This is a genomic window from Actinoplanes flavus, assembly GCF_017592555.1.
Lineage (GTDB): Bacteria > Actinomycetota > Actinomycetes > Mycobacteriales > Micromonosporaceae > Actinoplanes > Actinoplanes flavus.
Genome location: NZ_JAGFNS010000022.1, coordinates 71,344 through 129,014, shown reverse-complemented (window position 1 = coordinate 129,014; position 57,671 = coordinate 71,344). Strand labels below are relative to the sequence as shown.

Sequence of the window (57,671 nt, the reverse complement as noted above, 5' to 3'; positions counted from 1 at the left end):
GACGAGCGACGGCCATGCCGACATGCATGCCGGCGAGCTGGAGGTGTCGCTGTTGCGTCACGTCGCGCCGGAGATGCTTCGTCCCGGTGTCGAGACGTCCGACCACCAGGCCGACGACCGTAACCTGCTGCTCGTCCACGGGATGGCCGGCTATACGAAGTCGGGTGTCATCGGGATGCCGTCAGCCGGGACGGCGGACAAGGGCAGAATGATTCTCGACAGCCTGGTCGACACGTTCAAAGCCCACCTGGACGCGCTGACCGCAACCGGATGATCGGACCGGCGGCCGGTACGCTGCGTGCATGGCGTCTTCTCCTTCCGGCGTACGTGTCCGAATCGCCCCGTCTCCTACGGGGATGTTCCACGTGGGCAACGCCCGTTCCCTGCTCTACAACTGGGTGCTGGCGAAGCAGTCCGGGGGCACCCTTGTGCTCCGGATCGAGGACACCGACGCTGAACGCAGCAAGCCCGAGTGGGTCCAGGGGATCCTGGATGCGATGGCATGGCTGGGTTGCGGGCCCGAGGAGTACGAGGGACCGCTGTTCCAGTCCGCCTATGTTCAGCACCACCGTGACGCGATCGACAAGCTCCTCACCGCGGGGCAGGCGTACTACTGCGACTGCGTCCGTGAGCAGGTTGTCGCGCGCACCGGCAGCGAGCACAAGGGCTACGACGGCTTCTGTCGTGACCGCGGCCTGACCGCCGAGCCGGGCCGGGCCGTGCGTTTCCGCACTCCGGACGAGGGACAGACGGTCGTTCGTGACCTGGTCCGCGGCGAGCCGACGTTCGCCAACAACACCATCGAGGACTTCGTGATCGCCCGCGGCGACGGGTCACCGGTGTTCCTGCTGGCCAACGTCGTGGACGACATGGTCATGGGTATCACGCACGTGATCCGGGCCGAGGAGCATCTGCCGAACACGCCGAAGCAGCAGCTGCTGTGGCAGGCGCTCGGGCACGAGCCGCCCGTCTGGGCGCACGCGCCGATCCTGGTGAACGAGAAGCGGCAGAAGCTGTCCAAGCGGCGTGACCGGGTCGCTCTGGAGGACTTCCGTGACGAGGGCTACCTCGCCGAGACGATGCGCAACTACCTGATGCTGCTGGGCTGGGCCCCGTCCGGTAACCGGGAGATCCTGCCGTGGGAGGACCTTGTCGCCGAGTTCCGGCTCGAAGACGTTAACCCGTCGCCGGCCTTCTTCGACGTGAAGAAGCTTCGCGCCTTCAACGGCGACTACATCCGGGCGATGAGCGTCGAGGAGTTCACCGCCGCCTGCCGCCCTTGGCTGTACGGCGAGGCAACCCCGTGGCGGCCCGAGGACTACGACGAGGGCGTTTTCGCCTTGGTGGCGCCGCTGGCACAGACCAGAGTCAGCCTGCTCGCTGAGATCGTGACGATGGTGGACTTCCTGTTCCTGCCAGAACCTCCGGTCGACGACGCTGCCTGGGCGAAGGCGATGACCGGCGAAGCGGCGGTCGGCCTGCTGACCGATGTGGCTGCCGCTTTCGCCGGCGTTGCGTGGACTGCGGAGTCGCTGAAGCAGACGGTGGAGGAACTGGGCGCGGCGCGAGGGTTGAAGCTCGGCAAGGCGCAGGCACCGGTTCGTGTCGCGGTGACCGGCCGGACCATCGGCTTGCCGCTGTTCGAGTCGCTGGAAGTGCTCGGCCGCGACCGCACTCTGCAGCGCATCCAGGCGGCGATCGCCCGGCTCGGGTGAGCCTGCTCTACCTGCGACGGTGCTGATCCGCTTGATGCGGGTCAACACCGTCCGGTGCCATCAACGGCCCGTATCTCGCTCCCAGCAGCCGGTCTGCCGCCTCGAACACGGCGATGGTGACGGCTTGGAGATCCACGCCGTCAGGTAGGTCAGCACGGCGCATTCGGGCGGTCAGGACGGCTCCCCGTGCTCCTGGACCGATGTCGAGGACGCCATGCGGCTCGGCGTGTCCGGCGCTGACGAGGACCGCACCGAACCAGCGAACAGGCTCACGAACCAGGCGGTCGTTGTCTGGGAACGGAGCGCGGATCAGCAGTTCGCCGGTTTCCCGGAACGCGTGCGCCACGTATCGCCCGAGGGCCGGACCTGGCAGGTCGATCAGATCGGCGCGAGCCGCCAGGGCGCAGGCGTGTACCGCGACGCGAACCGTCGCCGGCAGGCTCTCCAACGCCGAGGTGACTCTGGTGTTGAGGTCGGTCGGGCGGAAGCCGTCGGGCGTGAGGATCCCGTCCACCGAGAATCCTCCGCGGTACGCCAGAAACGCGCGCAACTGGTCGCCGAGCTGCCGCGTCAATGCCGCCAGCGGAGCCTGCTCCGGTGCCGGCAGCGGGATGGAGCCCGCGCACAGGAACGATCCGTCTTCCTTTCGCTGCGGGACCAGCAACTCCAAGGGCGGGAAGACGGCCGTCGTATCCTTGCTGGTCAGCCCATGCAGGCGGCAGGGCCGTCCGGTCAGATGCGGCATGATGCGTATACGGAAGCGACCGTCATTGATCTCGGTGAGGGCGGTTCTTATGCCGCTCCCGCCCGCTGCGGGTGCTTCGCCGAGGCGTTGCCACGAGGCGACGATGCCACTGGTCGCCAGACTGTCCTGCTTCAACAGGGTGCCGGGCCGGTCGACGACCATCGATTCGGCCCGGTCCACGCCCATGACGTCCCACAGCGTGTCCACGACACTCTTGTGTTCGACGAGTGACCAGCTGGGGTGCTTTGCCGCGAAAAGGCGACGCTCACCGACGTCTCTCGGATCGAGCGGGTCGGTGACCAGGAGAACCGCTCGGCGTGCCGGGTCGAAGCCGTCGACCATCTGCGCGAGCGGCGATCGCCCGGACAGGGTGCCCAACAGCCTATGCCGAGCGGCCACCAGCTCTCCGGCTTCTCGGTGTGACGGGTGCGCGAGCAGCGGCGAGAGCTGAGGACCGTCGAAGGCCAGGACCAGCGCCGAGTTCACCCCGGCGGTCTCCAGCAGCCGTTGCCACGCCGGAACCTCCTCGTGCTGGGAGCAGAACACGATGACGTTCTCGCTGGCGAGGCGTCGGCGGAGGACGGCCGTGACCTGGTCAAACATTGGGCCACCGCTGCCGGCTGACAGCGTCCGTACCTCGAAGGATCAGGTTGGACGGTGTTCGGTGCAGGAGTTCGTACCGGTCGATGCCGAACGCGCGGTGCAGATGCGCGGTGCTGCGAGCAGGGACGGAATCGTCGTACTCGGCGATGACGATTCCGGGCCGGTGGCGATCAGGGTCGAAGGACGCCCAGACATCCAGCTCGGTGCCTTCGACGTCGATGCTGAGCAGATCGATGCGCTCGATGGCCGCCTCGGTGAGCAGGTCCTCCAGGGTGCGGCAGTCGATGGTGATCACGGTGTAGCCGACGCCGCGTTTGCCCAGTCCTGACCATGAGGGCTTGGCGTCGTACATGCTGAATGGCTGCGGTTCGGGTCGGCTGGCGACGGCGCACATCTGAAGCGCGCACCTTCTTCGGGCGAGAGCCTCCCGATTGCGTGGATCCGGGTCGACGCAGAGCCCGGACCAGCCCTGATCCTCGAAGTACAGGCTGTTGCTGCCGCGAACGCCGTCCCCCGCGCCGACGTCCACGAACACCCCTCGCCGCGGTGGGACGAGCCGCTCGGTGAGCCAACGGTCCTCGCCCCACTGGCTGGAGTAAGGGGCGGGCTGCGTGTAGGGGAGCATCAGAGTCCCCGTATCGCTCGGAGCAGCGCTTGCTCACGGTCGAGTGCCAGCCAGTGGGGATGCCGATACCGATGAGTCCGGTACCAGGAGGTGAGGTCAGCGATCGTCGCGGCGAGTGGGCGGGCGACGAAGCCCATGTGAGTGGCACGGTCGGTTCCGGTCCGTAGGTGGGCTCGGAACGGGTGATCCGTGGGCAGCCACAGTGGTACTTCCTGCCAAGGCAGGACACCGCGGGCCAGGACGAATTGCTCCGGGGCCCAGTGGAATTGCGACTCGCTGTGTCCAGCGGCCCGGATCAGGTCGATGAACTCGGCGAACAACGTGATCGGGCCGGCGACGTTGACCACGCCGGTCTGCTCGGAGTCGACCATCGCCGCCAGGAATCCGGCGACGTCCCGAACATCGACGAGTTGTACCGGCTGGTCCGGTCTCGCCGGAACGAGGACGCTCGTGCCAAGCAGCGCTCGGTCGAGCCAATAGGTGGCCCGCCCGGACGGGTAGCCCGGCCCGGTGACCACACCGAGCCGGACGACCAGAGACTGCGCCGGAAGCAGCGCAGCGCGGCGTTCGCACTGTACCTTCCCGCGAGCCACACCGTTGGAGTTCACCGGCACCGACTCGTCCGCGATCCGGGACAGCCCCGCCGCCTGGTAGACCCCGCACGTGGACAACAGCAGGTAGCGCGTGGCCGGGATGTTCTGACTCACGTCCATGTCCGAGGCCGTGTGCGCGCACATGTCGATGACCGTGTCCCAGCTGCTTTCCAGATCTGCTCGGGTCGCCGGGCCGGGTCGACGTCGGTCTCCGACGATGCTCGCCACACCGGAGACGACGGGACGGCGGCCCCGGCTGAACACCGTCACGTCGTGGCCCCGGTCGACACAGGCGGCGACCACGTGAGACCCGACGAAGCCGGTGCCGCCGATCACCAGAACCCGGATACCCATCAGTGTCCGACCGCCGTGTAGCCGAGCACGAGCAGCCGCCGTGGCTTGCCCGTCAGATTGGCGTCGCTCGCGTGCACCAGGGCCGCGTCCCACGCAAGGACCGTCCCGGCCTCGGCCGCCAGCGTGACCGCCTCGTCGTCCGGAGCCGACTCGTCCGGCACCACCAGGCCCTGATCCGCCGTCGGCACGTACTCGACAGGCCGGCGATGGGTTCCAGGCCAGACCCGCAGCGCGCCCGCCTCGGCCGGGCAGTCGTCCAGACACACCGCGACGGTCAACACCCGGCTGAAGCCACGGGCGGCGAAGTACGTCGCATCCGAGTGCTTGCGAACCTCTTCGCCCAGCACCGGCAAGGCCGCCCACGGCACGTCGGTATCCAGAGCCTCCTTGTAGGTGACCTTGTCCTCCATCAGCTCCACCTCGGCGCCGAGCAACGCCGACGCGATGGCCGGCAGCGCCTGGCCACGCGCCACGTCGCCGAAGGCCGGCGCCAGGTCAGCGACGGGCTTCACCTTGAAGACGTACGCCTGGCCGTCCGGCAGCCGCCACCAGGTGAGCCGGGGATGGGCCATCTGCTCGGCCAGGGTCGTCCCGACGACCTGCGCGAAGACGTGATCAGCGGCGTCGCTGAGAGCCTCGACGGTGACGGCTTCGAGAACGCCGGGCAGCACCACGTACCCTTCCTCGTTGAATGCGTTTCGCACCGAGGAACTGATCGGCACCGTGTCCATCAGTCGTCTCCTTTCACCGCGATCGGTACGAGAAAGTCCGCGCTGGGTTTGCTCCAGGCAGCCGGTAGGTCGGCTGGAGGTATGCGGTAGGGGACGGCCTGCCAGCCGGGGAAGTGCTTGTCCAGGACGTACGTCCGGGCTGCAGGCAGGTGCCTGCCGCTGTGAAAGAAGCTGAACCGTCCGCCGGGCCGCAGGGCCGGCACGGCAACATGCTCGACGAACCGGGCGAAGTCCGCGTCGGCAAGACCGTCCGGCGGCCAGGTGTCGTACATGATCGCGTCGAGGCTCGCCGGAGGCAGCGCGACCGACTGCCAAGGCCGTACCTCGAACGTCACCTCGCAGCGAAGCGCCGACCTGACCCGTGGAGCGACCAGCTCCACCACGCCCGGATGCGGTTCCACTGCCCGGTAGCCGCCGATCCGATGCGCGCCGAGCTGCTCGGCGAAGACTCCCAGCCCGAGCCCGACCTCGAGAACCCGGGGCGCTGCCTGGCCGGCGACCAGGCGGCGGGCATGCTCGGCCATGAGTTCGGCCTCGGCGAAGAACATCACGTAGGTGTCGTCCAGCCGCAGCCCTTGCCGGTCGATGACCGGGGTCCGGGATCGCAGCTGCTCCAGATGGCGGACATGGGCGTCGTCCAGCACCGTCGTCATGCCGACGCCCGCTCTCGGAACCGGGCGATCGGATCCTCGCCGAGAAAGCGCTCATGGTAGGACGGAGCAGTCCCGAGAGCCTCACGAGCGATCGCCTCGCCGGCGACACCGACCGGTCGATCACTGCGGATCAGCACATACGCCGGCTCATCCAGCCGACCACCGTTACGGGCGGCGACCACCACATCGGCGTAGACACCCAAATGCGCGAACAATCGACCAGCGATGTCACCGGCGATCGCCGTGTAGATCTTCCCGACATGGTGCACAGGATTCTTCCCGGCGGGCGCCTCGCCGCTGGCCGGCCGCAACGGCTCGATGACACCGTTGTAGCGGTTCCCCCGGCCCACCGCACCGCAGTCGCCCTTGCCGAGAGACGTACCGAACGGCGCCAAGTAGCCGCGGCCCGGGACGTCCTTGGTGTTCAGGTGCAACCGCGCTTCTCCCAGGGGAAGCGACAGGCCGTCGAGGAACTGCTTCACCTCGGTGCCGAGCTCGTCCTGAACGGCGTCCAGCCGATCGCGGTACTCCGACCAGGTGCTCACCGCCCCGGGCAGAAACGGAACGGCCGCGGTGACGTCCAGCTCGGCACCCGAGCGGACCACCATGACCTTCACGTCCGTGCCGGTGCCGAAACGGGAACGGAAGTCACGCCGAGTCAGCAGCGACTCCAACCAGACGGCAGTCTCCGCGGCCGCACCACGAGGGCCGCTTCCCGCGCACAGCACGGTGTCGTTCGCGACGGACTCGTCCGCCAGCACCTCGCGGACGGCAGCTGCCGTCCGCGGCTGGTAGAACTGCTCGTCATGATCCACAGCGGTGCCGGCGGTGTTGTTGACGTGGAGTCGCAGATGATCGAGCACGGTCTCGTCGCCGAGAACCTCCACCAGAACGCTCCGGGCCACCTCGCCGAACAGGTCAGCGAGCGGAAGACGCGTCCCACCCAGATGCTCGGTGAGCTTGCCGAACAGGTAGCCGTCGACCGGCTTGCGGATGTCGTAGCCGCCGAACCGGACGTCGGCCGCCGCCCCCACCAGATTGACCTTGTCGACCCAGTGGTTCGGCACCACGCCGAACTGCTCACGGCACAGGTGGACGTAACGCCGGGAGAAACTGTCCGCGACCAGGTCGGCGAGGCTGTCAGGATGGCCGATGCCCTTGCGTTCGGCGACATCGAAAGGCATCTGATCGGGACGGACGGCACCGAGGCCGGTCAGCACTCTCATGCTTGAGCCTCCGCCCGATCGGTTGCCGTTCCGGCGGTGACGGGAGGCTCCACCAGATAGGCCAGGCACTGCGACAGGACCAGGACACGTCGTGCCGGGCAAGCCGTGCTCTCCTGGGCGGGCCGGAACGTCCCGTCGTAGAGGTTGCCGTAGCTCGTCGGCACGGATGCGCACCTGCGTACCTCGCCGGTGACCGTGACCTTGAACGAACTCATGCCCGCCGTGCACGCCTGGCCGCGGAAGGCGAGCATCCCGTCCAGGTACGGGCGGTTGAACACGTACTCGCCGGAGTTCGCCAGGATCTGGTCCCGCTCTCCGTCGGTGTAGGACTCCGGGTAACGGCGGCCTTCGTATACGCCCTTGAAGACCTTGGCGCGGACCGGCTCCACGCCGAGGCCAGCCAGAGCTGCGAGATCCTCCCGGAGTCGCGGCAGCAACGGTGGATACAGAACGTAGAGGGAGACCACGTCGAAGCCGGCGGCCCGCAGGATCCGGAACGACTCGGCGTACGTCTCCAACGGCAGGCCGAGACGTTCACGCTCAGGCATGTGCAGCGCTGCCACGATCTTCACGACCCTGGCTGGATCGACCGACGCCGCGAAATCGGCCACCAAGTCGGGTGACGCCAGGTTCGTGTTGATGCTGATCCAGTTGCGGCGGGTCAGCCCGGCGCACAACCGCGCGAAGTCGGGAAAGAGGAACGGTTCCCCGCTCGACATGTGCACCAGTGAGGTGCCCTCCAGTTCCTCGAAACGGCGCACGACCAGATCAGCAGACGGCTCCTCCAGCGGCTTCTTGTTCAGGACGTACCGGATCTGCGGATGGCAGTACTCGCAGAAGAAATTGCACCTGTTCGTCAGGTGCCAGTCGAACTCCCACGCCCACGGCGCAGGGTCCGACGTCATCGCTGAGACGCGCATGATTCTCCTCCCCAGAAGACGACCAGCGCCGGGTTCACTTCGACGAAGGCCGATGTCTCACCCTCGCTGGGCGGAGCATCGTCATGGCAGCTCATCGTGGGGGTTCACGGTGGACCCCCACAGGGCCAAGGCCCGATATCGAGGGGTTCGCGGTGGACCCCCAACGTGATCTACCCAACGCCGGCGGTCGCACGGGATCGTCTATCCGCGCCGCCCGATCAGCCGGTCGGCAGCGCCTGAAGACGGCCCCGGGGTGGGCGTGAGGAGCCGCAGCGGTCTCCCCAGCAGCAGCGGCACCGGTTCCCGCCCGCCTCGGGGCTTCATGATCCTGGAACAGGAGACAACGACATGCGCATCCGTGCAGCGGACTACCTGGAACAGCGCGAGATCGACCATGCAACCGCCGGCCGTGTGAACCATCGATAGGCGGTCTGGCCATGGCGTACATCAACACCGCATATCCGAACGGCTCCGCGCCGACCCGGGGCCGGCACACCGCAGGCGCGGGATGGCAGGCCGGACCACGACGGCCGACCTGGCCGCTGGTCGCCGACGACCTGTTCCGGCTCGCCCACCGCGACCACGACGGCCGTCCACTGCTCGACGAGCACGTCACCGGTCTGGGTCTGGCCGCCGCTCTGCTGGCCGAGCTGGTGCTCGCGAAGCGGCTCGCGCTGCCGGGCGGGCAGGTGATGATCGTGGACACGGAGCCGCCGATCGACGCGCTCGCGCACACGGTCCTGGACCGGCTGGCCGCCGAACGAGCCGCCCTGCCGGTCCGGACCTGGCTGGCCTACCTCGCCCGGACCGCCCATCAGGACGTCGCCGAACGGCTCAGCCGGGCCGGACACCTCCGCAAGACGACCGAGCGACGACTGCTCGGGCGGCGGGTGCGCTACGTACCGACCGACATGAACACCGCCGCCTGGCCCTGGGCCCGCCTCTCCGGTCGCCTGCAGAAAGGCCAACCGCTGGACGGGTTCGACACCCTCCTCGGCGGCCTGATCCTGGCCACCGACCTGTACCGGACGGTCCTGCTCGGCCACGCCGCCGACCTCGAAACCGGACTCCGCGCCGCCGTCACCACCGCGCCCGCCCCGGTGCGGGAGCTGCTGGCCCACACCGAGGCCGCCGTCGGCGACGCGATCATCACCCGCCGCTGACCCGTCCGACCCACTCGAAAGGGACTCTTGTATGCCTGCTCAGCATTCCGCCGACACGGTCAGCGCTACCCTCGCGCGCAGCCGCCTGGGTGTGTGGCCACTGGTGTTCACCGTGATGGCGGCCGCCGCGCCGCTGACCGTCGTCGCGGGCGGCGCGACCACCGGGTTCGCCGTCACCGGGATCACCGGCATCCCGATCGCGTACGTGCTCGTCGCCCTGCTGCTCGCCCTGTTCTCCGTCGGCTACGTGACCATGTCCCGGCGCGTGCTCAACGCCGGCGCCTTCTACACCTACATCACCCACGGCCTCGGTAAACCCGCCGGCGTCGGCGCCGCGTTCGTCGCCCTGCTGGCCTACAACACGATGCAGATCGGCCTCTACGGCGGCTTCGGCGCCGTCCTCGCCCAGTTCCTCGACGACCGCACCGGCCTGCACCTGCCGTGGTGGCTGTGCGCCTACGCCGCATGGGCGATCGTCGGGCTGCTCGGCGTACGCCGCATCGACCTCAACAGCCGCATCCTGGCCACCCTGCTGATCGCCGAGATCGCCGTCGCGGTCATCTTCGCCGCCGTCCACGTCACCCACCCGGCACCCGGAGGCATCTCGTTCACCACCCTCGCACCGGGCAACGTGATCACCGCCGGGATCGGTGCCGCTCTCGCCGTGGCCATAGCCGGGTTCGTCGGATTCGAAGGCACCGCCGTGTTCAGCGAGGAATCCAAAGACCCCCACACCACCGTCGCCCGCGCCACCTACCTGGCCTTGACCATCATCGGCCTGCTCTACGCCTTCTGCGCCTGGGCCATGTCGGTAGCCACCGGGCCCACCCACATCGTCGACCAAGCCCGCGCCCAGGGCACCGAACTGATCTTCACCCTCGTTGCGCCGTATCTCGGGCAGACGGTCGTGGATCTCGGGCATCTGCTGTTCGTGACCAGCCTGTTCGCCGCGCTGCTGGCCTTCCACAACACCGCCGCCCGCTACTTCTTCGCCCTCGGCCGCGAAGGCGTCCTCCCCGCGATCCTCGGCCGCACCAGCCCCCGCTCCCGAGCTCCGCTGACCGGATCGTTGGTACAGACGGGTCTCGCGGCGATTGTGCTTGCCATCTACGCCATCGCCGGCTGGGACCCGATCGTCCGGCTGTTCTTCTGGCTCACCGTCCTCGGCGGCCTCGGCGTCCTGCTCCTCATGACCGCCACCTCCATGGCCGTCGCCGTCTACTTCACCGCACCCGGCAACCGCGACCACCTCGGCCCCGGCCGCACCCTGCTCGCACCGTTCACCGCAGCCATCGGACTCGCCCTGGTGGTGATCGTGACGCTCGACGAGTTCGCCACCCTGCTCGGCGTCGACCCCACCTCCAGCCTGAGCTGGCAACTACCCGCCACCTACGCCGTCGCCGCAGCGGCAGGCATCGTCTGGGCGCTGATCCTCAAGACCATTCGACCGCAGTCGTACGCGGCGATCGGCCACGGAGCCAACAGCACCACCATCGACCTACGCCCACCGACACGGGTCGGGCGGTGACCGCCATGCGCACCCACCCGCAGCTGGCCATCCGCACCGCGACCCCCGCCGACCAGCAGACGGTCAGCGAACTACTGGCCGAGGCGTTCCTGCACGGCGACCTCGCCGACTGGCTCATCCCGCACCTCGACACCCGCGCCCGCATCTACCCGCACTACTTCGCCCTGCACGTCGAACACGCCCTCACCCACGGGCAGGTGGAAATGACCGCGGACGCCACGGCCGTAGCCATCTGGTATCCCATCGACGCCGGACCGCTACCCGAACTGCCGGACTACCCGCAGCGGCTCGCCGACATCACCGGCCGATTCCACCAGCGATTCGCCACCCTCGAACAGACCATGCACGACCACCACCCGTGCGACCAGCCACACCACTACCTCGCCTTCCTCGCCGTACACCCCGACCAGCAACGACACGGCCTCGGCGGCACTCTGCTCCAACACCACCACGCCCGGCTCGACGCCACCGGAACAGCGGCTCACCTCGAAGCCACCGGAGTACGAAATCGGCGCCTCTACGCCCGGCACGGCTACCTTCCACGGCCTACGTTCTCTCTCTCGGATGGCCCGGCGCTTTATCCGATGCAGCGCACACCAAGATCGTGAGTGAGCAGTAGCTCCGAGTATTGACGCCGCTGCGCTGTCCGTAACTTCCAGCAGCTCAAGAGGAGGGTCGCCCACGGCGACCGTCACGCCGAGGTCCTGCAGCATGTGGGGCGCCCGTGGGCACTCTCGGTGCTACCGCGGTTTCCGAAGCTCATCAATCGACGGCGAGTCCCAGCAGGCCGCCCGACGTTGACAACAACATGACCCGGATCCGCGCCACCTCGTACGTCACCCGCACGACCCCTGCTGGCCCGCAACTACTCGTTTTCGACTATCCCGCCCACCCCGACGCCGGCATCCACCTGCCCGGTGGCGGAGTTGAACCAGGCGAACGGCCCGACACCGCAGCCATTCGGGAGGCCGTCGAGGAAACCGGTATCACCGGCCCGCTCGAACTACACGGCGTCGTCGGCGTCCAACAAGGCACCTACAACACCGGCGACCCGTACATCAGCATCTACTTCCACCTCACCACCACAGAAATCCGCGACACCTGGACTCACGTCATGATCGGCGATGAGGGCGTATGGGACACCGGTCTTGACGTCACCTGTCGATTCATCCCGCTGGCCGACGCCGAGCCGGTGCTCCGCACGAGCTGGCACCGGCAGGACGAGTTCCTCCACCTTCTGGATCAGCCTCCGAACGGCAGAAGCGTCACTGCTGGCGCTCGCAACTCATCGTGATGCCCCTGTGTAGCGGCGGCACGGTGCGAGGAGCGCAACGGATTACTGAGCTTTTGAGGTCAGGGTCAGGGTGGGGCCAGTCCGCTGGTGGCGAGGAATCCGTAGGCGAGGGTAGGCCGGTACTGCATCCGTTTGAGCCGGTTCTTGGCGATGCGGAGTAGGTCGTCGATGCCGCCGGGGGCGAGGTTGGCCATGCCGCGTTTGAGGCTGGACCACATGTTCTCGACGGGGTTGAGTTCGGGGGCGTAGCCGGGGAGCCGGTAGACGCGTAGCCATGGTCGGGCGGCGATCAGGGCGCGCATCTTGGCGGACTTGTGCTGGGGTAGTCCGTCCCAGAGCAGGATGATCGGTGCGTCGAGGTGTTGGTGGGTGGCGTCGAGCAGTTCGGTGAAGTGGTCTTCGCCGAAGCCTTTCGGTTCGCCTTTGCGTCCTCGGTGGACCATCGTGCGGTAGATGATGCGCGGCTGGTGGCCGTCGCGGTAGGCGACGATGCCGGCGAGGGAGAGTTTGCGGCCGCCGCGGCCGGCGACGGTGACGATCGGGGTGTTGCCTCGCCGGGCCCAGGTGCGGGCCCGGGCTGGTCTCAGCGAGATGCCGGATTCGTCGGCGAAGCAGATCCACGCGCCCAGCCTGCGCGCGACTCTTTTACCGCGGGCCATTGGTAGCGCTTGAAGTGTTCGATGGCCTGTTCGTCGCGTTCGGCGGCGCGGCTGATCGGTTGTTGTGGGGTGTAGCCGGCGCGGCGCAGTGTCTCCCAGACGGTGGCGATGCTGACGGTGAGGTGGAACATCCGGCCGATGAGGGTGCGGACCCGGGCCAGGGTCCAGCGCTGGTCTTCGTTCCAGCCGGCCGCGGCCGGGCCTTGTTCCAGCTTGGCGATCAGTTTCTGCACCTGGGCGGCGGACAGCACTGGGTCGGGTCCGGGTGCCCCTTTGGAGGCCAGGGCCTGTTCACCGCCGGCCTTCCAGGCCCGCCGCCAGGCGTAGGCGGACTTCGTGGAGATTTCCAACTCCGCGGCTACCTGTGGTGCGCTCACTCCGGCGGCGAACATTCGTGCTGCTTGCCGTCGTACCTGTTCCCGGCGGGCGCGTTGCTGCGGGCCGACCCCGCCACCGTCCCCGTATCGCATGCCCTAACTAGATAGTACGACCGAACCGGCAGGAATCACCCAAAGTGGCGATGTGGACATGAGAGTGACCTCGACTCCAGAAGCTCAGTAGGCGCTCTTTTCGTCGCTAAAATTGCCGTTACGTCTGGTATAGCTCCGTCCCACAGGAAACCGCAGTGACCTTCTGTGACGGGGCATGATACGTTTCGACCTCCCATGAGTGCGGACGCGGGGCGGTGGCATGGAGGCTTTGCTAACTGAGGACCCGCAGCAAGTCGGCCCCTACAAGATCGTGGGCCGGCTGGGAGCCGGCGGCATGGGACAGGTCTTTCTCGGCGTCTCACCGACGGCAGACCGGGTAGCCGTCAAGGTGATCAAAAGCCAGCTGCTCGACGACACGGACTTCCGGGAACGCTTCGCCTTGGAGGTCGTCAACCTAAAGACCGTGTACGGCGCCCGGGTCGCGCGATTCGAGGGTGCCGGTCTGGATGACGAGCCACCCTGGCTGGCGGTTGAGTACATCGAGGGGCCGACGCTCAAGCGGCACGTGGAGCGTTCGGGAACGTTGGATGTCACCCTGGCAGCCATGCTCGGCGCCCAGTTGGCCGACGGCCTGGGCAAGATTCACGAGGCCGGCGTCCTGCACCGGGATCTCAAACCGCAGAACATCCTGCTCGGTAAAGACGGCCCCAAGGTCATCGACTTCGGGCTGGCAAAGGTGCTCCTGGACCCCGACCACCAGGTGACCGAACCTGGTCACTGGATCGGCACCCTGGCGTATATGTCACCCGAGCAGGTACGAGCCGAGAACGACCTGGACGCGTCCACAGATGTGTATGCACTCGGCGCGACGCTCGCCTACGCGGTTACGGGGCGCCTGCTGTATCCGGGGCCGGGCGGCATCGTGATGGCCCACCGCATCAGCGACCCCGTAATCCAGCCCGACCTGACCGGAGCGCCGCCGGAGCTGGTGCCGCTTCTCGGCCTGATGCTCGCTCACGAGCCGACTGCCCGGCCTGGCGTGAAGGTGGTGCACGACCAGCTCATCGCCCTGGCCAAGGCAAGCGGACAGTCCGTGCCGGCTATTCGTCGACGCCTGATCAAGGCGACGTTCGACGCGCCGCCACCGATCGTTGTACCGCCCGAGTTGTCGGATCCGCGCGCCGACCCGGAAGATGCCGGAGACCGACCGGACCCGGCTACCGAGCCGCCGAAGCCCAAACCAGCGGAGGTGGACGTGAGCTGGCTCGCCGACGAACTCCGGACCGCATACGCCCGGGACGCGGCTTTCTAACGAGCCCGGACAGATAGCCACAAGCGATCACGGATGCGAGACACATGAGCACGGAACCCCGGTCACCATTTCCGCCAGGAGCGCGGATCCTCGTACGCGACGAGGAGTGGCTGGTCAAACGAGCGGCCCCGACGGACCACGACGGTACGAAGATCGAGGCGATCGGGGTCTCGGAGTACGTGCGCGACATGCCGGCCACGTTCTTCACGGAAATCGACAACGTCGAGGTGCTTCGTCCCGAGGACACCCTGCTGGTGACCGACAACTCACCGAGGTTCCGGCGTAGTCGCCTCTTTCTGGAGGCGGTACTGCGCCGGACGCCGCTGCCACGTTCGCAGCCTGGCCTGGCGTTGTCCGGAAGTTTCGTCGCCGATCCACTGGTCTACCAGCAGCGGCCAGCCGAACTCGCGCTCTCCGCGTTGCGCCCGCGCATCCTGCTTGCTGATGTGGTGGGACTGGGTAAGACCCTGGAGATCGGCATGCTCCTCGCCGAGCTGGTGCGCCGCGGCCGAGGCGACCGGATGCTCGTCGTCACCCCGCAGCACATTCTGGATCAGTTCCAGCGGGAGATGTGGACCCGTTTCTCGATCCCGCTGGTACGACTCGACTCCAGCGGCCTTGAGCGCATCCAGCGCGAGATCCCAGCAGGCCGGAACCCATTCACTTACTTCCGGCGGATCATCATCTCGATCGACACACTGAAGCGGGTCGCCGAGTACGAACACCATCTGAAGAACGTCTGGTGGGATGCGGTCGTCATCGACGAGTCGCACAACCTGATCGGCGGAACCAGCCTGCGCAACCGGCTGGCCCGGCTACTCGCCTCCCACAGTGACGCGCTGCTGCTGGCGAGCGCGACACCGCACAACGGCGACAAGCGCTCCTTCGCCGACCTGATCAGGCTGCTCGATCCCGCCGCCATCGCTGACCGGGACAACTACACAGCAGCGGACATCGCCCACGTCTACATGCGTCGCACCAAGATCAGCCCGGAGGTGCGCGACCAGATCGGTGAACAGTGGGCAGACCGAGGCCCATCGGTACCGACGCACTGCGAGGCCACACCGGCGGAAGAGGCCGTCTTCCAGGAGCTGACGACTACTTGGCTGGCCAAGGACGGTGTCAGCACCGGCGCGGGTCGGCGCCTGCTGCCGTACACGATGGTCAAGGCGTTTCTGTCCTCGCACCGTGCGTTGGCCGACACTGTGGGTAACCGACTCGGCTCGTCGAGCTGCACCGATCCCGTCGAGCGTGCCGCGTTGACTCGCTTGCAAAAGCTCACCGGCGCGATGTCGGACAACGACTCGGCGAAGTTGTCGGCCCTTGTCGCCCGGCTGACCGAAATCGGCGTCGGGGCGAAGAGCAGCACCCGCGTCGTGGTCTTCTCTGAGCGGGTGTCGACCCTCGAATGGCTCGCCCAGGCGCTTCCTGCTCGCCTCGGGCTGTCCAAGTCCGCCATCCGCGTCATGCACGGTGGGCGGACGGACACCGAACAGCAACAGATCGTCGAGGAGTTCTCCCTCGCCGGCAGCGACGTCAGGGTCCTACTCACCGGCGACATCGCCTCCGAGGGTGTCAACCTGCACACCCAGTGTCACCACCTGGTCCACTACGACCTGCCGTGGAGCCTGATCCGGATCGAGCAGCGCAACGGTCGAATCGACCGGTACGGGCAGCGACACAAGCCACAGTTCGACGCGCTGATCCTCACCTCTGCGACGAAGGACACGCTCGACGACCGGTCGGTCGCCGAACACCTCCTCAAACGAGAGGAAGCAGCGCACCGGAGCCTCGGCACCGCCGAAGCGGTCACCGGTGAGTACCTTCCGGAACGAGAGGAACGCCGTCTCGTCCAGGACCTGCTGGCCGGCAAGACCGTCGAACAGTCGCTGGAGGCGGTCGAGGAACGTGACGTGCTGGCCGACCTGCTGGGCGGCGTGGGCGAGACTCCGACCAGCCCGACACCGCCCAAGGCGAGCATCCCGACTCTGTTCGAGAGCACCGAGGCTTTCGTCGACCAGGCATTGGCCGAGGTCTTCGATGCGGCCGAGGATTCCATCGGTTTGCGTCGTGAGCCGGGTCTGCTCAGTTTCGACGTCCCACCGGATCTCACATCCCGGCTGTCCGACCTCCCGCGTTCCTATCTCGCGGCACAGCGCACCGAGCGAGGGTTGCGACTGCGGGTCACCTTCGACCGACACCTCGCCCAGGAGAAACTTGGGCAGGCACGGCGGCTCAGCAAGACCGCATGGCCGGACGTCACCTTCGTCAGCGACGTGCACCCGATGGTCGATTGGCTGGTCGACAAGGTTCTGCTCCGGCTCGGCCGCCAGCAGGCCCCGGTGCTGATCGCGGACGTGGAGGAGCCGACGTACCTGGTCCAAGGTGTCTACTGCAACCGTCTCGGGCAACCGACCGTGGTCGACTGGATGGCAGTGAGTGGCCTCGACGGGAAACCCGCGATCAGGCCGCTGTCCGACGCTCTCGCCGCAGGGCAGGTCGGTCCAGAGATGACCAACCCGCTGTCGCCCCTCGACCTGGAGCACCTCCAGAAATCGGTGCCGGCCGCGATCGCCGCCGCGCGCGTCCACCTGGCCGGCGAGCGGCAGCGCTGGGATTTGATCGCAGAGAAGCCGATCCGCGACTACCGCCAGCAGCTTCAACGGTGGGTGCAGGGCAGCCTGTTCGACGACGACCAGACGAGTGCGGGCCAGAAGACCCGCCGCAAGCGCGCGGTCGAGGCGACGGTGGCTGAGCAGGAGGAACTGATCGGACGGTTGGCGACCGACGGGGAGCCGCTACTGCGGTTGCTGGCCGTTCTCGTCGCCCCGACCGACAGAGGGGGACAGGGACGATGACGTTCGATGCGATCGCCAACCGCGGCGAATACCTGTCCGCGTACTACCTCGCCGAAGTCCTCCCGCGTGACCTGAAGAAGAAGGACGAGGGACTGCTCGCCAGATGGGCGAAGGAGGAGAGCGACGGCCGGCTGACCCCTCGGGTCGGCATCCGCGCTCTACGCCGCGACTACCTCGACACCAAGACCGACCTGGCCGACCTCGGCGACGCGGAGAAACGCCGCACCATCCTGCACGACCTGCACACCACCATCCTCACCCGTCTCGGCTACCTGGAACCTGGCACGACGCACCGCGAACCGGTGCCGATCACCGTGGAACGTGCCAACCACGAGTACGAGGTACTCGTCGCGCACGCCGAACCTGGCATCGTGGCCATCGAGTGCGGCTGGGCCACCGACCCGGATGAGGTCGTCGACCCCGACGAGGACGCCGGCCGGCTCCGCCACCCGTTCGACCTTGACCGACGGGAACGCATCGAGGCGGGATTCGCACTCGCCGGCTGGCTGTTCGGGGCAGAACACAACCCGCCCCGCTACGTGCTGATCCTGTGCGGTGGCGTCCTTGTCCTCACCGACCGGCTCACCTGGGGCGAGCGCCGGTACCTGGCCGTTGCGCTCGACTCCGCGTACGCCCGCAACGACACCCGGAACGCCGGCGAACTCGACGTCATCGCCGCACTGTTCAGCGCCGACGCCCTTCGGCCCCCACCGGAAGGCGGCGCCGAACCGCTCGCCGGTCTCGTCGCCGGCTCCCGCCAGAACGCCGTCGGGGTCTCCTCCGAACTGCGCGAAGGCATCCGGCTGTCCGTCGAGCACATCGCGAACGAGGTCCTGGCGCGAATCGCCCAGGCCGGTGTTCGCCCCGAGCAACTCATGGAGCCTGCCGAACTCGGCCGGTCCCTCGCCCGTGAGGCTCTCCGCTACCTCTACCGCATCCTGTTCCTGCTCTACGCCGAAGCCCGGCCCGACCTCGGCGTGCTGCCGGTCGACTATCCCGAGTACATGGAGGGCTACAGCCTCGCCCGGCTCGGCGACCTGGTCACCCGGCCACTGGTCGGCGAGGCCGCCGCGAACGGCTTCCATCTGTACGAGTCACTCGACCTACTGTTCCACAAGGTCAACAACGGTTACCGGGAACGGGGCACCGACGAGGTCACCGACGCCACGAGCGAAGGCGAGAGCATCCGGTTCGAGCCGCTGCGCTCCAACCTCTTCCTGGACGGCGCGATCAAGCACATCGGGCCGGAGGCATTCACCCATCCCGACGACGATCCGGACGAGCCCGACGCCCGGACGATCGACACGAGACTCCGCAACGCCACCCTGCACACCGTCCTTCGCCTGCTCATGCTCACCCGCGGCAACAAGAAGGAGCGCGGCGGCTTCATCTCGTACGCCCAACTCGGCATCAGCCACCTCGGCGCCGTCTACGAAGGCTTGATGTCCTACACCGGCTTCATCGCGGACGAGGATCTGTACGAGGTCGCCAAGGGCGGCGACGCCAGCGACGGCAGTTGGATGATCCGCGCCTCGACCGTCCACGCGTTCCCCGACGAAGTCTTCGTCACCCGCGTCGACGAGGACGGCCGCCGCGACCGCGTGTACTACCCGGTCGGCAACTTCGTCTACCGGCTCGCCGGCCGTGACCGGCAGACCAGCGCCTCGTACTACACCCCGCCGTCCTTGACCGAGGTCACGGTGAAGCTGGCGCTCAAGCAGCTCATCGAGGAGAACCCACCACAACGCCCCGAGGACGTACTCACCTGGACGATCTGCGAGCCGGCCCTCGGCTCCGGTGCGTTCCTCAACGAGGCGATCAATCAGGTCGCCGCTGAGTACCTACGGCGAGTACAGGAACGGGAAGAGCAGAGCCTCGACCCGGAGCAGTACGCCACCGAGCTGCAGAAGGTGAAGGCGTACATCGCGCTGCACAACTGCTACGGCGTCGACCTCAACGAGATGGCGGTCGAACTGGCCGAAGTGTCGATCTGGCTCAACGTCATGCACGCCGGCCTCCGCGCACCGTGGTTCGGCCTCCACCTACGTCACGGCAACTCCCTCATCGGCGCCGGCCGCCGCACGTACCCGAAGAAGGACCTGGCCAAGCGCGCCTGGCTCAGCGCCGCACCGCAGGAACGCCCGCTGCGTGACGGCAAGCTACCCAGCGGGGAGATCCACCACTTCCTCCTCCCGGCCGACGGCTGGGGAACCGTAGCCAAGGAGAAGGAAGCCCGCACCTGGGCCACCGAAGACGCCGCGCGGCTTCGTGACTGGCGTAGAGGCATCCTGCACCCGGACACCAAAAGAGCGGCATCCTATGCCCGGCGCTTGGAAGGACTTGCTGGCCGAGTCGAGATGTTCTGGGACCTGGTCCGTCAGCGCATCAAACTGTCCGAGGACAAGATCCGCCGTCACATCGAAGTCTGGGGGGCTACCGGCCTTCCGGACGCGGACGACTCGGCTCTTCGCGAGGAGATCCTCGCCGCGCTCGAAGCCGTCGGCGCGCCGTACTGGCGGCTCAAGACCCTGATGGACGCCTGGTGCGCCCTCTGGTTCTGGCCCCTGGAACACGCGAACCTCCTCGACGGCACCGCCCCCGAGTACGGACAATCCGCGACATCCGTCTCCCGGATCGAGGAGAAGCTCGTTCCCGAGGAAGATCCCCTCGTCGACGTGTGGGCGGACGGTGCCCTATTCGGCCTCGCTGAACTCGGCCTCCCCGAGCAGCTCACTCTGCCTTCCGCCAGCAAGCCGAAAAAGCTGAAGCTCAGCGAGGAACGGATCACGCTCCGGCTCGCCCGCAAGGTGCCCCTCGCGCGTCTCGATGACTGGCTCGACTTCTGCGAAGCCCTGCTCGGCACCCAAGACGTCCCGGAGGACTCGTTCGTCGCCACCTTCCACAACCTTGAAACCCTTGAGGAGTACGAGGACGAACTGCTCCGGTGGACCGGGATGGAGACGCCTACCCGGGTTGCTGAACGGTTCCCCTGGGCACGCGTCGTCGAGGAGATCGCCGCTCAGCAAGGCTTCTTCCACTGGGAGTTGCAGTTCGCCCAGGTCTTCGCCAACGGCGGCTTCGACCTCCAGGTCGGCAACCCGCCCTGGGTTCGTCCCCGCTGGGACGAGGGCGGCGTCATGGCCGAACGCGACCCCTGGTTCAAACTCGAAGACTCTCCGCCGGCCGAAATCTGGCGTGAGCGTAAAGCAACCCACTTGGAAGACCTGCAGCAGCAGCGTGAATTCCTGAACGAGCTGGCGGTGAGCTCCGGAGTCATCGCTTTCCTGGGGGCAACTTCGACGTACCCGCTACTGGCGGGAACCCAGCCGGACTTGTACGAGGCGTTCATGTGCCGAACTTGGAATAGTCTTGGACGAGGCGGAGTCATCAGCCTCATCCACCAGGACGGTCACCTAGTGGGTACCAACGACGGGAAGTTGCGAGCGGCCACCTACTCGCATCTGCGACTGCACGCCCACTTCCTGAACCGGCGGCTTATCTTTCCCGACATCAACTGGAACCGGCCGTTCTCGGTCAACATCTACGGTGCACCGAAGGTCATCGGGTTCGACCATATTTGTTGGCTTTTTGATCCAACTACCCTCATCGGTTCGATCGACCACGACGGTTCGGGCGATGCGCCTGTCATCAAGTACAACGGCTACTGGGATTTGCGGCCGCACCGCTCGCGTCTGGTGCACGTCGACGCAGACGTGCTCACTCTCTGGCGTCGGATTACGGCGGATACGAACGTCCCTCTAGCAGAAACTAAACTGCTCTATACAGTGACCACTGTTGAGCAGACGGCCGTCGCTGCGCTCGCCGCCTGGGAACATCGCCTCGGCATGATGGAACCTGCGATAGCCAGCGGCTACAACGAGTCCGGCGGGAAGGCCGCAGGGTTAATTCGCGCTCAGTTTGCTGAGCCGGGCGATTGGCGGGATGTGGTGCTGCGCGGGCCACAGTTCGCCGTGGCCACGCCCATGGCGAAGCAGCCACCGCACACTCTTCACACCGACAAGCCCATCGATCTGGTTTCGTTGCCGGCGGACGCGATCGCCACCACCGACTACATCCGTGCGTGTGACCGCGATCGGTACCTTGCCGTACAGGAACGATGGACGGACCACGATCGCCTTCGTGAGCTGCGGGAATCGGCTGCTGCTGTGGAGGCGGCTGAGGCTGACCTTCTCGGCGCTTCTGGATCCTACCCGAGCACCGACCAGGTCGAGGCGTACCTCAGCCAGATCGCGAGCCGCCCGTACACCGACTTCTACCGGGTGGCATGGCGGGAGATGATTCCGGACTCGACAGAGCGAAGCCTCTTCGTCGCTCTCGTTCCTCCGGGGCCCGCTCACATTCATGCAGTTCGAACAATGGCCTTGCCGACGGCCAAGGCGACTGCTCTCGTCGCGGGTTTTTGGTCTGCGCTGCCGATGGACTATGCGCTCCGGATCGCTGGCCGCCCACACCTCGATGTCTCCGATGCCAAGACGATGCCAGCGCCTCAGACCGATCATCCACTAGCCTCGGCACTGCTTCTCCGGACCCTACGGCTGAACTGCCTGACCACGGCCTACACAGGCCTGTGGCGCGAGCTTTTCGACCCGGAGTGGCAGACATCCGAGGGGTGGGCGGCTTCTTGGGAAAGCATGCCTCCGCTGCATGATGTCGGGCCCGAATGGGACAGCGTGACCCCACTCAGGACTGAGCGTGAGCGGAGGTCGGCACTCGTCGAGATCGATGCCCTAGTTGCCGCCTGGCTAGGCATCAGCGCCGACCAACTTGTGGCCATCTACTTGTCTCGTTTCCCTCAACTGGTTGACTACGAATCCGAGATGTGGTTCGACGTCAATGGGCGAAGGCTCGCGAGGAACTACAACCAGTACGGGTACGGGCAGACCAAGGAGCACTTCGTGCAACTGATGGCGCACCTGGAGGAACCGGACCGAGTGCTGCCGCCGGAGGGGTACTCCGCGCCGTTCTTCAAGGCTGACCGGCCGAAGGAGATGCGGCAGGCGCACGCGGTGTTCACTGCCCGGCTGGAGGCGGCTAAGAAAGTGGGGTGGCGGCCGTGAGGCCGACACTGGCTGCGGAAAGTCTCCGGCACACGCTGACGCAGTACCTGACCACCACGTTCGCGCTCGCAGATACCGGGGTTCGGGAGGCGCTCGCCGGGTTCCTCAACCACCCCGAGCAGGGCATCTTCCGGGGCCCGTACCTGCGGGTGCGGATGCCGTTCCGCAAGGTCAGCAAGAGGTGGCGGTCGCCGCTCGGCTGGCTGCCAGCAGACTTCTCGCCCTACGAGCACCAGGCCAAGGCGTTCGCCCGGTTGAGCACGGTCGACGGGCTGGCTCAGCCCACCCTGGTCACTACCGGCACTGGGTCGGGCAAGACCGAGTCATTCCTGTACCCGATCCTGGATCACTGCCGCCGGGCACGGGCCGAGGGCCGGCTGGGAGTGAAGGCTGTCCTGCTCTATCCCATGAACGCCCTGGCCAGCGACCAGACGTTGCGGTTGAAGAAGCTGCTCGCTGAGGAGCCCGCCCTGGCTGAGGTGACCGCCGGGCTATACATCGGCGATGTCGCCGAGATGTCCCAGACACCGGTCATGACCAGCCGGTACGAGATCCGCGACAACCCGCCCGACATTCTCATCACGAACTACAAGATGCTCGACCTCCTGCTGCAGCGTTCCGAGGACAAGAAGCTGTGGGAGGAGCCCAGTCTGGCGTTTGTGGTGCTCGACGAGTTCCACACCTACGACGGCGCCCAGGGCACCGACGTCGCCATGCTGCTGCGCCGGTTGGCCGCAGTGACCGGGCAGGCTCGGCCGGGGCAGCCGCTGGGCGACATCTGCCCGGTCGCCACATCTGCGACCCTGGGAAACAGCGACGCGACCGGGAAACTGCGTGAGGTTGCCGCACAGGTGTTCGGCACCGAGTTCGACAAGGACGCGGTGATCGGCGAGTCCCGGGCCGCTGCGGACGACGTACTGAAAGAAATCGATTTTGGGTTTCCGCTTCCGGAACCAGCGGAGCTCGCGGCGTTCCCGGACCCGTCACGGGATCCGGCGGCCATGCGAGCGATCGCGCGGGCGGTGCTCGGGAACGATGATCTGACGCCGGTCAAACTCGGCGCTGGTCTGCGGAAACACATCCTGACCCAGGCGGTGCTGCGCGTTCTGGGCGATCGGCCGCAGACTTTCGCGGAGATCCTGGAGCTGGTGCCGCGGGAAGGCGCGTACTCGTGGGGTCGAGCGTTCCGGGTGGAGCCAGAGGTAGCGGCGACCGCGCTGGCCCGTTTCGTGGCGTTGTTGTCGATGGCGCGGCGGCCCGAGGCGCCTGACCTTCCGCTGCTGGCGGTCGAGACGCACATGTGGGTCCGCGTGGTGTCCCGGCTGCTGAGGGCGGTCGCAACGAGGCCCGCGTTCGGCTGGTCCGGTGAACTCCCACGAGGTGCCGAGACCGAGACCTCCGACGCCGACTCGGTGGTCGCGGACCGGCGGTACTCGCTGTTGCCCGCGATCTACTGCCGGCACTGCGGCCGATCGGGCTGGTCGGCGATCTCACCGGAGCGCGATCCCGAGGAGTTGATCGGCGAGCCGGAGAAGATTTACCGGGCCAGCGTCGGACGGGACAAGCGCCGGGTCCGCGCGTTGATCGCCGCGACCGGTGAGGAGATCCAGGGCGGTTCCGGCGAAGGGCTTCTGGTTCTTGAAGCGTCAGGTATTCGGATTCGTCCGTTCAATCCCGGAGCCGATCGGGCGGGCGTAGCCGATGGCGGCGTGGTTGTCCTCGGCGACCTGTACCGGGACCGGGACGCCGAGACCGACAGGTGCCCGGCCTGCGGGCTCGACGACGGCATCCGGTTCCTCGGCGCCGGCCTGGCCAGTCTCGCCTCGGTCGCCGTGACTCAGCTGTTCACCGGCGGCGAACTCGTCGACAACGAGCGCAAGACGCTGCTGTTCAACGACTCGGTGCAGGACGCCGCGCACCGAGCAGGCTTCGTCGCGAACCGGTCGTACAACTTCTCGCTCCGGGCTTTACTGGTCAACCAGTTGACCCCCGGTGTTCCGACACGCCTCAACGACGTCATCGCCGACGTGATCCAGGCCGCCAGCGACCCGGCTACGTTGGCCGCGGTCGTCCCGCCTGACCTCCACGACGATCCGGGAGTCGATGCGCTGCTCTCCGGCGGCATGGCCGACCGGGACACCTGGCGACTGATCGGGGAACGGCTGGCATTTGCCACGATCATGGACATCGGGCTTCGGTCCCGTCAGGGCCGGACTCTGGAGCTGACCCGTACCGCGGCGGTCGAGGTAGTGATCGACGATCTGCCCAAGGTCGTGGGTCTGTGCCGGGACGTTCTGCTGGGCGGTCCACAACTCACGCTGGATTCGCTGCCCGACGACGCGGTGTTCGCCACGATGGTTCGTGGCCTGCTGGAACGGCTGCGGATTCGGGGCGGCGTCCGGCACACCTGGCTGGAGCCGTTCGTGCACCAGGGCGGTCGACGCTGGCAGGTGTGGGGCGGTCGCCCGGACGGGATGCCGGCCTTCCCACACGGCAAGTCGGCGCCGGCGTTCGCGATGACCGCGCCGAAAGGCCGCAACAGTGAGTTCGACGTGCTCTCCGCGGCGAACAACTGGTACGAGGACTGGGTGATGCGCTGCCTGCACCTGTCCCGCGCGGAGGCCAACCGGTACCTGCAGCAACTCCTGGCGGTCCTGGCCCGGGAAGGGGTGCTGGCATCGCGGACGATCGTCGACGGCTCGACGGTCGTCTACGGCTTGCAGCCGGGTCACATCAAACTGATCCGGCTCAGCGATGCCGAAGCAGCCGACGCCGGGGTGCGCTGCGACTCGTGTGCGTGGGAGCAGACCGTACCGCCCGCCCGGGTCTCCGACTGGGTCGGTCAGCGGTGCCTGCGGTACCGGTGTGTCGGACGGTTCGTCGCGGCGCGGGACGAGAACGCCGCCGGTGACTACTACCGGCGCCTCTACCTCGGCGGCGGCGTCTTCCGGGTGGTGACCGCCGAGCACACCGGCATGCTCACCCGCGCCCAGCGTGAGGGAGTCGAAGCGGCGTTCCGGCGAGAGAAGCAGCGGTACACCGATCCGAACGTCCTCGCGTGTACGCCGACCTTGGAACTGGGCATCAACATCGGTGACCTTTCTGCCGTGATTCTCGGTTCGCTGCCCCGCGGGCCGGCCAACTACGTGCAGCGGGCCGGCCGAGCCGGGCGCACCAGCGGCAACTCACTGGTGCTCACCTTTGTGGGCCGGCGCGAACGCGACCGGTACTACCTGAACGAGCCACGCGACATGATCGCCGGCCAGATCCGACCACCTGGCTGCTATCTGTCCGCTATCGCCCTCCTCCGCCGCCAGTACCTGGCGTACCTGATCGATCTCGCCGCCCGGGACCGGTTGGCGGATGTCGCTCCGATGCCGCGACACGCCTCCGTGCTGTTCGGTGACACCGGCTGGCTCAACGACCTGGTGAACACCGCGATCGCCGAAGGCGATCGATTGGTCGCAGACTTTCTGGCCCTCTTCGCCGGAGGTGTGAGCGAAGGAGCGGCCAGCGAGCTGAAGTCGTTCGCCACCGACGGGATCGCCGCGGCGATCGCCGAGTTCGTGGTGAGTTGGGAGGAACGGATCGCCGGTCTGCGCCGACGCAAGGATGCCATCAACGCTGCGATGGGCGGCCTCATCGCGTCGGATCCGTCCCAGGCTCGGGAGTTGCGAGGACTCAGGGCCGAACGCAAAGCGGTCGGTGACCGGCTCGGTGAGATCGGCGGTGCCAGCGCGCACTCCACGATGGTCGAGTTCGGGTTGCTGCCCAACTACTCGTTGATCGATTCCAGGACGCTGCTCGACGCCACCCTCACCTGGGAGAACTCGACCGAGGACGGCGATCGCCGGTTCGGCGGTGAGTTGCGTGAATACTCGCGGCCCGCACGTACCGCGCTGGTCGAGCTAGCCCCGGGCAACACCTACTACGTGCGCGGATACCGGCACACCATCGACGGCCTGGAAATCGGACGCCCGGACCGGCCCCTGTACGAGCGGTGGCGCATCTGCCCATCCTGCGGATACGTACGCACGAGCAACGCCGTCGCGGACACCAGCGCCTGCCTCCGGTGCAGGACACCTGCCATCGCGGACGCCGGCTGCCTGCACTACGTTCTGCGTCCGACCGTCGTGCGCTCCCGGGACCGCCGTGACGACGCCCGCATCCGGGACGACACCGACGAACGGACCCAACGCCGCTACACCACCACCTTCGCGGTGGACATCCCGACGGTCGAGAATCCGTGGCGGCATTCGAAGGTCACCTTCGGCGTCGACTACACCCGGCACGCGAAGATCCGCGAGTTCAACCTGGGTGCCGCCCGTTTCGACCGGCCGGCCACCGACCCCTTCGTGGGCGATACGGTGCGGCTCAACCCGTTCTATGCCTGCATGGACTGTGGCGGCACGACCGCGGACGGCCCGCCGCCGACCGCTACGAACCTTCCCGGCTCCGACCCGGTCTCCGGTGCCGGTCCCGCGCCCACCGGCAACGTCCCAGGCACCGAACACCATCAGCCCTGGTGCCGGCACCGTCGGTCGCCCTATACGGCCAAACACACGCCGCTGCTGCTGGTGCACGAGTTGGAGACCGAAGCGCTGCGGATCCTGATCCCCGCCGCCACGGCGCTCGTCGACGAGCGCGTCGTGTCCTTCGCCGCGGCACTCATGCTCGGCATCACCGTGAAGTACGGCGGTGAACCCGACCATCTCCGGGTGGTCCGGGCGCCGATGGCCGACCGCGACAGCGACAACGTCCGCCAGTTCCTGGTCGTCTACGACACCCAGCCCTCGGGCACCGGCTACCTGCACCGTCTGTCCGCCGACGAAGAGTTCAAGAAGGTGCTGGAGACCGCAGTCGAGGCGATCACGACGTGCGAGTGCAACCGGGAGGGCCGCAAAGCGTGCCACCGTTGCCTGCTGCGATTCGCCAGGGATGACGAATTCCCGCTGATGAGCCGGGACGAGGCGCTGGAGATCCTGCGCCAGCTCCTCGACAACTGGGAGATCTCCACCGACGTCGGACCCGCTGACGAGATCTCGCTGACGCCGCTGGTCGAGAGCGAGCTGGAGCGCAAGTTCCTGCACAAACTCATCGCCTGGGCCGAGCAGGACCCGAGCGTACGGCTGACCCGGCGCGCAGATACAGACGGCGCGCGATTCGCCGACCTCCGCCTGGAAGCACCTGACGGCCGTGTCGTGCACTGGCGGATGAAGTTGCAGAACACCATCACCGGCACCCGCCCGGACGTGCACTTCAAACGCCTCGACGCCGCCGCGCAGGAGGTCGCCGTCTACCTCGACGGCTACCAGTACCACGCCAGCCCGCCACCCGGCAGGAACCGACTGGCCGACGACACGATAAAGCGCACCCGGCTCCGCGCTCATGACCTGCATGTCTTCGCTCTGACCTGGGACGACGTCCGGTCCTGGCGGAACACGGAGATCCGCCACGACCCGGTGTGGCCGCCCTACCAGGGCTTGGCGCAGCAGGCAGCACGCGACCTCTACCGTCAGCGGACCGGCAACGACCCCCAGCAGCTCAACGACCTCGTCTGGGCCAACCCGATCGACCTGCTCCTGCAGTTCCTGCGCGACCCTGACCTGGACCTGTGGCGCTCCCGAGCCGAAGCCACCCTTGCCGGGCTGCTCCGCCAGCCCGACAACCAGCGGGTCTCCAGCGACTCCACCGGGATCACGGCCAGAGTAACCGCGGCAGTACACGGTCAACCGATTCCCGCCCCCGTGACCGGTGGCCGGATCATCGTCGCCCGTGCCGACGACACCAACGGCTGCCCACTGGTGCTGATCCTCGACCAGCGGACCGACCCCCGCCGCCCGGTCTGGTCGGCTTTCACGATCATCGACGACCGCGCCGCAACATTGAGCGCCGATCCGCAGCACAAGCGCCGGTGGGCGGCCTGGCTGTGGTGGGGCAACATCATCCAGTTCCTCGCCGATGGCGACGGTGACGCCGCGCAACTGGCGAAGACGCTCCTCGGCACCTTCGACCCGACGCTGTTGTACGCGGCCGAAGGCACCGGCCTCATCGCGGCCCACCGACCCGAACCGCTGGACGACGAGACCGCCACGTGGCTCGGGCGCAGCACCGAACCAGCGCCCGCAGCCACCTCACCCAGCGACGAACCCGATCCAGCCTGGCAGCGTGTCGTCGAGCTGGCTGACCTAGAGGAATCCGGTGTTGAGAGCCTGCTGCGCGGGTTGATCCAGCGACACGTCCCGGCACCCGTCAGCGGGTACGAACTGAACGATGCCGGGTGGCAAGCCGACTTCGCCTGGCCCAGGCTGCGGATCGCCGTCGTTCAGCGACTGCACGGCCCGGCGGCAGAGATCGAGGAGCAGGACCGAGACGCCGCCTTCGCCGATGAAGGATGGCACGTCCGCCCGGCGAAAGAGTGGGATGTCGACGAGCTCGCCGCCCTGGTCAACAAAGGAGAAGAGTGACCGCAACCAGTCGAGGCCCGGTCATCCTGCAGATCCTGGATCGAGCTGACAAGGAGATCCTGGCCCTGTCCCGGGCCGATGCCGGCGCCGTCTACAACTTCCAGAGCAAGTTCCGGCAGAACCCGAATGCCCGCGGCCTCTGGCTCAAGCAGCTCAAGGGCTCCCGGCTGTACTCCGCACGCGTCACCGACGCCTACCGCGCCATCCTCTTGAATGTGGGTGACCAGCACTTCCTCCTGGTTTCGGTCCGACACCGCAGCGACGTCTATGACGATCTCGACCGGTACTCGTACCAGATCAACCGGGTCACCGGAGGCATCGAGGTCATCGACCTCGCCGCAGTCGGGAACAGCATTGTCGGCCGGCTCCTGCCCGCCGACGACCCGGCGGCCGTACCGCCCGAGGCCGCGAAGACTCCCGCGCTCTTCGACTCGTACACCGACGAGCAACTCACCGACCTCGGCGTGGCAGAGCCCCTGCTCCCCAGCATCCGCCGGCTGCTCACCGACGACGATCTGCTGCGTTTCGCCGACTGCGTTCCCGCGCTGACAGCCGACGTACTGCTCGCCTTGAACGACGGCAAGACCTTCGACGACGTACTGGACCTCGTCACCACCCCGGTCAAGGCCGACGCACCCGTCGACACCGAGGACTGGGTGGCCGCCTCGGCCAACCCCGCCACCCAGGTCACCACCGACGACTCCGCGCTGCAGGCCATCCTGGCCGAATCCTTCGCCCGGTGGCAGGTCTTCCTGCACCCCACCCAGCGCAAGGTCGTCAACCATCCCTATCCAGGATCGGCCCGGGTCAGCGGCGGACCAGGCACCGGCAAGACCATCGTCGCCCTGCACCGGGTCAAATACCTCGCCGAGCGCCTCAACGCCGGTAAGGACAAGCCCATCCTGCTGACCACCTTCAACCGGAACCTCGCCGCCGATCTGAGGGCCCGGCTACTCGACCTGGCCGGCGCCGACCTCAGCGCCCGCGTCGACATCGTGAACATCGACAAACTCGCGAATCGCGTCGTCAACGAGGCCGGCACCGACACCAAACGCCGCGTCATCAACGAGGCCGAGGCTCTCAAGCGCTGGAACGCCTTCCTGCTCGAACTCGGTGAGCGACGCTTCGATGCCGAGTTCCTCAACGCGGAGTGGGCACACGTCATCCTCGGCCAAGCCGCGACCACCCGCGACGAATACTTCCGCGCGCGACGTGTAGGCCGTGGCAAATCCGTCACCCGCGAACAGCGAGACGCTATCTGGCAGCTCACCGAGCGCTTCACCAAACAGCTCGACAGCGAGGGCGTCTGGACCTGGCGCCAAATCGCCGCCCGCGCAGCCCGCCTCGAACTCGACCGGGAAGCACGCATCCTCGCCGCCAAAGACGAGTCCTCAGCGGCGGGGCAGACCCTGCGCTACCGTTACCAGCACATCGTCGTTGACGAGGCCCAAGACCTCAGCCCTACCCACTGGCGTCTCCTGCGCGCGATGACCCCTATCGGCCCGGACGACATGTTCATCGTCGGAGACACCCACCAGCGCCTCTACGACAACCAGGTCGCGCTGTCGAGCGTAGGCATCAACATCCGGGGCCGCAGATCTTCTCGGCTCACCATCAGCTACCGCACCACCCGGGAGATCTTGAAAGCCGCGACCCAACTGCTCACCGGGGAGACCTACGACGACCTGGACGGCGGCACCGACACCCTCAACGGCTACCGCTCCCTGCTCCACGGCGCACCCCCGGTCTTCCGCGGAGCGCCGACGTGGGGCCAGGAACGCGAACTGATCATCGGGCAACTCCGCGCCTGGACCAACACGTCCGACGGCTCCGCCGCTGTCTGCGTCCCGACCAGGGAGTATGTCGCTGAAGTGATCCAGTGGCTCACCGATGACGGCATCCAAGCCGTGGAGATCGGCCCGGACGGCCCGGCCCGCCCCGACGGGGTCCACGTGGGGACCATGCACCGGTTCAAGGGTCTGGAGTACCAGCGCGTCATCATTGCCGGCGCCAGCGACGGCCTCGTCCCGCGGCGCGCTATCGACCGATACCGGGACACCGACGCCAAGCGCCACCAGCAGGAACGCGCCCGAGACCGCTCCCGGCTGTTCGTCGCGGCAACGCGTGCCCGCGACGACCTTGCGGTCTTCTGGCACGGCCACCGCAGCCCGTTCATCCCGGCGTCCCTGGTTGGACTGCCGGCGAACGCCGATGATCAAACATCCACTATGGAATTACGGCATTGACACGCGGTGGCGGCCATCGATACGTTCGATGGCTGCTCACCAGATGATGCCAGGGGGAACACGCGGTGGCTCTTGATAGCCCGAAGTTGCAGACGGTGTTGGCGGATATCGAAACGGGAGCGCTGCAACTTCCCGATTTCCAGCGTGAATGGAAGTGGGACGACCAGCGCATCCGTGAGCTGATCGCGACGGTGACCCTCGACTATCCGCTCGGCGTCGTCATGACCCTCGAAACCGGCGGCAAGAAGCCATTCAGGCCGCGCGCGCTCACCGGTGCGGAGTCCGGCCGGTCTACCGCTCCCGATCTCCTGTTGCTGGATGGTCAGCAGCGCCTCACCTCGCTGTACCAGGCTCTGCATCTCGACCAGCCGGTGCGGACCACCGACGAACGCGGTCGGGAACTTGAGCGCTGGTACTACGTCGACATCGCCAAGGCCGTCGGATCGTCCACCGACCGCGACGAGGCCATCGTGTCCGTGCCGAAGGATCGGGTCCTGCGCTCCGACTTCGCCCGCCGGGTGCAACTCGACCTCAGCAGTCGAACGCTGGAATGCCAGGCGAGGCACTTCCCGCTCAGCATCGTCTTCGACGGCAACAAGGTCACCGCGTGGCAGCGCGAGTTCGTCCTGATGGACGAGACCAACTGGGACCTGTGGGCCAAATTCGAGCAGGGCATCCTACACAACGTCCGGTCCTTCCAGATCCCGATGATCAAGCTGGCTGCCACGACCACCAAGGACGCGGTGTGCTCGGTGTTCGAGCGGGTCAACACCGGCGGGGTTCCGCTGAACGTGTTCGAACTGCTGACCGCCACCTATGCCGGAGACAGCGATTACGAGTCGGCCCACGGCGACTACTACCGGCTGCCAGACGCCTGGCACGACATCAAGAAGAGCCTGACCACCTCCTACCCGGTGTTCGGACGCACCGAGCAGGGCATCGACGACGGGCTGAGCAGCAGCGACTTCCTGCAAGCGGTCACGCTCGTCAGTACCTGGGAACGCAAGCGGGAAAAGCCGTCCATGGCGGTGTCCTGCAAACGGCGCGACCTGCTGAACCTGCCGCTGGAGGACTTCATCAGGATCGCGCCCCGGGTCGCGACCGCCTTCGAATGGGTCGGCGAGTTCCTCAGCGAACAACTGATCGTGCGCCACGCCGACCTGCCCTACCGGACCCAGCTCGTACCGATGGCCGCGGTACGAGCGATCCTCTCTGACGACGAGGCGGAGGACCCGGGCACCCGGGAACTGCTCACCCGCTGGTACTGGTGTGGAGTGCTGGGCGAGATGTACGGCGGCGCCACCGAGAGCCGCTTCACCCGCGACGTCGAGCAGCTCATCGTGGCAGTGCGGGGCGAGTCATACGGCTCATCCATGTCTTCCACACGGTCCGGTCTGCCTGACACGATCATGGAGGCGGCGTTCCTGGCTGACCGCCTGGATACCCTGACCACCCGCAACAGCGCGGCCTACAAGGGAATCTATGCGCTCCTCATCAAGCAAGGGGCGGTCGACTGGTACCACAGCGAGGGTCCGCTGACGGCCAGCGCGCTCATCCAGCATGCCGTCGCCATCCGGCAGGTGTTCCCGAAGCACTGGCTCGCCCGCAACTTCCCTGACGACAACCGCGGCAACTCGATCGTGAACAAGACCCCGCTGTCCTACCGGGCGAGCAAGAGCCTCATCGGCTCACCGTCGAGCTATCTCAAGGTGCTCGCCCGAGAGGCCGGCACCAGGTCCGAATGGTTCGACGATGTGGTCGCCACCCACGTCATCGATCCAGCCACATTGCACGAGGACGACTTCGACGCCTTCTACGCCGACCGGTCCGCTCGCCTCGTCGAACTGGTCAACGAGGCCATGGGCAAGCGCACCGTCTTCCGTGCCGAGTCGGACCGATGAGCATGGCGGACTCTCGCCGCCCCACCCGCGAGGAGCTCCTCGCACTCAAGGGCAGGTCCCTGCGCACCTCCGACCTTCTCACCATGTTCGGGACCCGGGTGCGCAACCACCACACCGTGCCGATGATCCAAGAGGCACTGCACGAGGCCGGACTCGATACACATCCGTCGTTCACCACATGCGGCCTCACCACCGAGATGCTGGTTGTCGCGAAGGCCTTGGTCGTCGAAGCCGAGGATGAAGCCGAAGAGGAGGTGCTCCCCGGCACCCTGCCTCAACAGTCGTTCAAGATCGGCGATGTTCCCTCGGCCCGCAACGGCGTCGAATCGGTCAACTCCAGCGCTCTGCTCAGCACCGTGACCCACACGATGCGTCAAAAGAACTACTCGCAGCTGCCGGTGATCGACGGACTTGCCGATCTCAAGGGCGTCATCACGTGGGATTCGATCGCCGCTCGTTACGAGAAGGGCGAGGTGCCGACCCTGGCCACCGCGATGATCCGAGACGATCTCCCACTGGCCGAGGTGCACCAGGAACTCTTCACGCGCCTGCCCGAACTTCAGCGATGCGGATACCTACTGGTGCGGGAGAACAACGGCACCTTCGCTGGGATCATCACCGGTGCCGACATCACGGCACGGTTCCACAAGCTCGCCCAGCCGTTCTTCCTCGTCGGCGAGATCGAGTTCCGCATCCGGCGGTGTCTCGGACCCAAACTGGCGGGCGATCCGGTACGAGCGCTGGGTAGGAAGTACCAGTCGGGCGATTTCTCGCGACTGATGTTCGGTGACTACGTCAAGTTGCTGGCCACCGATCAGCAGGACGCGCGGCTGGCTCAACTCGCCGAAACCAACTGGGCGACACTGGGCTGGACAGGAGTCGACCAGGCACAGTTCGTGGCTCAACTCGACCGGGTCAGGGCCATCCGCAACCAGATCGCCCATTTCGACGAGCAGCCACTGACCGAGCAACAGACCGACGAGCTGTACCAGTTCTCCGGGCTACTCAAACAACTATTGTGACTTCGTCACGACATAGCCGACCGGAGACCCAGCAGGTGGGGTCCACACCAAGATCCAGCAGGGCTGGCGCGCCGTCTCCTTGGATCCACTCCACGACGACACCGGAGGGGCCGATCGGCCGCATCCACATCGGTTACGTCGGCGACCACCTGCCCACTGTGAGCTTTCGCTGACCCGCGACGCCGACTCGAGTTACGTGGCCGGAGTCGACAAGGCGGAAGCTGCGGGTAGCGGATCAACTACTTCTCGTGATATGCGTGGCGAAGTTCATCACGGGGGAGGCTGTCGATGCGGGTTCTGGTTCTCTCCGATCATGGCGGTAAGCAGTTGAATCAGACCATTACGCAATTGCGTGACGCTGAGACGACAGCGGCCGCATGGCACGACTCGTACTCGCGGGCCCGGCAGGATCTCGACGCGAGCCGTCGCCGCAAGTCGTGGTGGCGGCGGCTACTGGGGGTGTCCACGGCCGAAGAGCGGCAAGCGTCCGCCCGCGCCCGCCGCGCATGGCAGGGTGTGGCCGCCGCTGACGCGGGTCGGCAGCGTCTCGATGGGCGGGTGCGGCAGCAGGCGGCCGGCGTTTCGGGGGAAGAGGCTCTCCAGCACGGGTTGTCCGTTCTGGACGACGCATGGATCATGCTTCGCGGCTATCGCAACCGCCGGGGTGAAACTGACCATGTGCTGGTCGGGCCTGGTGGTGTTTGGGCGGTCGAGGTCAAGCGGCGCCGGATTCGTCTGCACGTCGTGGGCGAGCGATGGTGGTACGAGAAGTTCGACTCCTACGGCAACCTGGTCGACAAAGGCTTGGCCGTCGACGGTGGCGGGCGTAGCTGGGCACGACAGGTCACTGACGTCGCGGCCGACCTCGGCGAATGGCTGGCCCGCAACGACCTGCACGTGCCGGTCCGCACCGCGGTCATGATCATGCATGATCGGGCGGTCCTCGGCCGGCTCGAGAACCCGACAGTGCACGCCATCGGCACCCATCCCACACATCTGCTCAAAGCCATCGATCGGCACGCCGTCGCCCTCGACTCGCAGTCATGCGAGAGAATCGTCGCGCTGATCCGCCGCGACCACCAGTTCCACGAACGGCGGCGCCACGGATCCGGTGGCCGTGGCGACAAACGGGGGTGAAGGTGTTCGACCTGCGAGATGTTGTCAAGCAGTGCGCTGAACGGCTGGAGCGTTTCCAGCGGAATCCGCACCGGCTCGGTGAGCAGAACACCAAGGCGAGCCTGATCAGCCCGATCATCGAAGCGCTTGGCTGGGATCTGCGAGATCCCGACGAGGTCTCCCACGAGTATCGGCGCAGGAGTACCGACAACCCGGTCGACTACGCCCTGCTTCTCCTGCGGACACCGAAGCTGTTCATCGAGGCGAAAGGCCTCGGCGAGAACCTGGATGTGCCGCGGTGGGCCAACCAGACGATCGCGTACGCGACGGCCGCTGGAGTCGAGTGGGTCGCGCTCACCGACGGCATGCAGTGGCGGATCTACAACGCGCACGCGCCCGTGCCTATCGAGCAGAAGCTGTTCAGGGCTGTACGCATCGACGACCCCGAGCGGGCCGTGGAACTGCTCAGCCTGCTGAGCAAGGACAACATGCGAGACAACCGGATCGACGATTTGTGGAAGGGCTTCTTCGTCGATCGTCAGGTTCACGGGGAGCTGACCAGCATGTTCAGCGGGACCGAGCCGGCGCCCGAGTTGGTCGCCATGCTCGACCGGCGTCTGCCGCGGCTGACCGCCGACGAGATCCGCACCAGTCTGGTCCGGGCCCGCGCGACCTTCGACTTCCCGACACCGGTAGGCCAGCCCGTTCTCCCCGCCGGCACCGAGGGGAACCCGCCGCCGCGCCCCACGATCACCACGCCGTCCGCCGTACCGAGTGGCGACAAGCCGGCAGCCGGTCGCCGAGCCCGGCCAATGGTGACGTCGCGGGAACGGCTGATCAAGGTGGCGGACATGATCGCTGCCGGGCGCCTCCGGCCAGAGGCTGCTCTCCACGGCGACTATCGCGGCATCACCTATCACGGTGAGTTGCTCGCCGATGGCCAGGTCCGCTACAACGGACAGATCCACTCGACGCTGTCCGCAGCGGGTCGCGCCGTCAAGGTGCAGGCGCTTGGAGTTGACGCGCCAGAGTCGAAGATCTCAACCGACGGGTTCAGCTTTTGGCACACTACCGACGCGGTCAGCGGAGACGTGGTCAGCATCAAGGAGATCCGCCGCCGAACCGCCCGAGACGTCGGCGGCGGCCACGGTCCGAGCGACGTGTGAATCCGACACCGCACCGGACGCCACTACCGTATGGTGCCTGTTCGCGATGCTGCCGCCGAGCTCCGGAAGTGGCCGACCGAAGCATCGTTGAATGTAGGCGACTCCGCTCCATGGCCACGATGACTGAGAGCATCGATCCGCATACGTAAAGTCTCGACCTGAATCGATGTAATGGCTAGCCTGAGTTCACGGACGTGGACGGGTGGCTGATGGCTTCGAACAGACGATCGGGTGACTCCGAGTTCTTCCGAATGCAGCAGAACCAGCTGAAACAGGCCCAGCGTGCCGCCGCTGCCAACGCGCGGGACGAACGGGTGAAATACCTCGCCTCGCGCCGGGAGGAGGCCGAGCGCAGAACCGCCGATGTCACCCGGTGGGTGGCGATACTCGACGGGCTTCTCGTCGAGGGCATTCGCCGCAACGCGCGGATCGACCTCCAGCGCTTCAAGCGAACCTTCACAGCACCGGCCTTCGCCCCAGGGAGTCTGGCGACCCCGGCGCGACGGCCTGAGTGGCGGCAATTCGAACCGGCCACTCCGGGGTTGCTGTCGACGATCTTCGGAGGGCGAGAACGGCACGAGGCGGCAGTGTCGCGGGCGAGACGGCAGCTCGACGACGCCGTGGCGTCCTGGGAGGCGCAGGAGCGTGACCGGCAAAAGCATCTGGCGCAGGCGCGAGCGGCGTTTGATGCGAGGATGGCCAGGGAACAGGCGGAATGCGCGGAACACAACCGCCGGATCGACGCCGAGATCGCGGCCTTCAACAAGCGCCACCGGCCCAGCGTGGAGCGGTACTACGAGCAGGTGCTTTCGCGGTTACTGCTTCCCCCCGACTTCCCGCGTCGCGCGGAGGTCGCTTACAACCCCGACGCAGAGCAGGTCGTGGTTCAGCTACAGCTGCCGGGGACTGACGTCGTACCGACGGCGAAGACCTTCCGATACATCCAGAGCGGCCAGAACGCCGACACGATAGCCGAGACCAAGCGGCCTGATTCGGAGATCAGGAGGCTCTACCGCGACGTGATCGCACAGGTGACGCTGCTGGCCATCCGAGATCTGTTCGACGCCGACGAGCGCCTCCGGGAAGTCGCCTTCAATGGGCACGTGGACTCGATCAACCCGGCGACCGGCCGGCAGGAGTATCCGTGCCTGATCAGCTTGGACGTCGAGCGAGCCGCTTTCGAAGAACTCGTTCTGGATCATGTGAAACCGGCCGACTGTCTGCCTTACCTTCGCGCGCGGGTATCCGAGCACCCCTACGCGCTGAAACCGATCGAGCCCATCCTCGTCTTCGACCTGAGCAAGTTCGCCTTCATCGAAGGACTCGACGCCGTCTCGACACTCGATCACCGGCCCGACCTCATGCAGATGGGACATGGAGAATTCGAACATCTCGTACGCCAGGTCTTCGAGGCGATGGGCATGCAGGGATGGACCACGACATCCAGCAAGGACGACGGGGTCGACGCGGTGGTCAAGAACCCGGACCCGTTCGTCGGCGGGGTCACCATCATCCAGGCCAAGCACTACAAGAACGTCGTCGGGGTCAATCACATTCGCGAGTTGGCCGGCGCCATGGAGGAGAAGAAGGCGGGACGAGGAATCCTGGTCACGACCTCATGGTTCACCCCCGGCGGCCGCCAGAAGGCGTACGAGCACGGACGCATGCAGCTCGTCGATGGCCAGAACCTGATTTTCCTGATCAAGAAGTACACCGGGAAAGACGTCGTCATCAGCGTGAAGCGGCCGAAGAATGCGGCGTCGATCGACCAGCCCGACCTGCCGGAGGACTGAAGGCAGCTTCCGGCTTCGAAAGACTCTTGGCCTCAAGAGCGAGTTCCTGGCGCAGAGGGGCCGTGTGCGAGTGCTGGACCTACTGCTGCTTCAGGCGGGCGATCTCCGCTTCAAGATCGGCTACACGTTTCTCCAACTGCACGCGGGTCGGCCGCGGAGCGACCGGTGTGTCCGCTCCTGATCTGCCCTTGACGGGGGCCGGTGGCACCAGCCAGCCCACTCGTTGGAAGGCGACGATGGGTTGTTCGTACTGGCAGGTCCAGCACGTCGTCATCGGGTCCGGCTCGAGGTGACCCTGCTCGATTTGGCGGATCGCGTGCGCGTACTCGGCTACGCCGAGATGCTCTTTGATCTGTTCCATCCGAGCCTTGCGTTGGACGACCTCGTCGGGATCGTTCGGTTCCGTCTGCCGGTGGCCGTCAGCTGGCTTCCAATCCAGCGGCGTGATCTGGTGGTCCAGGTGTCCGCATTCCAGCTTCACGGTCCAGTAGCCGACTGTCTCAGGATCACGCCGAAGGCGCTTGTCGCCTTCGAGATCCAGCGTGGACCGGGTGAGATAGCGGCTCACCGCCTGGTACGGCGTTTCTGGGCTCCGGTGAGTGGTACAGGTGTAAGCGCCTCTACGCAGCGGGCTGCCACCCCACGACCATGTCATGTCCGTCGGTGGCCGGTCATCGCCAAACGTCAGGATCTCCACGATGTCGTCGCAGCCCAGTTGCATCCGCCACCGGAACATAAGCTCCGCGTCCGGGAAAGAGCACCGCATCAACGCCCGGTCTTCTCCCTTCCCGGCTGCCAGGGCCTCGGCGCGGCGTTCGTTGTACTCGCGTAGGACCACAGCGACTGGCCGGGCTCGGCCGGGCAGCCGCCGTTCCGAATCGTGGCGCTCGTACGTTGTACCTTCGCGCCGCGTCTTTCGTACCCTTTCCTCCGCACTACCCTGAAGGATCTGCGAGATCCGGCGGATCTGGTCGGGGCTCACAGGAGGCGGCGGGCAGCAGCGTCCGCAATGGCTGACCGCGCTCCCCGCCATGCCCCATCGCCCAGCGTGGCAGTAGGGGTGCCGCTCCTTGAAGGCTTGCTCCGCGGCCGTGCGGGCGGCCTGCTCCTCGGCGGTCAGATACATCGTGCCCTTGCCGGTCCACGAGGGCGGCTCACCGAGCGAGACGAGTTCCGCGCCGCAACCGGGACACGGTTCGCCGGCCATCATCTGTTCGTGTGTCAGCCGGTCCCACTCCGTATAGGTCGGCACGGACCACGCTTCGCACTGGAGATACTTCGTGACGTCGTTGGCGACCATTCGATGGAGTTCGCCGTACCTGCGGCATTCCGCGCAGTACCGGGTTCCGTCGTCTGCCTTGGCCGGCAGCTTGCGCAGCGCGGCCTTGGTGATCAACGTCCGTTCTGTCACCACCGGCGGAGCGGCCTTCCCGTGCGACATCGATGACTCAGGCTATTTACCGGTCGCGAGCTATCGACATCCCACGAACGAGTGGTCGAGGCGATTCGAGGCGAGGCCCTCGGAGATCTTGCTGGGACTCCTCGGAGTTCGCGTCTCCGCATTCCCACCGGCGTCGAAAGGCCCGGCCGTCTCAGCGCGTCCTGCGCGACGACCATCGCCGGGAGCTTCCCGCAGACCGGGCAGAATCGGTGCTCGCCGAAAACCGCATACCGCAGCGAGCAAACTCGCGCAGAACCAGATCCGGATCAGCTCCTCCTCGTCGATACCCGGCAACGGCTCCGGGTGGAACGGTTCCGGCCGGTAGCGGATGTCGATGCTGATGCCGAACACCGACCGCGGCGACCGGCTCAGCGACGACCGAAAGCTGCCGAACCCCTCGTCGAGTACCTGCCCGACGATTTCATGCCGAGGTCCTCAGCCTCGCGCATCGCCAGGTCGAGCTGCTGCTGCGCAGAGAAGTCGCTGTGCTCCTCATGGTGGGCGCAGTATACGCGCCGCAGTTCAAGATCGTCTGCAGTGCCCGAAAGGCGTCGCTGTCGAACCCCGCACACGGTACCGCTCGAATGTGTTTCTGACTCACGTTCCTATCCTGGCCTGCCATTTAGAACAATTGTTCTACGCTATCGCGTGTAATAGGCGGCATTTCAGTTTGGTTGGAGGCCGTCGGCGCGATATGTTGTGCGGCTCGCTGCTGGGCCCGAGGTCGGCCCATTCGCTCATTGTCAGGCACGAGGCAAACGCGGCGACTGTCCACGGCCATACAGAAGGAGGCCCCGTGGTCGCCGAACACGTCCCGCAACCGCTCCTACTCACCTGGGCGGACATCGCCGCAGCCGCCGAAGATCTCGAGCCCGACGCCCGATCCCTGCTCCTTGAGCTTGTCCGGGCCAAGAATCCGAGCTCAGCGGCCAGTGTCGCCACCGCGGACGGCCCCTGGTACGTCCGTAACATCCACGTACGGGGTCACATCGGCGTCGGTGAGCAGGCTGTCGATCTGCCCCTCAGGCACACCAAGGGCCTGACTATCGTCACAGCCCGCAACGGCACCGGCAAGACGAGCGTCGCCGACGGCGCCCGGCACGTTCTCAGCGGAGGAACAAAGCGTTCCTATCAAGTGCTCACCGAAAACGTCCACTATCCGCAGCGCGAGATTGTCGTGACGGTAAGCAATGGACGGCAGGATGTAGAGATCATCTGCGGGAAGGACGAGGTTGTAAAATGGCGCGACGGAGAGCGCGCCCTCAGTTCGCCGCCCGCCGACTGGAGCGAAGCGTTCGCTCGGTATATGCCCGTCCTGCTGTACCCGGAGATGTCTCAGGTCATCCAGGATCCCAGCAATCTGCACACATTCCTTAAAGATGCGCTGGAGCTGACCGCGCTGGAGGAACTGCAAGCGATCCTCAAAACCGATCGGGAAAAGGGCTCCGCGGCGCGGCGGACCGTAGAGGCCGCCCATAGGGCCGCCCTTGACGGCATCCTCAAGGACACCGACAGCGAGCTGGTGACGGAGCTTCTGGCCTACGGCGCCTTCCCGGACGAAGAACAGCAGGCCCGCATCTGGGCGCGTGCGGCGACGCTGCCGGCGACCGCGCCGCCGCCGCTGGGCCTGCCCGACAACTGGGCGGTGGACCCCCAACTCCGCGAACGCGCCAAGGACGCCCTCGCCAAACTCGAAGCAGCCAGCAGCTCTGACGTCACCGGCACAAACGCCCTGCTCAATATCCTGCAGAAGGTCCTCGCCCCGGGCGACGGACTACTCGATGCCCTCCGCACCCAAGACGTCTGCCCGGTCTGCCGGGAGGCCGGCCATGACTGGGTAGGCCGGGCCACCGACGAGGCGAACCGGCTGAAGACCGCCACTACCGGCCTCCGCGCTGCGATTCTGGCGACGAAGACGGCGATGAAGGGCCTAGGCGTGTGCTTTCCCGCCCCTCTGCCGGCTTCCCTCCGGCAGCGGCTTGCTGATCTGACCGACCCTGCGACCGATCTGCGGGTCAAGCAGTGGGATCGACTTGTCCGTATAGCCGCCGACCTCGCCAACCAAACGCCGTCCGAAGTCGCCTTGAACGAGGCGCTCAACGAGAGCCATGATCTGGCCCTCTGGTACGGAGCCGTCCGTACGGAGTTGCTCGACCGCCGAGATGACCTCATCGCCGCGCAGGCCACGGTCCGAGCGCACATCGGGTCGTGGTTGGACGTTCTCCGGCGAGAGCAACCTGCCGTGACCCGCCTCGCCGTCGCCAACAAGCTGGACGGCAAGGTCGACCAGTGGATCCGTACCGCACGCGAGGAGATCTTCGCCCCGATCGGCAAGGAAGTCATGACCCTCTGGTCGATCTTGAACCCCGATGCCGATCTCAAACTGACCGGCATCGCCCTCGCCGGCGGAACCAAAATCCGGCGCACCGTGGCGTTGGACCTCGCCGACGGTGACGTCGCCCTGCCGACCGGCAAGAACAGCTCCGCCGTCCTGAGCACCGGCCAGCGCAACGCCCTCTCACTGGCCACCTACCTGCCCCGGGCCACCCAACCTGGAAGCCCGTTCGGGTTCCTCATCCTCGACGACCCGATCCACGCCTTCGACACCTGGCGCGTGCGTTACCTGGCCCGCCATCTGCTGACCCTCGCCGAGCGCTTCCAGATCGTCGTATTCACCCACGATGATCGCCTCTGGCGAGAACTCCGCGGCCTCGGAGCGACGCCCACGCACATGCGGATGGATCGCCGAGGCGACGGCCAGCCGCAGGTCCGCGTGCGGCACGTAGCGAGCCCAGGAATCCAGCGGCTGGACGAGATCCAGAGGATTCTCGGCGCCGAGAAAGCCTCTCCTATCGGAACAACGCCAGCCGTAGCCTCGATGACCTTGGCGATGTGCCGGCAAGCCGTTGACACCGAGGTCGTGGCACAGATCGAGATTCTCGCCCGGCGGGTCGGCTCACCAGAAGCCACTGTAATCGCTGAGCTCAAGAGGGCGCGCAAGACGCTTGACCAGCTCGCCCTCCTCAACGACTATGCCCGGCGCGCCAGCTTGCGAACCATCAACGTGAACGGCTTCACCCCGACCGTGCGTGCGCTCAACGGTGCGGCGCACGGCCGGGCACCAGAGGGGGACCCACACCTGTGGGTACGCCAGACCCGGAAGATCATCAAGGCCGTTCAAGAGATCGGGGACTGAGATGGCGACGTTCCCCGACGTCCACGTCGCGGATCTCCAAGCTGCCTACCTGGACTGGCCCGGCACCCGAGCCGAGAAGACCGCCGTGGCAGCGCTCGTTCTACGCGTTCGTATCGAAAGGGCAGCTGCGAGGCTGCCTCGAACGGTGATCGCTGCCGAACCCGACATCTCCATGATCGAACGGCGCCTCTACCTCAGTATCGGTGAGCCTGGGCTTTCGCCCGAGGCCCAACTGCGGCGAATGCGCGTCATCGCCGGCGCGCTTGAGGCATACGTCGCAATCTGTGAAATCCTGCACGGCCGCAATCCTGACCCGCTGCCCTCCGTAGAGGATCTTGTCTCATGGACCGCAGCAGTGGACAACCTTGAGGAAGATCTGTACCCGACATTAGAGAACCTGGCAGAAGTAGCAGCGGTACGTCAATGACCCTGATGAGCCCACCGAGACTGCAGTCCGCCCGATAAAGGTGACAACCTGCCAGGCGGCCAGGTCGCCGCAACTGCCGAGTAGGCGGTTCGCCGGGGCCAGTGAGCCAGATCGCGAACGGCGACCTGGACGTCAACGAGGTGGCGACGCTGAGCCGGTATGCGTGGGCGCTCGGCGCCCGGATGCGGATCATCTTCGACTACGGTAGCGACCTCCGGCAGATCGCTGAGGCGCTGTCCGGCTTGAGTTCCGAGCGCTCGGTCGTCGGCCAGCTTGCCGTCATCAGCGCTCACGATGGACTCTTGCGGCCGAGTGAGCTGGTCAAAAGGCCCCGGCGGCGGGTCGCCGTTGACGGTGGCCAGGTGGTTTCCATAGCGCAGCGCCTGGCCCGAACGACACAGGTCATCGGCGGCTCACCGCCTCGCCTATCACCGCGAAGGCGACCAGGTCGGTGAGTGCGGCGAGCAGCGGCAGTGCGGACTCGACCGCCATGGAAACTTCCGTACCGCCGTCGACAACGATCCGTAGGAAGGTGGAGCAGCGCCACGGCGCTACCGCCTCGGTCAGGAACGCCACGCCGGTCGGCGGGATCGGCCAACTGCCCGCGCCGATGTTCAGGGGTACGTCGGCCGAGCGGTGTTCGCTGCCGACGCCGGATCGGTAGCCGTCGGCCTGTGTGGACGGGTCGGCGGTGCACCGCGACGGGTCGCACCACGCGGGATGTTGCTGGTCAGGGGCGGTTTTGGGCGTACCGAAATTTTCTCGGCTTTTTTGCTCATTGACTACCGTCAAGAGCCAGGCGGCGCGCGGCCTCGAGACGCTGCGCACGCTGGTCGCCCATCCCGTGAACGCCGACTGAGGGGACCCCGTGGACGAGAACGAGCTTCGCACCGCCCTGCGCGCCACCATCACGCAGCATGCCGAGCCGCCACCGATGGAGTCGCGGACGGCGCTCGTCACGGCCCGCCGCGCCGCCCGGCGGCGCACCGTCCTGGCCTGTGCCGGCACCGCGGTGGTCGTCCTGGGCGTCACCCTCGCGGCCCTGCCCGGTCAGGGCTACCTCGGCGGGGGTACGGGCTGGGCACCGGCCGCCGGACCGTCCGCGCCGGCGGAGGCGCTCCCCACGGCCTTCCCGTCCGGGGCCGTGCCGACGGAGGAGAACACCAAGCCGTCCTGGCCGGCCGAGGCGAGCGGTGACGCCACCGCCGACTCCGGCGTGCACTACCAGCACGGCGTGGCCCTGCTCGAGAAGCTGATCGAGGTGGCGCCGGCCGGCTACACGGTGCCGAACGGCACCGGGCCGGAGGACATTCCGTGGCGCTACCACCAGGCCACCGTCGAGGGCGACCACTGGGCCTACCTGGTGTCGGTGCCGCTGGTCAAGGACGGCCGGACCGGGCAGGTCCTCGTCGAGGTCCACGAGCCGGGCAACGACCTGCCGGCCGACGTGTGCGAACTGGCCACGTCGTTCTGGGGGATCGGCGGCGCCTGCGAGAAGCCCGACATCGGCGGGACCGAGGTGGGTGTCGTGACCGGGCCGAGCGGGCGGGACGGGGTCGACCAGTGGGTGGCCTACCGTCACCCGGACGGGACCGTCGTCTTCCTGGCGCAGGGACTGTCCACCAGCGGCGAGGGCGGCACACCGCTGAAATCGCTGCCGTTCACCGTCGACCGGCTCGTGGAGCTCGCCACCGGCGGCCTATTTAAATAGTTGCGCATTTCCCGGCGCTTGATTAATGTGGGCCACAGCTTCGAACGGCTCGAGAAGGAGATCGGTTATGTGTCGCGTCTGTTATGCCCCGGACCGGTGGTGTGGCTAGAGCCGTTCGCGATGCTTGCCACGCCGCCCGTCCCCTGGTGGGAGCGGGCGGCGTCTTCTTTTTCAACCCGAGCGGGCGCGCCGACGTGGGAGAGTCGGGGCCGGCTGTAAACCGGTTGCCAAAGCGCTGAGCAGGTTCGAATCCTGCCGCCCGCACGCCATTTAACGGCCGCATGCCCGAGTGGTCAGGGAATCGTCTGCAAAACGATCGACACCGGTTCGAATCCGGTTGCGGCCTCCATTCTTGAAAACACTTTTGTACGGTATGGCTTCGGTACTCAGGCGGGTTCCTGACGCGTGGGCGTCGGCGGCGTCGGCGCCCATCGGGCTGAGTGCCGTTCTAACGGTCGTTTCAGGTTCGCTCGGTATGCATGGGCATCGCCGGGCGGCGCGGGTCTCCGTCTCGGCGGCATGGCCGAACGCGCCGACCGCCCACCTGAAAGGCAGCCATTCATGATCTCTGTGCTGGTGGTGGACGCCCAGCCGCTGCAGCGCCTCGGGGTTCGCATGCTGCTGGAGAGCACCCCCGACACCGAGATCGTCGGTGAGGCCGAGAACGGCGCCGAGGCCGTTCGACGGATCACCGAGCTGCGTCCCGACGTGGTGCTGATGGACATCCGCATGCCGGGCGTCGACGGGATCGAGGCCACCCGGCGCATCGTCGCGGCCGGTGGGCGTTCGCGGATCCTGGTGCTGACGACGTTCGACGTGGAACGGTACGCGTTCGCCGCGCTGCGGGCCGGGGCGAGCGGTTTCCTGCTGAAGGACATCCGCCCGGAGGAGCTGCTCGCCGGCATCCGGGCCGTCGCCGCCGGGGACGCGGTGATCGCGCCGGCGCTGACTCGGCGGCTGCTCGACGCGTTCGCTGACCGGCTCGACGACGACCTCGGCCGGCCCGTGCGCCAGGATCCCCGGCTGAACTTCCTGACCGACCGCGAGCGCGAGGTCCTCGTCGCCATCGGCCACGGCCTCACCAACGGCGAGATCGCGCGACGGTTCACGCTGTCGGAGTCGACGGTGAAGACCCACGTCGGGCGGGTCCTCGCCAAGATCGGCGCCCGGGACCGGATCCAGGCCGTCATCCTCGCCTACGACCTGAGACTCACCCGGCCGGTTCAGCGCCCGTCCAGTGTCGAACGTGTGTGAGCTCAGCCCACACACGTTCGACGCCTTCTCAGGACTTGCGGAGGGAGACCGTCATGATGCCCGTACACATCTCGTCGCTGGTCCCGTCGCCCCACACGACGTAGCGGGGCGGCAGCTTCTTCAGCTGCGGCACCAGTTTGCGCAGCCCCGCGTCGTGCGTGCAGGTCACCCGCAGCGTGTCCCCCGGACCGACCTCCACCGGCGCCGGCAGCTTCATCAGCCGCTGGTTGTCGAAGTCGAACTGTGGCACGTCCAGGACGACCCTGGCCTTCGGCGTACCCGGGTTGAGTTCGACCTTCAAGGCCCGCCCGAGCATGTGCATGTGGCCGAAACCGGCGTACAGCGTCATCGGCGCCTCCACCTCGTGGTCGCAGCTCTGGGTGTCACCGGGCTTCGGCACGCCCCGGCCGCACTCCTCCACCTGGCGGTCCGCCATCTCGCCGACGTCCGGCCCGAACCGCTTCGTCACGTCCGCGATCGAGGCCGCCCGGTCACAGAGCGGACCCGACTCGTCGGCGGCGCAGGGCAGGTCGGTCGGCGCGTCGACCGACCACGTTTCGAGTTCCCGGGTCCGCGGCGTGCCGTCCGTCAGCCGCAGCCGCACCGACGAGCGGTCCGAGCCGGTCGGCTTGCCGTCGGTCGCGAGCAGGTTGTAGTGGATCTGGAGGACGAGCAGGCTGCCCGGCTCCAGCTTGTAGCCGGCGTCCTGGTCGAGCAGCGTCTCCGTGGCGCCCGGCGCCCACGTGTCCACCCACGCCGCGTCCCCCTCCTCGACCTCGGCGCCGGCCACGCCGGTCCCGCCGAAACACTGCCAGCCGAGACCGGGGGTCTTCGCGTCCTGCTTGCGCACCGCGGCGGCGCCGGCCGGCGGCACGGCGTACACGATCGCGTGGTGCGCGATGGCGACGTTCTCCGGTGCGAACTGGGTCCCGGTCAGGAACGCCGTCTTGGTCAGGCCCGGATCGATCGCCTGACACCGGTACTCGTCCGAGCCGCCGCCCGCGGGCGGCGCGGGCGTGTAGGCCTCGGCCATCCTCAGCTCGACGAACCGCTCGCCGGCGCGTAGCGGCTGGGGTGGAGCCGACGACCCGCCCGCGTGCGCGCTGTGCGGGCCGGCCGGGGAGGGAGCCGCACTGTTGTCGGCGTCCGACCCGCAGGCGGCGACGGCAGCGAACGCCGTCACCAGCGCCATGGTGCCCGCCCCGAGTTTCCACAGTGGGCTATCAGGTTTCGTCATGGCTCGAAAGCTAGGCCCGCATCCGTCCCGTTTCGTCGTACCGCGGTCGTCATTCCCGTGGGAGGGGCGGTACCGCGGTACCACTCTCCGGAGCGCCGCCGTCTGGTCCGGTCACCCGGGCTGAGCGCGTTCTAACGGTCGTCTCAGATTCGCCCGGTACGAATGCGGCCTCAGACGAGCGACGTAACGCGAATGCAGGAGGCTATTGATGGCAGTCAACACAGCGCCGCCCGGTCGGCTGGCCGGCCGGTGGGTGCCGTGGTTGGTGATCGGCTTGTGGATGGCGCTGGCGGCGGTCATGGTGCCGTTGAGCGGAAAGTTGAGTTCGGTCACCACCGACAGAGCCGTGGACACGCTGCCGGCCAGTGCCGAGTCCACCAAGGTGGCGGTCCTGGAGGACAGTCTCCCCGGCGGCGAGGACAACACGTTCGTCTTCGTGTACCACCGCGCCGGCGGCATGACCGACGCCGACCGGGCGACGGTCGAGCGCCACCACGACACCCTGGCCAAGCGGTACCCGCCGAACACGGCGGCCGGCGAGGGCGACGACGGCCCGACGACGAGACTCTCCACCGACGGCGAGGCGATGATGTTCACCCTCGACGTGAGCACGACCTACGGCGGACCGGAGGCCATCGTCGGCCCGTTGCGTGACGCCGCGAAGGACCGCCCCGCCGGCCTGGAACTCGACGTGACCGGCCCGGCCGCGGTCGACGGCGACATGGACGCCGTCTTCGACGGCATCGACCTGCAGGTCTTCCTCACCACCGTCATCGTCGTCACGGTCCTGCTCATCCTCACCTACCGCAGCCCGGTGCTGTGGTTCATCCCGCTCGTTGTCGTCGGCGTGGCCGCACTGACCGCGATGGCGACCGTCTACCTGCTCGTCAAGGGCTTCGGCATCGTGGTCAACGACCAGAATTCGGCGCTGCTGACGATCCTGGTGTTCGGCGTCGGCACGGACTACGCGCTGCTGCTCATCGCCCGCTACCGGGAGACCCTGCACCACCACGAGAACGTCCGGGTCGCGATGGTCCACGCGCTCCGCGGCGCGGCGCCGGCCATCGTCGCGTCCGCGGCCACCGTGGTCGCCGGCCTGCTCTGCCTGCTCGTCGCGGACCTGAACAGCACCAGCGGGCTGGGCCCGATCGGTGCGGCCGGCATCCTGTGCGCCCTGGTGGCCATGCTGACGCTGTTCCCGGCGGTGCTCGTGGTGCTGGGCAGGCGGATCTTCTGGCCGGCCATCCCGCGGTTCAGTACGGCCGTCGCGGAGAAGCCGGGCCTGTGGGGACGACTCGGCGCCACCATCAGCCGCCGTCGATGGGTGGCGACGCTCGGCTCGTTCGGCATCCTCGGCGTGCTCGCCCTCGGGCTGGCCGGCAACACCGGTGCCCTGCGGGAGCAGGACCAGTTCCTGTCCGCGCCGGAGTCGGTCACCGGCTTCACCGTCCTCCGCCAGCACTTCCCGGAGCTCGGCGGCCAGCCGATGACAGTCTTCACGCGGCCGGCCTACCAGGAGCGGGTGCTCGCCGTCGTCAAGGACACCCCGGGTGTGGCGGTGGCCGTCCCGGGTCAGACCAGCGGTGGCTGGGCCGACATCTCCGTGTTCCCGACGGACGCGCCGGACACCGCCGCGGAGTACGACACGATCAAGCGGGTACGCACCGCCGTGCACGCGGTGAGCGGGGCGCAGGCGATCGTCGGCGGGCCCAGTGCGGAGAACCTCGACACCGAGGTCACCACCAGCCGCGACGAGAAATTGGTGATCCCGCTGGTGCTCGCCGTCGTCCTGATCGTCCTCGGGTTGCTGCTGCGCGCGATCGTGGCCCCGCTGGTCCTGATGGCCACCGTGATCGTCTCCTTCGCCGCGGCCTTCGGCGGCAGCGTGTTCATCTTCGACACGGTCCTCGGGTTCCAGGGCATCGACTACTCGGTGCCGCTGCTGGCATTCCTGTTCCTGGTGGCGCTCGGCGTCGACTACAACATCTTCCTGGCCAGCCGGGCCCGGGAGGAGACCGTGCGTCTCGGCACCCGAGAGGGCATGCTCACAGCCCTCTCGGCCACCGGTGGCGTCATCACCTCGGCGGGTCTGGTCCTGGCGGCCACGTTCGCGGTCCTCACCACGCTTCCGCTGGTGATGCTGATCGAGGTCGGGTTCCTGGTCGCCTTCGGCGTGCTGCTCGACGCCCTGCTGGTGCGGTCGGTCCTGGTGCCCGCGCTCACCCTGCTGATCGGCCGGCGGATCTGGTGGCCGAGCCGGCTGTCCCGGCCGGCGGTGGTGCCGCCGAACGGGCCGCGGCCGCTCGCCGACGAGGAGGAGCTCGCGCTGCAACGGTGAGCGCGGCGGCACGGACGAGATCCGGGACGGGGACCCAGGCCCGTCCCGGATCTTTCATGCGCCCGGCGGTCGCTGCCCTTCGATTCCGCTCGGTGCGGCCGGGACCGCGGCCGGGAGGTCGACCCGGAGCAGCGCGCCACCGCGTGCGGAGCGGGCGACGGTGGCCCGGCCGCCGTGGGCGTGGACGACCCGCTGCACGATCGACAGCCCGAGACCGGATCCCGGCAACGCCCGGGCGCTGTCGGCACGGTAGAACCGGTCGAACACCCGCGGTACGTCGGCGGCGTCGATGCCCGGCCCGGCGTCGTCGACCTCGAGCACCGCCGAGGCGCCCTCGGCACGGAGCCGGACCTGGACCGGCTGGTCCGCGGGGGACCACTTGCCGGCGTTGTCGATGAGGTTGAGGACCGCTCGCTGGAGCGCCGCGGGACGCCCGCTCACCCACACGGAGGTCACGTCGAGCGCGACCTCGAGGTCGGGCAGGCGGGAACGCGCCTGGGCCGCGGCGGCCACCACCACGTCGGCGAGGTCGAGCAACTCGGTGTTCTCGTCGCTCGTGTCACCGCGCGCCAGGTCGGTCAGCTCGGCGGCAAGGGTGCTCAACTCGGCCACCTGGGCGCCGAGATCGTTGAGCAACCGGGTCCGGCTCTCCGCCGAGAGGGCGGTGTCGAGGGTGCCGCGCCGGTCGAGCCGGACCAACAGCTCGATGTTGAGGCGCAGGCTGGTGAGCGGGGTCTTGAGTTCGTGGGCGGCGTCCTCGGCGAGCAGCCGCTGGGCCCGCCGGGAGTCCCGGAGCGCGGCGAGCATGTCGTTGATCGCCTGGATCAGCCGCCGGATCTCCCCACCGCCCTCATCCGGGATGTCGGCGTCGAGATCCCGGGTGTTCGCGACACGTACCGCGGCGGCGGTCAGCCGGTCGATCGGTGCCAGCCCGGTCCGCGCCACGGTCCGCCCGACAAGGGCGCCGCCGACCACGCAGAGCAGCCCGATCAGCAGCATGCCCAGCCCGAACCGGTTGATCGGGCTGTCGTCGGCGACGCGGGCCACCTGGACCGCGCCGTCGCCCGCCCGCAGCGTGTAGATGCGGTAGCCGTCGTCGTCGCCGTCCTTCGACTCCATCAGGTCGGCGGACGTGCCCCGCGCCACGCGCCCGGCGTGCTCGCTGACCGGGGGCAGCCCGGGTTGGCCGGCCGGCGTCCGGGTCGAGCCGTCGGGCAGGACCACCCGCACCAGCCGGCCGGATCCCGGGTACGGCGGCAGCTGAACCTGCGCCAGGCCGGCGCGCTCGGCGTTCGCCGCCAGGACGCGGGCGTCGGCGCGCAGCTGATTCTCGGCGGTGTTCCGCAGTTCCCAGTCCAGGAGCTCGCTGGCCACCTGGAAGGCCGCGAACACGCTGACCGCGATGGCCGTCGCCGCGATCACCGTCATCCTCGTCCGCAGCGACCGCCGGCGCCACCATCGGGTCAGCCGACGCGGTTCCCGGCGGGCGTGCCCGTTCACGGCGGAGTGTCCCGCAACGTGTATCCCAGGCCACGCAGCGTGTAGATCAACCGCGGCTCACCCTCGGCCTCCATCTTGCGGCGCAGGTAGCTCACGTACACCTGGAGGTTGTTGGCGGTGGTGCTCATGTCGAAGCCCCATATCGCCTCGAACAGCGCCTCGCGGGTCAGGACCCGGGTCGCGTTGCGCAGGAGAACCTGCAGGAGGGAGAACTCGGTCCGGGTCAGGCGCAGCGGCCGCCCGCCCCGCCACGCCTCGAACCTGTCGGGATCGAGCCGGACGTCGGCGAACGACAGGATCTGCGACTCCCCGTCGGCGGTCGTGCGCCGGCGTAGCAGGGCCCGCACCCGGGCCAGCAACTCCTCGGTGGCGAACGGCTTGGGCAGGTAGTCGTCGGCGCCCGCGTCCAGCCCGGTGACCCGGTCGGAGACCTGATCACGGGCGGTCAACATCAGCACCGGCAGGTCCCGGCCCGCGGCCCGCAACCGCCGGCAGGTCTCCAACCCGCCGAGGCGGGGCATCATCACGTCGAGGATCAGCAGATCCAGCGTGTCCCCGCCCGCCCCGTCGACCCGGTCGAGCACGGCGAGACCGTTGGCGACGGTGCTGGTGTCGTAACCCTCGACCTGGAGCACCCGCTCCAGCGACTCACGGATGGCCGCGTCATCATCCGCGATCAGGATCCGCACGCCGGCCCGCCCCCTTCCCGTCGATGCCTTTGCCGATCATTCTCCCCGGTCAACCTGAAGCCAGGATGAGAACCGTCGCCTCCGCGCTCACCTGGAGCCGGTCCGCGCCGGAGGGTGCCAATCGGCGTAGCGGGCCATGGAGCGCAGCGCCATCCGCGGCGGCGTCAGGCGCATCACCGTGTTGCGGGCGGCCACCGCGATCGGGTTCTCGAGCTGCTGGCCGAAGCGGCCCATCATCCGCGACGCCTTCGCCACCTGCTGACTACGGGGGCGGCGCTGGGCGTCGTAGGCGGCGAGCCCGTCCGGCCGGCCGGCGACGGCGGCCAGGACGACGGCGTCCTCCAGGGCCTGGTTGGCGCCCTGGCCGAGGTTCGGCGTCATCGCGTGCGCGGCGTCGCCCAGGAGCGCGACACGGCCGCGGACGTACGTCGGCAGCGGCTCGTCGAGGCAGGCCAGGTCGTCGCGCAGCACGGTGCCGGTGGCCGCGACCAGGGCGGGTATCGGCTCGTGCCAGTCGCCGAACCTGTCCAGCACCAGGGCCTTGTCGTCGCCGGCCGGCCCACCGGGCGCGGCGTTCACGGCGGCGAACCAGTAGACGCGGCCGTCCACCAGCGGCACGATGCCGAACTCGGCGCCCCGGTCCCAGGTGAACGCGACGGCGAGGTCGCCGTCCCAGGGCGGCGTCACTCCGCGCCAGACCCGCACGCCGACGTGCACCGGCGCGGCGTCCGGCCACATCAGCCGGCGCACCGTGCTGTGTATGCCGTCCGCGCCGACCACGAGGTCGGCCGCGATCCGGACCGGTCCGGCCGGGCCGTCGTAGTCGACCAGGCCGTCCGCGGTGACCCCGGTGACCTGCGCGCCGGTCACGACCGTGCCCGCCGGCAGCGCGCCGAGCAGGATCTCGTGCAGGGCGGCGCGGTGGATGCCGACCGCGGACGTCTTGAGCAACCGTTCCAGGTCGCCCGCCGGGATGCGGGCCAGCCACCGGCCGTCCGGCCGGCGGGTGCCGGCGGACGCGTCGGCGAGGCCCCGCATCCGGACGGCCTCGCCGAGGCCGAGGGCGTCGAGGCACCGCAAGCCGTTCGCCTGGAGGACCAGGCCCGCTCCGACCGGCCGGAAGGCCGCGACCCGCTCGAGCACCGTCACGTCCCAGCCTTCGCGGCGCAGGCCGATCGCGACGCTGAGTCCGCCGATGCCGGCCCCGACCACGACTGCCGTCCGCGTCATTCCCGCTCCTTCTACAAAAGTGGAAGCGTCACACTACAGCTGTCCCGGCGCACGGTGCTGCTGGTGGGGCTCGGCGTCAGCGACCGATGCGAATGGTCGCGCACTTTTCCTGCGGCATGCCCGAGTGGGTGGGAAATCGTCCGCGAAACAATTTTCCGCCGGCCGATCCGGGTCCGGTTCCCATTCTTGACGAACGATTCCGGACTGTCCTGAACCGGACGGCGCCGACCGTGGTACACCCCCCATGATGGAGGTCCAGCAGGGGGAGAGCCGATGGTCCTCGCGCGTGCCGCGGTCGCGGCGTTCCTCGTGGTCAACCTGGCCGCCGTCCACGTCCTGTTCCTGTACGGCCGGCCGCCCGCCTACAACCTGATCGGCGCCGCCGGCCGGCTCCTCGGGCTGTACCTGGCGTTCGCCCTGGCCGTACAGGTGCTGTTGATCTCCCGATTGCCGCTGCTCGACCGGTCGTTCGGCATGGACCGGCTGACCCGCTGGCACCGGCGGACCGGGCTCACCGTGTTCTGGCTGGCCATGCTGCACCCGGCCGGGGTGATCGTGGGGTTCGCGCGGGCCGGCCGTGACCCGGTGCCGGCCACCGCGCTCACCCTGGCGAAGCAGTGGCCGGTGCTGCTCGGCATGATCGCGGTCGCGCTCATCGTGCTGGTCGTGGCGCTGTCGCTGCGGGCCGCCCGCCGACGGCTCTCCTACGAGGCCTGGCACGCCGTTCACCTGCTGCTCTACGCCGTGCTGGTGCTCGGCCTGATCCACCAGTACGTCGAGGGCACCGCCTTCACCACCAACCTGGCGACCCGGCTGTACTGGTGGGGGCTGTGGGCGTTCGTGCTCGGCGCGCTGCTGGCCAACCGGCTGATCGTGCCGCTGGTCCGCAACTCCCGGCACCGGCTGCGGGTGGCCGCCGTGGTGCCCGAGTCCGACGACGTGGTGTCGGTCCACGTGACCGGCCGCGACCTGGCGAAGCTGGGCGCCCGGGCCGGGCAGTTCTTCCTGTGGCGGTTCCCCGGCCACAACCGCTGGTGGCAGGTCAACCCGTTCTCGCTGTCGGCCGCGCCGAACGGGCGGTCGCTGCGGCTCACCGCCAAGGCGGTCGGCGGCACCACGGCCGGGCTGCGGGACCTGCCGGTCGGGTCGCGGGTGTTCGCCGAGGGGCCGTACGGAGCGTTCACTCTGGACCGGCGGGCCCGCACCGCCACCCTGCTGATCGCCGGCGGCATCGGCGTCACCCCGATCCGGTCCCTGCTGGAGGACCCGCGGATCGGCGACGACGTGATCGTCCTCTACCGGGTCCGCGGCGGCTCCGACGCGGTCCTGCTCGGCGAACTGCGCAACCTGGCCGCCGCCCGGGGCGCCCGGCTGCACCTGCTGACCGGCCGGACCGGGCCCGGCAACCAGCCCTTCCATCCGGACCGGCTGCGGGCCATGGTTCCCGACATCACCGACCGCGACGTGTACGTGTGCGGCCCGGCCGCCCTGACCGAGGCGGTCCTGGCCGGCCTGCGCCGTCTCAAGGTCCCGTCCCGGCAGGTGCACGCCGAGTTGTTCCGCCTCGCGGGTTAGTGCTCCTTCTCGACCAGGGCGATCAGGCCGGCCAGGTCGGCGGCCAGCACCTTCTCCAGTCCGGCCAGTTCGGCGGCGACCTCGGCGGCGCGCGGGCCGTCCAGGCGGGCGCGCAGCTCCAGGCGGCTGCCGGCGCCGTCGGGGAGGGATTCGTGGCGGACCGTCAGGTCGGCGCCGTCGAAACCGACGGTGTCCTGGAAGACCCGGCCGGGGACGAGGTCGCTGACGACGAACGGGGTCTCCCGCCCCTCGCGGGTCTTCATCACACCCCGGGCGCCGGCCCGCAGCGGCTCGCCGAGACGCAGGTACTCCATGCCGGGCGCCCACTGCGGGTGGGTCGCCACGTCGCACCAGCGGGCGTGGAAGTGCTCCGGCGCGACCCGGGACGAGGCGCTGATCAGCGGGAATTCGAACATGGAGACCGATGGTAGGGCGGGCGCGCGCCCCGTCGCGGGCGGGGCCAGGCCGATCCCACCGGGCGGCGGATCACGGGGTGACCAGGCCGCATTCGTAGCCGAGGATGACCGCCTGGATGCGGTCGCGCAGGCCGAGTTTCGCCAGGATCCGTCCGATGTGGGTCTTCACGGTGCCCTCCGAGACGCACAACGACGCGGCGATCTCCGCGTTCGACAGGCCGCGGGCGATCAGGGTGAGCACCTCCCGCTCCCGGGCGGTGAGCGGATCGAGCCGGTGGTCGGCGCGGGCCGGGCCGGGCGCCGGGGCGGCGACGTAGTGGGCGATCAGCCGGCGGGTGGCGCTCGGCGCGGTCACCGCCTCGCCGGAGGCCACCACCCGGACCGCGGCGATCAGGTCGTCGGCCAGGGTGTCCTTGAGCAGGAAGCCGCTGGCCCCGGCACGCAGCCCGGCGAACAGGTGGTCGTCCAGGTCGAAGGTGGTCAGGATGATCACCCGAGGGGCGGGGGACAGGGCCCGGATCCGCTCGGTCGCGGTGATGCCGTCGACGCCGGGCATCCGCACGTCCATCAGCACCACGTCCGGTCTGGTCCGGGCGGACACCTCCACGGCGGCGGCGCCGTCCCCGGCCTCGCCGACCACCTCGATGCCCTCGGTCTCGTCGAGGATCATGCGGAAACCGGTCCGCACCAGCACCTGGTCGTCGACCAGCACCACCCGGATGGTCATCCGGCGCCCACCGGGCGCAGCGGCAGCCGGGCCAGCACCCGGAAACCGCCGCCGTCGCCGGCCCCCGCCTCCAGTTCGCCGTCGAGCAACCGCACCCGCTCGGCGATCCCCCGAAGACCGTTGCCGGTCACGTCGGCCGGCCCGTCCGGCGGCCGGCCGTCGTTGCGCACCTCGATCTCCAGGGTCTCCGCGTGGAACCCCAGGCGGACGGCCGCGCCGGCCCCCGGACCGGCGTGCTTCAGCGTGTTCGTCAGCGCCTCCTGGGCGATCCGGTACGCCGACAGGTCCACCCCGGCGGGCAACGGCGCCGGCTCGCCCTCGACCGTGAACGTGACCGTGGTGCCGGCGGCCCGGATCCGGTCGATCAGCTCGGGCAGCGCCTGCACCCCCGGCTGCGGCGCCAGCTCCGGCTCCTCCCGCACGATGGCCAGCAGGCGCCGCATCTCGGCCAGGGACGACCGGCCGGTGGTGACGATGTCGCGGAGCGCGTGCTCCGTACGATCGGGGTGGCGTTTCAAAGCCGCCGCCGCCCCCTGTGCCTGGACCACCATCACCGACAGGCCGTGCGCCACCACGTCGTGCAGCTCGCGGGTGATCCGGGCCCGCTCGGCCGCGGTCGCCAGCGCCACCCGCTGCCGCTGCTCGCGTTCCAGGTCGGCGGCCCGCCGCTCCAGGGTGCGCAGGTGCCGGCGTCGGCCGCGCAGGTTGTCGCCCAGCAGGTAGGCGGCGGCCAGCGCGAGCATCAGCCCGCTGCTCTCCCACAGCCGGTTCGACCAGTTCGGCTCGACGGGCTCCACGACCACCCGCCCGGTCGGCTTCTCCACCCGGATGGCGACGGCGTGCGTGTCCGGAGGGTGCACGGCGTCGACCCGGGCGACCGGCCGGGCCAGGCTCGCCGCGCCGATCCCGGCCAGCAGGAGCCCGCAGGCGATCGCGCCGACCCGCCGCGGCCGCTCGGCGGCGGCCAGCGCGAACAGCGCCACCAGGACGGCCAGGTCGAGCGGGTCGACGCCGGTCGGCTCGGGCAGATGCAGCAGCGCCGTGCCGGCGACGCTCAGCACCAGCGCGAGCAGCGGCCGGTGCCGGGCCAGCAGCAGGCTCACCACCATGACCGCGGCGTACAGGCCCCACCGGTCGGTCTCGTGGCGGTCCTCCGCCGACGCGATGGCGAGCACGGCCACGCCGCAGACGTCGACGGCGACCCACCGGAGGCCGGTTAACCTGGACATTCGCCCAGTCTAGAGACGCCGGGCCGCCCGGCCGTCCGTCCACGGTCGGACTTCGGTGTACGACCGCGGGCATACGCGTACCGGAAAGAATCGGACCGCTCGCGGACGACCGGCCGCATGCCGGACCGCCAACCTGGCTCCCATGAGAATCGTGACGAGTTGCGTAGCGGCCGCCCTGATGGTCGCCCTGGCCGGATGTTCCGGCGTCAACGGCTCACCGGGCACGGATCCCTCGTCGTACGTCCCGACGATCTCCGACGCGGAACTGCTCACCCTCGGCAAGGCGGCCGTGCAGTGCCTGCGGGAGAACGGCGTGGCCGACATGCCCGACCCGTACGTCGAGGACAACCGCCTCAAGGTACCCGACGACGAGATGAACGCGGCCGAGGAGAAGGCCGGCGAGCAGACCTGGAACGCCGCCGAGGAGGCCTGCCGGGAGACCATCGAGAAGATCCCGGAGGGCGCCCTCGCCAAGGAGGAGGGCGGCGACCCGGAACCGCCC

General features: G+C 68.0%; 41 protein-coding genes and 2 tRNA genes (2 of these 43 only partly in view). 25 read left to right on the top strand and 18 right to left on the bottom strand.

What is annotated here, in order from left to right; all coding sequences use genetic code 11:
- Nucleotides 1-274, top strand: partial view of a creatininase family protein gene (locus J5X75_RS29455; protein WP_208470782.1) — the end only. It extends 440 nt beyond the left edge of the window; only the last 274 of its 714 coding nucleotides appear in the window; its start codon lies off the left edge, out of view; its stop codon occupies nt 272-274.
- 28 nt (nt 275-302) lie between these two features.
- Nucleotides 303-1,715 carry a glutamate--tRNA ligase gene (gene gltX, locus J5X75_RS29450; protein WP_208470781.1) on the top strand — a complete coding sequence of 471 codons (1,413 nt, stop codon included), beginning with the start codon at nt 303-305 and terminating at the stop codon, nt 1,713-1,715.
- Nucleotides 1,716-1,722: 7 nt separating this feature from the next.
- Here the strand turns inward: gltX and J5X75_RS29445 are convergent, their stop codons facing one another.
- From J5X75_RS29445 to J5X75_RS29415, 7 genes are all read right to left on the bottom strand, one after another.
- Complete coding sequence (locus J5X75_RS29445; protein WP_208470780.1) at nt 1,723-3,063, bottom strand: hypothetical protein; 1,341 nt, start codon at nt 3,061-3,063, stop codon at nt 1,723-1,725.
- Nucleotides 3,056-3,592 carry an FkbM family methyltransferase gene (locus tag J5X75_RS29440; protein WP_307798328.1) on the bottom strand — a complete coding sequence of 179 codons (537 nt, stop codon included), beginning with the start codon at nt 3,590-3,592 and terminating at the stop codon, nt 3,056-3,058. The genes J5X75_RS29445 and J5X75_RS29440 overlap by 8 nt, the downstream gene beginning before the upstream one ends.
- A 95-nt stretch (nt 3,593-3,687) precedes the next feature.
- Nucleotides 3,688-4,635, bottom strand: a complete 948-nt coding sequence (locus tag J5X75_RS29435; protein ID WP_208470778.1) for an NAD-dependent epimerase/dehydratase family protein — start codon at nt 4,633-4,635, stop codon at nt 3,688-3,690.
- A complete protein-coding gene (locus tag J5X75_RS29430) occupies nt 4,635-5,366 on the bottom strand; it encodes a phytanoyl-CoA dioxygenase family protein (RefSeq protein ID WP_208470777.1) in 732 nt (243 codons plus the stop codon). Before J5X75_RS29430 ends, J5X75_RS29435 begins: the two co-directional genes overlap by 1 nt.
- The gene (locus J5X75_RS29425; protein ID WP_208470776.1) at nt 5,366-6,019 is read right to left on the bottom strand and encodes a class I SAM-dependent methyltransferase; all 654 of its coding nucleotides are present in this window, start codon (nt 6,017-6,019) and stop codon (nt 5,366-5,368) included. Before J5X75_RS29425 ends, J5X75_RS29430 begins: the two co-directional genes overlap by 1 nt.
- Nucleotides 6,016-7,245 (bottom strand): methionine adenosyltransferase, encoded by a 1,230-nt coding sequence (locus tag J5X75_RS29420; RefSeq protein ID WP_208470775.1) that lies wholly within the window; start codon nt 7,243-7,245, stop codon nt 6,016-6,018. The genes J5X75_RS29425 and J5X75_RS29420 overlap by 4 nt, the downstream gene beginning before the upstream one ends.
- Nucleotides 7,242-8,150, bottom strand: a complete 909-nt coding sequence (locus tag J5X75_RS29415; protein WP_208470774.1) for a radical SAM protein — start codon at nt 8,148-8,150, stop codon at nt 7,242-7,244. The genes J5X75_RS29420 and J5X75_RS29415 overlap by 4 nt, the downstream gene beginning before the upstream one ends.
- 452 nt (nt 8,151-8,602) lie before the next feature.
- Between J5X75_RS29415 and J5X75_RS29410 the strand changes: the two genes are divergently transcribed.
- From J5X75_RS29410 to J5X75_RS29395, 4 genes are all read left to right on the top strand, one after another.
- A complete protein-coding gene (locus J5X75_RS29410; protein WP_208470773.1) occupies nt 8,603-9,328 on the top strand; it encodes a GOLPH3/VPS74 family protein in 726 nt (241 codons plus the stop codon).
- 31 nt (nt 9,329-9,359) lie between these two features.
- The gene (locus tag J5X75_RS29405; RefSeq protein ID WP_208470772.1) at nt 9,360-10,856 is read left to right on the top strand and encodes an APC family permease; all 1,497 of its coding nucleotides are present in this window, start codon (nt 9,360-9,362) and stop codon (nt 10,854-10,856) included.
- A gap of 5 nt (nt 10,857-10,861) precedes the next feature.
- Nucleotides 10,862-11,464, top strand: coding sequence for a GNAT family N-acetyltransferase (locus tag J5X75_RS29400; protein ID WP_208470771.1), 603 nt, complete (start codon nt 10,862-10,864; stop codon nt 11,462-11,464).
- A gap of 200 nt (nt 11,465-11,664) precedes the next feature.
- A complete protein-coding gene (locus J5X75_RS29395) occupies nt 11,665-12,150 on the top strand; it encodes an NUDIX domain-containing protein (protein WP_208470770.1) in 486 nt (161 codons plus the stop codon).
- A 65-nt stretch (nt 12,151-12,215) separates the two neighbouring features.
- Here J5X75_RS29395 and J5X75_RS29390 read toward each other — a convergent pair whose 3' ends face one another.
- Nucleotides 12,216-12,809 carry a transposase gene (locus tag J5X75_RS29390; RefSeq protein ID WP_208470769.1) on the bottom strand — a complete coding sequence of 198 codons (594 nt, stop codon included), beginning with the start codon at nt 12,807-12,809 and terminating at the stop codon, nt 12,216-12,218.
- The gene (locus J5X75_RS29385; protein ID WP_208470768.1) at nt 12,734-13,279 is read right to left on the bottom strand and encodes a winged helix-turn-helix domain-containing protein; all 546 of its coding nucleotides are present in this window, start codon (nt 13,277-13,279) and stop codon (nt 12,734-12,736) included. Before J5X75_RS29385 ends, J5X75_RS29390 begins: the two co-directional genes overlap by 76 nt.
- A 220-nt stretch (nt 13,280-13,499) precedes the next feature.
- Between J5X75_RS29385 and J5X75_RS29380 the strand changes: the two genes are divergently transcribed.
- From J5X75_RS29380 to J5X75_RS29335, 10 genes are all read left to right on the top strand, one after another.
- Complete coding sequence (locus J5X75_RS29380) at nt 13,500-14,552, top strand: serine/threonine protein kinase (RefSeq protein ID WP_208470767.1); 1,053 nt, start codon at nt 13,500-13,502, stop codon at nt 14,550-14,552.
- 44 nt (nt 14,553-14,596) lie between these two features.
- Entirely contained in the window at nt 14,597-17,410 is a 2,814-nt protein-coding gene (locus J5X75_RS29375) for a DEAD/DEAH box helicase (RefSeq protein ID WP_208470766.1), read from the top strand.
- Complete coding sequence (locus J5X75_RS29370; protein ID WP_208470765.1) at nt 17,407-22,488, top strand: Eco57I restriction-modification methylase domain-containing protein; 5,082 nt, start codon at nt 17,407-17,409, stop codon at nt 22,486-22,488. Before J5X75_RS29375 ends, J5X75_RS29370 begins: the two co-directional genes overlap by 4 nt.
- Complete coding sequence (locus J5X75_RS29365; RefSeq protein ID WP_208470764.1) at nt 22,485-28,955, top strand: DEAD/DEAH box helicase; 6,471 nt, start codon at nt 22,485-22,487, stop codon at nt 28,953-28,955. Before J5X75_RS29370 ends, J5X75_RS29365 begins: the two co-directional genes overlap by 4 nt.
- The gene (locus J5X75_RS29360) at nt 28,883-31,201 is read left to right on the top strand and encodes a UvrD-helicase domain-containing protein (RefSeq protein WP_208470763.1); all 2,319 of its coding nucleotides are present in this window, start codon (nt 28,883-28,885) and stop codon (nt 31,199-31,201) included. The genes J5X75_RS29365 and J5X75_RS29360 overlap by 73 nt, the downstream gene beginning before the upstream one ends.
- 65 nt (nt 31,202-31,266) lie before the next feature.
- The gene (locus tag J5X75_RS29355; protein ID WP_208470762.1) at nt 31,267-33,102 is read left to right on the top strand and encodes a GmrSD restriction endonuclease domain-containing protein; all 1,836 of its coding nucleotides are present in this window, start codon (nt 31,267-31,269) and stop codon (nt 33,100-33,102) included.
- Nucleotides 33,099-34,124: a CBS domain-containing protein gene (locus tag J5X75_RS29350; RefSeq protein WP_208470761.1), complete on the top strand. Its 1,026-nt coding sequence runs from the start codon at nt 33,099-33,101 to the stop codon at nt 34,122-34,124. The genes J5X75_RS29355 and J5X75_RS29350 overlap by 4 nt, the downstream gene beginning before the upstream one ends.
- 288 nt (nt 34,125-34,412) lie before the next feature.
- On the top strand, nt 34,413-35,261 hold the full coding sequence (locus J5X75_RS29345; RefSeq protein ID WP_208470760.1) for a nuclease-related domain-containing protein: 849 nt from the start codon (nt 34,413-34,415) through the stop codon (nt 35,259-35,261).
- Nucleotides 35,258-36,406, top strand: coding sequence for a restriction system modified-DNA reader domain-containing protein (locus J5X75_RS46110; RefSeq protein WP_208470759.1), 1,149 nt, complete (start codon nt 35,258-35,260; stop codon nt 36,404-36,406). The genes J5X75_RS29345 and J5X75_RS46110 overlap by 4 nt, the downstream gene beginning before the upstream one ends.
- A gap of 251 nt (nt 36,407-36,657) precedes the next feature.
- Entirely contained in the window at nt 36,658-38,199 is a 1,542-nt protein-coding gene (locus J5X75_RS29335; protein WP_208470758.1) for a restriction endonuclease, read from the top strand.
- A 79-nt stretch (nt 38,200-38,278) separates the two neighbouring features.
- On the opposite strand, the gene J5X75_RS29330 is transcribed toward J5X75_RS29335, so the two are convergent.
- The gene (locus J5X75_RS29330; RefSeq protein ID WP_208470757.1) at nt 38,279-39,640 is read right to left on the bottom strand and encodes a hypothetical protein; all 1,362 of its coding nucleotides are present in this window, start codon (nt 39,638-39,640) and stop codon (nt 38,279-38,281) included.
- Between the two features lie 796 nt (nt 39,641-40,436).
- On the opposite strand from J5X75_RS29330, the gene J5X75_RS29325 reads away from it, so the two are divergent.
- Together J5X75_RS29325 and J5X75_RS29320 are read left to right on the top strand one after the other, a co-directional pair.
- Nucleotides 40,437-42,836: an AAA family ATPase gene (locus J5X75_RS29325; RefSeq protein ID WP_208470756.1), complete on the top strand. Its 2,400-nt coding sequence runs from the start codon at nt 40,437-40,439 to the stop codon at nt 42,834-42,836.
- A gap of 1 nt (nt 42,837) precedes the next feature.
- A complete protein-coding gene (locus tag J5X75_RS29320) occupies nt 42,838-43,263 on the top strand; it encodes a hypothetical protein (RefSeq protein ID WP_208470755.1) in 426 nt (141 codons plus the stop codon).
- A gap of 402 nt (nt 43,264-43,665) precedes the next feature.
- On the opposite strand, the gene J5X75_RS29315 is transcribed toward J5X75_RS29320, so the two are convergent.
- Complete coding sequence (locus J5X75_RS29315; RefSeq protein WP_307798325.1) at nt 43,666-44,091, bottom strand: hypothetical protein; 426 nt, start codon at nt 44,089-44,091, stop codon at nt 43,666-43,668.
- A 40-nt stretch (nt 44,092-44,131) separates the two neighbouring features.
- On the opposite strand from J5X75_RS29315, the gene J5X75_RS29310 reads away from it, so the two are divergent.
- From J5X75_RS29310 to J5X75_RS29295, 4 genes are all read left to right on the top strand, one after another.
- Complete coding sequence (locus J5X75_RS29310; protein ID WP_208470754.1) at nt 44,132-44,974, top strand: hypothetical protein; 843 nt, start codon at nt 44,132-44,134, stop codon at nt 44,972-44,974.
- Nucleotides 44,975-45,154: 180 nt separating this feature from the next.
- A tRNA-Tyr gene (locus tag J5X75_RS29305) sits at nt 45,155-45,238 on the top strand.
- A gap of 11 nt (nt 45,239-45,249) precedes the next feature.
- A tRNA-Cys gene (locus tag J5X75_RS29300) sits at nt 45,250-45,323 on the top strand.
- A 212-nt stretch (nt 45,324-45,535) separates the two neighbouring features.
- Entirely contained in the window at nt 45,536-46,228 is a 693-nt protein-coding gene (locus J5X75_RS29295) for a response regulator (protein ID WP_208470753.1), read from the top strand.
- A gap of 28 nt (nt 46,229-46,256) precedes the next feature.
- Here J5X75_RS29295 and J5X75_RS29290 read toward each other — a convergent pair whose 3' ends face one another.
- Nucleotides 46,257-47,465, bottom strand: a complete 1,209-nt coding sequence (locus J5X75_RS29290; protein ID WP_238489743.1) for a monooxygenase — start codon at nt 47,463-47,465, stop codon at nt 46,257-46,259.
- 208 nt (nt 47,466-47,673) lie between these two features.
- On the opposite strand from J5X75_RS29290, the gene J5X75_RS29285 reads away from it, so the two are divergent.
- The gene (locus J5X75_RS29285; protein ID WP_208470752.1) at nt 47,674-49,803 is read left to right on the top strand and encodes an MMPL family transporter; all 2,130 of its coding nucleotides are present in this window, start codon (nt 47,674-47,676) and stop codon (nt 49,801-49,803) included.
- Between the two features lie 54 nt (nt 49,804-49,857).
- Here the strand turns inward: J5X75_RS29285 and J5X75_RS29280 are convergent, their stop codons facing one another.
- The 3 genes from J5X75_RS29280 to J5X75_RS29270 all read right to left on the bottom strand — a co-directional run bounded on the left by J5X75_RS29280 (nt 49,858) and on the right by J5X75_RS29270 (nt 53,222).
- Complete coding sequence (locus J5X75_RS29280) at nt 49,858-51,231, bottom strand: HAMP domain-containing sensor histidine kinase (protein ID WP_208470751.1); 1,374 nt, start codon at nt 51,229-51,231, stop codon at nt 49,858-49,860.
- Nucleotides 51,232-51,299: 68 nt separating this feature from the next.
- Complete coding sequence (locus J5X75_RS29275; RefSeq protein WP_208470750.1) at nt 51,300-51,992, bottom strand: response regulator transcription factor; 693 nt, start codon at nt 51,990-51,992, stop codon at nt 51,300-51,302.
- An 87-nt stretch (nt 51,993-52,079) separates the two neighbouring features.
- Nucleotides 52,080-53,222 carry an FAD-dependent monooxygenase gene (locus tag J5X75_RS29270; RefSeq protein WP_208470749.1) on the bottom strand — a complete coding sequence of 381 codons (1,143 nt, stop codon included), beginning with the start codon at nt 53,220-53,222 and terminating at the stop codon, nt 52,080-52,082.
- Between the two features lie 273 nt (nt 53,223-53,495).
- Between J5X75_RS29270 and J5X75_RS29265 the strand changes: the two genes are divergently transcribed.
- Nucleotides 53,496-54,797 carry a ferredoxin reductase family protein gene (locus J5X75_RS29265; protein WP_208470748.1) on the top strand — a complete coding sequence of 434 codons (1,302 nt, stop codon included), beginning with the start codon at nt 53,496-53,498 and terminating at the stop codon, nt 54,795-54,797.
- Here the strand turns inward: J5X75_RS29265 and J5X75_RS29260 are convergent.
- The 3 genes from J5X75_RS29260 to J5X75_RS29250 all read right to left on the bottom strand — a co-directional run bounded on the left by J5X75_RS29260 (nt 54,794) and on the right by J5X75_RS29250 (nt 57,169).
- Entirely contained in the window at nt 54,794-55,213 is a 420-nt protein-coding gene (locus J5X75_RS29260; RefSeq protein ID WP_208470747.1) for an SRPBCC family protein, read from the bottom strand. The genes J5X75_RS29265 and J5X75_RS29260 overlap by 4 nt on opposite strands.
- Nucleotides 55,214-55,283: 70 nt before the next feature.
- Entirely contained in the window at nt 55,284-55,940 is a 657-nt protein-coding gene (locus tag J5X75_RS29255; RefSeq protein ID WP_208470746.1) for a response regulator, read from the bottom strand.
- The gene (locus J5X75_RS29250; RefSeq protein ID WP_208470745.1) at nt 55,937-57,169 is read right to left on the bottom strand and encodes a sensor histidine kinase; all 1,233 of its coding nucleotides are present in this window, start codon (nt 57,167-57,169) and stop codon (nt 55,937-55,939) included. The genes J5X75_RS29255 and J5X75_RS29250 overlap by 4 nt, the downstream gene beginning before the upstream one ends.
- A 142-nt stretch (nt 57,170-57,311) precedes the next feature.
- Here J5X75_RS29250 and J5X75_RS29245 point away from each other — a divergent pair, with 142 nt between their 5' ends.
- Nucleotides 57,312-57,671, top strand: partial view of a hypothetical protein gene (locus J5X75_RS29245; protein ID WP_208470744.1) — the 5' portion only. Its footprint extends 207 nt past the window's final position; 360 of the gene's 567 nt are visible here — the first part of the coding sequence; it begins with the start codon at nt 57,312-57,314; its stop codon lies beyond the right edge, outside the window.

Coding starts and splice junctions, on each gene's coding strand:
- gltX (WP_208470781.1), top strand. CDS start 303: ATGGCGTCTTCTCCTTCCGGCGTACGTGTCCGAATCGCCCCGTCTCCT.
- J5X75_RS29445 (WP_208470780.1), bottom strand. CDS start 3,063: ATGTTTGACCAGGTCACGGCCGTCCTCCGCCGACGCCTCGCCAGCGAG.
- J5X75_RS29435 (WP_208470778.1), bottom strand. CDS start 4,635: ATGGGTATCCGGGTTCTGGTGATCGGCGGCACCGGCTTCGTCGGGTCT.
- J5X75_RS29430 (WP_208470777.1), bottom strand. CDS start 5,366: ATGGACACGGTGCCGATCAGTTCCTCGGTGCGAAACGCATTCAACGAG.
- J5X75_RS29425 (WP_208470776.1), bottom strand. CDS start 6,019: ATGACGACGGTGCTGGACGACGCCCATGTCCGCCATCTGGAGCAGCTG.
- J5X75_RS29420 (WP_208470775.1), bottom strand. CDS start 7,245: ATGAGAGTGCTGACCGGCCTCGGTGCCGTCCGTCCCGATCAGATGCCT.
- J5X75_RS29415 (WP_208470774.1), bottom strand. CDS start 8,150: ATGACGTCGGACCCTGCGCCGTGGGCGTGGGAGTTCGACTGGCACCTG.
- J5X75_RS29410 (WP_208470773.1), top strand. CDS start 8,603: ATGGCGTACATCAACACCGCATATCCGAACGGCTCCGCGCCGACCCGG.
- J5X75_RS29405 (WP_208470772.1), top strand. CDS start 9,360: ATGCCTGCTCAGCATTCCGCCGACACGGTCAGCGCTACCCTCGCGCGC.
- J5X75_RS29400 (WP_208470771.1), top strand. CDS start 10,862: ATGCGCACCCACCCGCAGCTGGCCATCCGCACCGCGACCCCCGCCGAC.
- J5X75_RS29395 (WP_208470770.1), top strand. CDS start 11,665: ATGACCCGGATCCGCGCCACCTCGTACGTCACCCGCACGACCCCTGCT.
- J5X75_RS29390 (WP_208470769.1), bottom strand. CDS start 12,809: ATGGCCCGCGGTAAAAGAGTCGCGCGCAGGCTGGGCGCGTGGATCTGC.
- J5X75_RS29385 (WP_208470768.1), bottom strand. CDS start 13,279: ATGCGATACGGGGACGGTGGCGGGGTCGGCCCGCAGCAACGCGCCCGC.
- J5X75_RS29380 (WP_208470767.1), top strand. CDS start 13,500: ATGGAGGCTTTGCTAACTGAGGACCCGCAGCAAGTCGGCCCCTACAAG.
- J5X75_RS29375 (WP_208470766.1), top strand. CDS start 14,597: ATGAGCACGGAACCCCGGTCACCATTTCCGCCAGGAGCGCGGATCCTC.
- J5X75_RS29370 (WP_208470765.1), top strand. CDS start 17,407: ATGACGTTCGATGCGATCGCCAACCGCGGCGAATACCTGTCCGCGTAC.
- J5X75_RS29360 (WP_208470763.1), top strand. CDS start 28,883: ATGGCACGTCCGCCCGGCGAAAGAGTGGGATGTCGACGAGCTCGCCGC.
- J5X75_RS29350 (WP_208470761.1), top strand. CDS start 33,099: ATGAGCATGGCGGACTCTCGCCGCCCCACCCGCGAGGAGCTCCTCGCA.
- J5X75_RS29345 (WP_208470760.1), top strand. CDS start 34,413: ATGCGGGTTCTGGTTCTCTCCGATCATGGCGGTAAGCAGTTGAATCAG.
- J5X75_RS29335 (WP_208470758.1), top strand. CDS start 36,658: ATGCAGCAGAACCAGCTGAAACAGGCCCAGCGTGCCGCCGCTGCCAAC.
- J5X75_RS29330 (WP_208470757.1), bottom strand. CDS start 39,640: ATGTCGCACGGGAAGGCCGCTCCGCCGGTGGTGACAGAACGGACGTTG.
- J5X75_RS29320 (WP_208470755.1), top strand. CDS start 42,838: ATGGCGACGTTCCCCGACGTCCACGTCGCGGATCTCCAAGCTGCCTAC.
- J5X75_RS29295 (WP_208470753.1), top strand. CDS start 45,536: ATGATCTCTGTGCTGGTGGTGGACGCCCAGCCGCTGCAGCGCCTCGGG.
- J5X75_RS29290 (WP_238489743.1), bottom strand. CDS start 47,465: ATGACGAAACCTGATAGCCCACTGTGGAAACTCGGGGCGGGCACCATG.
- J5X75_RS29285 (WP_208470752.1), top strand. CDS start 47,674: ATGGCAGTCAACACAGCGCCGCCCGGTCGGCTGGCCGGCCGGTGGGTG.
- J5X75_RS29280 (WP_208470751.1), bottom strand. CDS start 51,231: ATGACGGTGATCGCGGCGACGGCCATCGCGGTCAGCGTGTTCGCGGCC.
- J5X75_RS29270 (WP_208470749.1), bottom strand. CDS start 53,222: ATGACGCGGACGGCAGTCGTGGTCGGGGCCGGCATCGGCGGACTCAGC.
- J5X75_RS29265 (WP_208470748.1), top strand. CDS start 53,496: ATGGTCCTCGCGCGTGCCGCGGTCGCGGCGTTCCTCGTGGTCAACCTG.
- J5X75_RS29260 (WP_208470747.1), bottom strand. CDS start 55,213: ATGTTCGAATTCCCGCTGATCAGCGCCTCGTCCCGGGTCGCGCCGGAG.
- J5X75_RS29255 (WP_208470746.1), bottom strand. CDS start 55,940: ATGACCATCCGGGTGGTGCTGGTCGACGACCAGGTGCTGGTGCGGACC.
- J5X75_RS29250 (WP_208470745.1), bottom strand. CDS start 57,169: ATGTCCAGGTTAACCGGCCTCCGGTGGGTCGCCGTCGACGTCTGCGGC.